Below are 45,857 nucleotides of genomic sequence, written 5' to 3'. Positions count from 1 at the left end.
AAAAAAGAGTACCTAGACCAATTAAGGTCTAGATACTCTCATAAATTATGTTCAACTTCACTTGACGAAGAGCCCTTATTTCAGACTTTTTTCAATCTTGGCAATGCCCTGAGCGGCATCTGCCACGTTGACAGTAAACCCAAACTTGCGGAAAATGTGATCCAGCTTTTCAAAGTTTTCCTTGTCAAAGCTCGAAATGTTGCCATCGATGGTGTCGACGTCCGCCTTGTTTGCGAGATTGAGAAACGCCTTCAGCGCGAGCTGCGCCAGCCCCATGTTTTGGAAGTCATAGAACGCCAACCGGCTTTCTGAGCCCAAGGTCTCAAGGACGGTGATGTGCATGGTCTTCTGCCAAGCGTTCAGATCAAAAAGCAGCTGGGCTTGATAATCAGCCTTGGAGTGACCATACTTATCGACATTTTCGAAGGGCGTGTAGACACTGATTGTGAAGCTGCTCTTACGTGAGTTGGCTTGGTAATCCGTATAGACAATATACTGCGAGGCCTTTTCTCCGGCGACCTGCGGCTGGTTCATGCTTGACAGGATGGTCAGGGCCTCATCCTTTTCAATCGCGGCAAGGCGCTTGGCGTATATATCATCGTAATCAGCTTGGGTGCTCATTATGAAACCTCCAGTTTATTTTTTCAGTTTCATTATACCATTACCTTGCGCTGACCATGACATTTCTTTTGTTGAGTGAAATGAAAAGCCGTCTTTACATCATGTAAACTAATCGGTGAAATAATTTTCATTGACGCGCTCAAAGTACGCTTCCGCGCTGCCGCCCTGGGCCAACCCGGCCGGCAGGGCCGCCGTGAAGCGGTACTCAAACCCCAAATGAGCCAGCAGGGCAATGGAGCGCCGGTTGTCCGGATAAACCCCGGCCCACACCGCGGTGATGTCTCGCGCAAACAACTCGTCCAGCACCAACGTCAAGGCTTCTTTCATCAGTCCTTGCCCCCAGTCGCGCTGGTTCAACGCGTACCCCAGCTCGCGCGTGGTCCAGGCCGGATCATCCGGATCTTGGGTGCGGGGGTAAACGCCCACCTCACCGATCAACTGGCCATCTCGGGTCACGGCAAATTCGGTGTCGCGGGTACTGGCCAGATGCTGCTCGGCGGCATGCAAGTCCGCCAGCTCGCTCATCCCCGCCGGCACCGCCACGGCCGGGTCCTGCGTCAGTGCCAAGTAGGCCGCGGCATCGCTGGGTTGCATCGGCCGGATCGAAACGCGTTTCCCCTTCAACTCCATCTGCTCGCCTCCCTTGACTTTTTTGCTCATTCCGGTATGCTATTAAGGTTCATATATAGAAAGAGGTGCTTGAGCATGCGTGATCACATTCTTCTTGCTTGCGCCGAAACTGGCGAACGGATCTATTTGACTTCCAAGAACAAGCGCAACACACCGGATCGTTTGACTTTGAAGAAGTATTCTCCAAAGCTGCGCCGCCGTGTTGAGTTTACTGAAGTTAAAAAGTAATTCGGCTCGTCGCTTAGGCCTAGCGACTACCACCGTCTCCTCGGAGGCGGTTTTTTTATGCCTGTAAAAACGCTGGCCAATCCGCCGGCGCTGCCAGATGGTAGCTGTGAGTCAACCCAGTGAATGGGTCAGTGAAGGTCAACCCACTGGCCTGCAGCAACTGGTGCCCATAAGCTGAGGTGGTCTCCCCGTACAAGGGATCACCAACCAAGGGGTGCCCAATCGCGGCGAAATGCGCCCGGATCTGATGCGTCCGCCCGGTTTGCAGCACAATGTTCACCAGACTCAGGCCATCATGGGTGGCCGCGACTGCGTAGTCCGTGATCGCCACTTGGCCGCCTTCAGCCACTTCACGGTGAATGCCGTCGGCCGCTTTGGCCAGCGGCAGCGTGATTGTCCCCACCGCCGGGTCAATCGTGCCACTCACGACTGCCTGGTACTGTTTCGTCAAGCCGCTATCACCGGCCTGATCCAGCTTGCCCTGGGCAAAAATATGCTTGGCGATGAGCACCAAACCGCTGGTGTCGCGGTCCAATCGCGTCATAATCGCGGGCTGCGGGCCATCGATGCCAGCGGCCGCCAGGTACCCGGCCGCCCGATTGAGCAGGCTGTCATCGGGGCTGCTGGGTCCCGGCACGCTTGCCAGGCCCACCGGCTTGTTGACAATTAGCCAGTCATCCAGCTCCTGAACGATGGTGAGCGCGCCGTCGCTGATGGTGACGGCCGCTGACGGCGGCAGCTCGAAACGCACCTTATCCCCGTGAATCACTGGCTGATTCTCGGTGGGCTCGCCGTTTAAAAACACGGCGTTTGCGGCAAAAAGCTTGGTGAGCAGCCGATGGCTCACGCCCTGACGCATGAGCACTCGCTTAACCGTGGTCGCGCGCTCGGCTGAGTACTGAAACGAAAAATTCATATGATTGTCCTCCGCCTCGAATTATAGCGAACTTTGCTGGGCTTGAACACGGGTCCCTTCCTGGGAGCGCTTGCTATCTTTGCTTTGAGAGGACTAAGCTGGAGGTAGACACTTTTTAGGAGGAGACACGATGATTGAAACTGATCTTGCTTATGGCACTGACCCCGCACAAAAGGCTGATATCTACGTTCCCGACCAGCCCAACGGCGCCGCCATAGTGTTCATCCACGGCGGCGGCTGGTTCCGCGGTGATAAAACGCGCGACCAGGAAATTGGCCAACTCTTTGCCAACGCCGGCTACACGGCGGCACTGATCAATTATCGCTTGGCTCCGGCCCACCTGTTCCCGGCTGCGCAAGACGACCTGCACGCCTTTCTCGCCTGGTTTGCCGCCAGCGGCTTTGAGTTCGACCGGGCCAAGGTCGGGCTGTTGGGCGCCAGCGTGGGCGGCACGATGGCCATCAGCGAAAGCATTCTGGGCGGCCAGCCTGTCGTCACCTGGTCGGCGGTGGTCGACTTTGCCAACTGGGTCCAGCAGCATCAAACGGTGAAGGCCTCAGCCGACGCCAAACAAGAGCTTGGCCTCACCGAACCGCACGCGGTGCACGAAAGCTTCTATAAATTCTTCGTGCAAAACTACCTGGGTGATCTGACTCCGGCGCGGCTCACCGCAGTCAACCCGCTGAATCACCTAAGTGAAAAACTTGGGCCTACCCTGATGTACAACTCCACTGATGAACTGGTCCCCTTACCTGGCGTCTTTCGTTTTCTTGAACAGGCGGCCGCTTTCAAGCGCGATATCGCGGTCCACGTGGTGCCCGGCTCCGGCCACGCGCGCGACTACACCCAGTTCGCCCTTCCCGGGACGATGGCCTTCTTCAGCTATCACCTGGGCCTAGACAACTCACTCTGAAGACGCAAAAAAGCTCCCAGGACCGCGGCGCATTGTGCGCCGCTGGCCCTGGGAGCTTTTTCGTTTAGCGCACCAGAATCAGTGGTGCGCTGGCGCCTGTGACCCACTGCAGCTGGCCATGGCTCAGCACCAGCAGCAGTGAATCAGCTTCAACGTCGGTCGGGGTGAATAGATAGCCCGCGCCGCTTGGGACGGCGTGGTAAGTGGTCGTGATGCTCGACTGGCCGCTTTGGGCAACGATCATGGTACTGCCTGACAGCGTCAAAGTGACCGCGGCATTGTGCCAAGTCCCGTAATATGCCGCAAGCCCGGTTGCTTGCTGGCTAGGCGATTGGGCGGCCGGTTTAGCCGCGGCGCTAGAAGCGTTAGCTGCCGCCGCAGTCGGCTTAGTCTCTGACGCGGTTTGGGGTGCCGGCTTGACCGAAGCGGCCTGCTGGCGCGTCGGTGCAGCCGGTGCTTTAGCCTGTTTGCTGGCGTTAACGCTGATCTTTGCCCGGGACTTCGTGACGGCCGGCGTCTGAACACTTGGCGTCGTGCTTGCTTCATCGGTTTGGCTGTACGCCATTCCTGCCCCGCCGCCGATCAAACCCAACGTCAGTGCACTGATCAAAAGCCATTTCTTCATCACGATCACTCCCCACTCATTTCTATATTTATAGTATAACCACTTTTGCAATGTGTTTGTAACATATTCGTCATAAAAATAGTTAAGCTTTGATTAAGCGGCGTTTCCGGCCCGTTGATATGTTACAAAGAAATGAGGGGCTGCTGGTTGCACATGCAAACGCTTGTTCGTATAATGAGCATAAATCCACTTGAAGGGAGCATCCTCGTATGACCTACGCCGACCAAATCGGCCAAGCCGCCTTCACGCGGCTGGTCGCCGACTTTTTTGCTCATCATTACCACGACCGCGGTATGAAAAAATGGCAGGGCTATTACTTGTCCGACCACACGGCGGCCCTCAAAAAGCAGGCGCAAGCCGAAGCCGCCTTGCAAGATCAGGTGGCACTGCCGCTGCAAAGCGAAACGCAAGTCCGCAGCGTACTGGCGGCCGCTTTTGCCAGCGGTCAAAGTGTCGTGGTTCAGCTGAAACACCTCACCCCGGAAGGCCGCCTGGCGGCTCCGCTTGGGGGCAAGGTCGCCGGCTATACCGACTGGGACGAAGTCGGCATTGGCAGCATTCAGGTCAGCATTGCCGATATCCGGCACGCTGATCTGATCCCCTTTCCGCAGCGTTGAGCCTGTGCTAACATCAGTGTAAATTCGCTTCGGCGCACAAAGGAGAAAAGCGATGTCTGTAATTGCACTGTTGCTGGACGCGGCGGCGTTTGGCACCTACTGGCTGCAAACTCAAGCCGCCAGTTTATACGTTTTTGGAGTAATTGCCCAAGGGGTGATCACCTTGGCTTTGCTGATCATGACTTTCACGTACAAAGGCAAAAGATTTGGCTGGTTCAACTTCCAAACCTGGGCCCATAACTTCACCATTCGCTACGCGGCCATCGTGCTGTCGCTGATTGTCAACGCGGTCGTGCTGTTCTTGTACGTGCTGAACGTGACCGGCACCAACTCGCTGATTTTTCGCTGATCGGCGAGCCCCGGCGCAGTCGTGGTACATTAAACAAGAGGTGAGAATTTGACAACATCAATTAAAATCGGCCACAGCGACGTGGTCTCCGGACCGCTCGGCCTGGGCACAAATAAAATTGGCGGCCACAACCTGTTTCCAGGGCTGGACGATCAAACCGGCGTTCAAACTGTCAAGGCTGCACTCGATCACGGCATCAGTATGCTGGACACGGCTTTCATGTATGGGCTGGGCAACTCTGAATACCTGATCGGCCAGGCCATTGCCGACTATGACCGCCATCAGATTGTGATCGCGACCAAGGCCGCGCAAGATCCGGACCAGGAGCTGCGGCCAAACAACCGCCCCGCCTTTTTGACGCAGCAGGTCGATAATGCCCTGCAGCGCCTCGGGACGGATTACATTGACATCTTTTATATCCACTTTCCTGACCAGGACACGCCCAAGTACGAAGCGGTCGGCGCCCTTGAAAAACTCAAGGAGGCCGGCAAAATTCGGGCCATTGGCGTCTCAAACTTCAGCCTGGACCAGCTCAAAGAGGCTAACCAGGACGGCTACGTAGACATCGTGGAAGACGCCTACAACCTGATCGACCGGCAGGCGGCGCAGACCCTGATGCCATACCTGCAGCAGCAAAAAATCAGCTTCGTGCCCTACTTCCCGCTGGCCTCTGGCCTGTTGACCGGCAAATATCAGGCGAATCAGACCTTTGAGCCTGGCAGCTGGCAGGCCAAACGGGCCAATTTCCAAGGCGAACGCTTTGCCGCGATCACAACCGCTTTGGTCGAAACAATCAAGCCAATTGCCGCAGCGCATCAGGCCACGCCTGCGCAAGTCGTGCTGGCCTGGTACATTCAAGATCCCGCCATCGCAGTGGTCATCCCCGGCGCGCGCACCCCGGAGCAGGCGGCCCAAAACGCTGCGGCCTTAAACGTCACGCTCAGTGTCGACGAGGTCAAACAGATTTCTGCGGCCTTCAAGCACCTGCCTGCGTAACTCCACCCTCAATTTAGCAAAGCCGGTACGACGCCGCAGAGCTTTGGCGCCATACCGGCTTTGCTTGTTTACCCCACAATAAAAATCGCCAAGGTCAGCCGCAAGATCACACTCACCGCTGAAACTGCGACGCCCCACCAGGCTAATCGCGGCTACGCACGAAACACCCCCCAACAGCTGAACCCAAGCCCCAAGGCGTAACACGTCCAGCCAATGATTGGCACACCCAACAGCAACACCCCAAAAATGGCCAATATCAGGCCGAGACTGCCGATTCGGACGGTCATTTGAATTGCCCCCTTCTAGGAGTAGATTCTGTCAATCAATGAGAAATCCCTTCGAGAGCCTTGTTTCATTCGGATTTTACAGTATGATTATTAAGTATGTTTTCAGAAAGAAGGGGCATTGTGGTTACTCATCGGTTCAGATTTGGCATGGAAATCCTGGTCGCCGCGCTGATCGTCTTGGCGGCGGTGTTGGCCCTGCGGCCGGCGCAGCCAACGGCGACGCATTACACGCTTGACGGTGGCCAAATCGTCTATGATGGGCAGATGCTCAAAGGCAAATTCAGTGGCCGCGGCACGCTGAAGCAGCGAAACGGCGACCGGTATGTCGGCGAATTTCAGGCCGGTCGGTTCAATGGCGCCGGCACCTTTTCGTCACATGCGGGCTGGCAGTATCAGGGCCACTTTAAAAACGGCGCCGTAACCGGCCAAGGCACACTGACCAACAAGCAAGGCAAAAAAATGCGGGGGTACTTCAAAAATGGCCAATACCATGCAGCATCAACACATTAAGTGGTTCGGGCTGATCCGGATACTGGGCCTGTTGATGATCCTCGGTTATCACTTTTTCAAGGTGGCCTATCCTGGCGGCTTCATCGGGGTCGACCTATTTTTTGTCTTTTCGGGCTTTCTGATCACCAGTTTGATGATCGATGAGTTCTCGAAGACGCAGCGCTTTGACTTGCTGGGCTTTTTGCGGCGGCGGTTCTATCGCATCGTTCCCGCCGTCATCATGATGATCCTGATTGTCGTGCCATTCACCCTGTTGGTTTCGCCTGACGTCATCACCGGACTGGGCAGGCAGGTCGAAGCCGCGCTTGGGTTCGTCACGAATTGGTACGAACTGGCGACCGGCGGCTCATACGAGACCAATTTCATCCCGCACCTGTTTGTGCACACCTGGTTTCTCGGGGTCGAGATGCAGTTCTACCTGGTGTGGGGGCTCGTGGTCTGGGGGGTCAGCCAACTGCTGAAAAATCCTGAGGTGCCCATGCACGAGCGGCGGGCGCGGTTTCGGGGCATCCTGTTCGGCCTGGCGCTGCTGCTTTCAGCCGGCTCTTTGGCGCTGATGTGGCGGCAGAGCCAAGGCCTGAAGGACTTCACACCGGTTTACTTTTCAAGTCTCACGCATGCCTTTCCGCTGTTCTTCGGCGCCTTGCTGGCCACTTTGACCGGCGTGGCGGTCGTGCCAAAGTGGTTCCGCCGCGCGGCCAGCCGCACCCAGGCCTGGCTGCCGATCCTGGTCCTGATTCTAGCGGCGGGGACAACGGTCTGGCTGGGCACCTGGGTCCGCTTCGATGCGGCGTTCACCTATCCCGCAGGGCTGGTGGCTGCAACTGGGCTGGCAATGGTCATGATCATTGCGGCCCGCCTGCTTCACGAAGCCACACCGAATACTGAGGAGCCCAAATTCGCTGTCGCCTTAGCCGGGCTCTCTTACGGCATCTACCTGTATCACTGGCCATTTTTTGTCATCTTCAGCCGGCTGCTTGATCCGGCCCTGGCCATCGCCGCCACGCTGGTATTAAGCGTCGCCTTTGCCGCCTTGTCCGTTTACCTCGTGGAACCGCTGATCGCCGGCAAGCTGAAAATCAGCCATCCCAAACTACTGGGGACTGGTGTGGCGCTGATCGCAGCCGTCCTGGCCGCCGTCTCGGTGCGCCAGGTCCAGGCGGCGCCCGCGCTCTCACAACTTGAAACCACGCTTTGGACAGAAGGCGTTCAGCAGGATCTGGCACAATATGACCGCATTGCGCCGGAAATCGTGGCGGCTCATTCGCCAAAGCAAACTGCGGCAGCTAATCGCATCGCCCAGGCGAAACAGGCGGCCGCCCAAGCCGCCAAAACTGACCCGCATGGCTACCAAGCGCAAAACCGCCAAAGCACGGCGGCCGAGCACAACATCCCCGCCGGCGTGTCGGTCATTGGCGATTCCGTCACGCTCGGCACCGCCAGTTACCTTACCGCCCATGTGGCCAACGCGGTCGTAGACGCGGAGGGCGACCGCACCATGAATCAGGCAGTGACGCTCGTTAAGCAGCAGCAAGCCGCTGGCACGTTGCGCGAATTCGTGGTGGTGGCGTGCGGCACGAACTCCCTTGACGATTACGCCGCCGTCTTGCAGCAGCTGCTGGACACCATCGCCCCCGGGCACAAGCTGGTGCTCGTCACGCCGTTTAACGGCAAGGCGCAGCCAGACTGGAACTCAAGCAAGCTGACAGGCTTAGAGCACGCGCTGCCGGCGACGCATCACTGGGTCACCCTGGCTGACTGGGCGGCTGCCGCGGCAGCGCACCCCGAAGTCTTCAAGGGGACTGACGGCGTGCACTTCGGCGGCCATCAAGACGGCAATGTGCTGTTCGCCCAAACCATCAACGATGCGTTGGTCGCAGCGGCCAAAAAACCAGCCAAAAAATGATCGCACCAAAAGAGAGCAAGCCAAAATTGGCTAGTCCTGTTCCATAACACAACGCCCCTGCACCGCGATTTATTTTTCAAAATCGCGGTGCAGGGGCGCTTGTGCGCTTGGGCTAAAACCGCTTGATGGCTCAGCCGCTATTTTGATGGCTTCAGGTAATGAAGCATCCCGTATCCCACCCCGTCTTCGAGGTTGCTTTTGGTGATGTACTTGGCGACTTGCTTGATCGCCGGCGCGGCGTTTGCCATCACGATTGGCGTGCCCACCATGGTGAGCATGGGCAGGTCGTTTTGCCCGTCGCCAAAGGCCGCAGTGTCTCGCGCTTCTATATGTTCCTGGTCCAAGACATGCTGGATCCCGCGTGACTTTTCCGCCTCGGCGGAGGTGATCTCAAGCCACGCCGCATTCGAGGAGCGCGCGTTCACCCCATGAAACTCATGAGCGGCGAAAAAGTCGTGGATCTGCGCCATCACCCCAGCGTCGAAGTCGATCAGCATGATTTTCATGATTTGGCGCGGGCGTTCAAACACTTCTTGGTAAGGCTGAAAAGTCGGCATCAGCCGCGAAACCGCAATTTCGCCGCGCAGGTTATCATCCATCCGTTCAGCGTACCAGTCTGCGCCGTCGTAGTAGCTGACCGAGGTGCTGGGAAAGCGCGCAATGATCTCACCAATGATTTGTTTGGCAGACTCAGTCGGCATCGGCAGCGCTGACAACACCATGCGCCCAGTTTTGTGCGGCACGAAAATCATGCCGCCATTGTAGGCAATTTGCGGCCCCTGCAGGTCCAGTGCGGTGATTGCCTCCTGCATTTCTTTTGGTGAGCGCGCCGAAACTAGGGTTAGCGGCAGCCCGCTTGCTTTGATTTTCTCGGCATTGCTTGCGCGCACGCGGCCTGTCTCATCAAGCAGCGTCCCATCCATATCCGTGAATACCCATGAGGTCATTTACCTGTGCTCCTTCCTGCTTCTGCCTTCAATTTTAGGCTAATGCTCACCGCCGTGCCAAAAATTCCTCACATTCACGCGACGGGAATTCTTGTGAAAACCGAAAAATGCCGACTAGACGGGCGCGCGTGGCCATTTAGCAGGCGTTTTCACTTGACTACCGGGCGTTTTTCATTATACTGAGCGTATTAAAGTGAGTACTCACTCAAAGGAGGCGGCAGGATGACGCAGCGCATCCAGGAATACACCGATTTTGCGGCAGACCTAGTAGAAAGCGCGGACCAAACTGCGCAACTGCCGCAAGACTATCAGTGGCAACATGAAGGTCGCCGGTATCGACTGAAAAGCGCGGCCGTGTACCACACCATGAAGCCCCTTGGCAGCTTGTACTGGCACCTGTTTCTGCACGCCAAGGTGGTCGGCCGAAACAAGCTTGCGCCGTTCCGAGACCAAGGCTACTTCCTTTACGGGAACCACACGCAGCCGTTCGGCGATCCCTTCATGCCAATGCTGCTGGCAGGACATACGCGCGCTTACACACTCGCTTCGGCGGCCAACCTCGGGGTGCCAGTCTTTGGCCCCATCCTGCAGCTGGGGGGTGGCGTCGTCCTACCCGAAACTACCGGGCAGACCCGGCGCTTTCTCAGCTACCTGCGCACCTTGATCAATCAAGGCTGCCCGGTGGCGATTTACCCGGAGGCCCATGTCTGGCCGTATTATACCGGGATTCGGCCCTTTGTGCGTGGCGCCTTCCACTACCCGGTGGCGTACCAGGTGCCGGTGTTTGCCTTCACTACGACTTATCAAAAGCGCGGCGTGACCGTCTACGTCGACGGCCCGTTTATGCCCGACCGCTCGCAGCCGCCAAAGGCGCAACGCGAAGCGCTGGCGCAGCGCGTCCACGCCGCAATGACCGAGCGCGCCAAAGCCAGCACCTTCCAGCATGTCATCTACCGGAGGCGAACGCCATGAATATTCTCTATTGCGGCGACGCGCATGTGCAAGACGGTGTGCTGCTGTCAGTGCTGAGCCTCACCAAACAAGTCGCGGTGCCGCTGCACATATACGTCTTTACGGCGCGCTTGAGCGTGTCTGGCACCGCGTATCAGCCCTTCCCCGAGGCGGCGATCAACGAGCTGCGAGCCGTGGTCACGGCCCACGACCCGGCCGGGACCGTCACCTTGTTTGATCTGACGGACCTGCTCAACCAGCTGCCGCCAAAGGCCAACTGGCAGACTCGGTTTACGCCCTACTGCATGTTACGCCTTTACGCCGACCTGATCCCGGCAATGCCAGACCAGCTGCTCTATTTGGACGCAGACGTTTTGGCCGTTCAAGACCCAACAGCCTTTTACAACCAGCCGCTGGCTAAGACCGAATTGGTCGGCGTGCTAGACCACTATGGCCAGTGGTATTTTCACCACGGCCGGCACCTGCGCGACTACATTAACTCCGGCGTCTTGCTACTGAACCTCGCGAGAATCAAGCAAACTGGGTTGTTTGCGCGCTGCCGCGACCGAATCAGCGCGAAAAAAATGTTCATGCCAGACCAAAGCGCGCTGAATAAGCTGACGCGAGAGAAAAAAATCGTGCCACGCCGCTTCAATGATCAGCATGGCCCCCACGCCGATACAGTATTTTTGCACTTCTCGACGCGGCTGAAGTTCTGGCCTTGGTTCCACCCGGTAACGGTGAAGCCGTGGCAGATCGACTCCGTGCAAAGGATGCTGGGGCTGTCCGACGCGCAAACACAGGCAGTGTACGCAGATTACCAAAGCGTACGCGCCGCAAGAAAAGGATGATTACATGACCTACGCAATTTTTTACTCTGTTGATGATAACTACGTCGACCCGCTGACTGTCTCCTTGCACTCGCTGGTGAAAAACACGGATCCGGCCAAGCAGTATCACGTCACTGTGCTGACTGAGCACCTGACGCCGGCCCACAAGGCGCAAATTATGGCCGAGCAAACCGCAAACGTCGCAGTCTCCTTCGAATCGATTGCCGACCGGCTGAAGGCGCAGATCACGGATAAAGACAATAAGCTGCGGGCAGACTACTTCACGTTCACGATTTACTTCCGGTTGTTTATTGCCGAACTTTTCCCTACCATCGACCGCGCTGTCTATCTGGACGCCGACACGGTGGTGTTGACTGATATCGCCGACTTGTTTGCCGAAGACCTGCATGGCGACCTCCTAGGCGCCGTGCATGACCCGTTCATGGCAGTCAACCCGGAAACCACCGCATACACTCGCGACGCCATTGGGGTGGCCGTGGACCAGTACTGCAACTCCGGGGTGCTGCTGATGGATCTGGCCGGCATGCGGCGCGTCAAGTTTGCTGCGCATTTTCTCAAGCTGCTGAATCAGTATCACTTCCACAGCTTGGCCCCCGATCAGGACTACATCAACGCCATCACGCGCGACCGTTTGACTCACCTGGACGAAAGCTGGAACGTGCAGGGCGACCAGCCGCAGGTCAAAACGCCGAAGGTCATTCACTACAATCTGTTCGACAAGCCGTGGCACTATGAGCAAGTGCCAAACGGCGACTATTTCTGGCACTACGCCGATGAGCTGCCGCAAGTCGCAGCGAACCTGCGCGCCACCCGCAAGGCCTTCGATTCTGTCCACGTCCAGGGCGACGTCAAGCATAAGGCGGACTTGATGCACCTGGCTGCCACCACCGGCGCTGAACCCATCACCTTTGCCAGCGTTGAAGCCCAGGGAGGAGCGGTGCAAATATGATCGAAAAACAACCGGCCGATCCGCACCTGCCTGTCATCAAAAATATCGAGCGCGCGGTCCAGGACGGCCGCTTTAATGACAAGGTCGAGGTCAACGACCCCACCCTGGCGCCGGACGCCGAAAAGGCCGTGATCAACCACTACCTGGCGAGCCAAAACACGTGGCGCCACCGCGTGAACAATGTGATCGTGCGCACCGGCATGAACTTGTCTGCTCGCTGGCTCGGCCATGGCATTGCGGTCACCGGCCGCGAACACCTGGCAGCAGTCCCTGGCGCAGCCATTGTGACTTCTAACCACTTCAGCCCAGTGGAAAATCTGATTGTCCGCAAGGCGCTGGGGATGCCCCGCCTGTTCATCGTCAGCCAAACCACCAACCTGGAAATGCCGGGCACACTGGGCTACGTATTCAATAATGCCGACATTTTGCCAATCAGTGGCGATTTAAACTACCTAGCCCATGAATTTCCCACTTTGCTCGACACGGTGCTCGACCGGCAGCATAAGGTCTTAATCTACCCCGAGCAAGAGATGTGGTACAACTACCGCAAACCGCGGCCACCCAAGCGTGGCGCCTACTACTACGCCGCCCGCTTCAACGTGCCGGTGATTTCCTGCTTCGTGGCCATCCACACGCTAGCCAAGCAGGTGAGCCCGGCTTTCAACAAGGTGAGCTACAGCATGCAGATCATGCCTTCCATTTTTCCCGACCCGACCAAGTCGGTGCGCGAAAATTCGCTTGCGATGATGAAGCAGGACTACCGGCAAAAGTGTCAGGCATACGAGCGCGCTTACCACCGCAAGCTCACCTACCAGTTTAGCCAAGACGACATTGCCGGCTGGCGGGGAAAGGAGTAATTATGGCAGATCCTCACTTAGCTGATTACGCACCGGCCTTTGGCAACCTGACCGCCAAGCAGCAAAAAATTTTAGAAAGTGCCATCACCGTGTTTGCAGAAAAAGGCTACGCCAACGCGAGCACGCATGAAATCGCCAAGCGCGCCGGCGTCGCCGAAGGGAATATTTTCGCCCGCTTTGGGTCAAAGCACGGTCTGCTCAATGCCATCATTCAACCCGTCGCCGAGCGCATTTTCCCCTTTGCGGTGTCCGATTTGGTCGACCGCGAATTGGCCACTCCGTTTCAGACCCGCCACGAGTTTTGCGAGAGCTTGATCAGCAATCGCCTGCGGATTTTGCGTGACAACGCCCCTTTGGTCAAAGTGTTTGTCACTGAGCTTCTCAACCAGGAAACGGTTCGTCAGCAGCTGCTGCATCAATTCCCAGATAGCTACTGGGCGGCTTTGGACCAGACACTGGACCGGCTGCGGGAAAACGGCGAACTGGTCGCCTGGTCCAATCGCACCGTGCTCAAGTACCTCTGGTCCCTGGTCGGCGGTATGGCGGCCTCGTTCCTGTACTTCAACCAGCCGCTGGATGACGAGACCATCGCCACCACCGTCACGGCCGCAGACAAGGTCCTCGCCCCAAAACCTGCTTAGAAACTGAGCCATAAAGCGGGTTTAGTCCAAGGCACAAGCGTCCCTGCACCACGATTGGGTTATAAAATCGCGGTGCAGGGGCGTTTTTAAGTGTGAGCTGCTTTTGGCGCGCGAGTAAGCAATTCTGTCTGGCTGGCAATATTTTGGACCTTCATTCGGCCGTTCTGAATCGAACCATTGTTTGCTAAAGACCGGCAGAAGGAGTTGTTTACAAAATAATTGTTCGGATAGTATTAACATTCCTGTTACGGAATGCTTTCTGAAAATATCATGAAAAAATGGCCCAAAATCCGAACTTTTTGATGATAAACCTAGATTACACCATTGAATTTGGGAACCTTCTCGCCTATACTACAAAATGGCTGGTAGGGAGCGGCCATCATCGACAGGAAAAATCATTTGTTCGAATGTCGATAATGTTCGGTTTTTACCAGTGGACAACCGACACTCACATTATGGGGGAGATATTGATGAAGCTCTGGAAAAAATTGGCAACAGTCACGCTGGCTGCGGCTGCCACTTTAGCCCTTGCGGCCTGCGGCAATAGCAAGTCCAGCACCAGCAGTTCCAGCAAGGACGGTTACACACCAAAGTCCTTGAACATCCAGTTCGTACCATCAAGCAACGCCGACACGATTGAGGCCAAGGCCAAGCCGCTGGAAGCCCTGCTCAAAAAGCAGCTCGGGATTCCAGTTAAAGTGACTGTCTCGACTGACTACAATTCGATCGTCGAAGCCATGAAGTCGAAACAGGTCGACGTGGGCTTCTTGCCACCTGACGGCTACGTTCAGGCGCACAAGCAAGGCGCTGCCGACGTTCTGCTCCAAGCCCAGCGTTACGGCATCAAGCAGCCAGGCGGCAAGAACACGACCAAACTGGTCGACTCCTACCGCGCCGAGATCATCGTTAAGAAAGGCAGCAGCATCAAGTCCTATAAGGATCTGAAGGGTAAGAAGATCGCGGTTCAGGACGTCACCAGTTCATCAGGTTACATCTGGCCAGTCGCTGAGCTTTCCCAGAAGGGCATCGATGTCCCAAAGGATGACACCCTGGTGACCGTCAAGGGTCACGACCAAGGCGTCATGTCCGTTCTGAACGGCGACACCGACGCGGCCTTCGTCTTTGAAGACGCCCGCAACGTCGTCAAGAAGGATGTGCCAAACATCATGACCGAAGTGCTGCCAATCTACTTCACCAAGCCAATCCCGAACGATACCATTTCCGTTCGTACCGACATGAGCAAAGCCTTCCGCAACAAGCTCAGCAAGGCCTTCATGACCATTGCCAAGAGCAAGAAGGGGCACGCCATTATCTCCAGCATTTACACGCATGAAGGCTATGTCAAAACCAAGGATTCAAACTTTGACATTGTTCGGAAATACGACAAGATTGCTGAAGGCGAAAACAAGTAAGTCATGCATCGCACGCAGAAGCGCTAGCCCTCTAGCGCTTTTGCTATACGTAGCGGGAAACGTGGAGGAAAGCAATGTCAGAATCAGTAAAACCGGTCATCGAATTTGACCATGTGTCCAAAATCTACTCGAACGGAGTCGTCGGTCTGAAGGACATCAACTTGGCGATCCAACCAGGCGAGTTTGTGGTGGTCGTCGGCCTCTCAGGCGCAGGCAAAAGCACGCTGATGCGCGCAATCAACCGCCTGCACGACGTCACTGAAGGCGATGTCCGCATCAACGGGACCTCCATTACCAAGGCCAAGGGCAAGCAGCTGCTGCACATTCGGCGCCAAATCGGGATGATTTTTCAAAACTTCAACTTGGTCAATCGCGCGACCGTCCTCAAGAACGTTCTGACTGGGCGCGTCGGCTACTACCCGACCTGGAAAATGATCTTCGGGCTCTTCTCTGCGGAAGATAAGCAGCGCGCCTATGACGCGTTGGGCACCGTTGAGCTGCAGGACAAGGTGTACACCCGGGCCGATCAGCTTTCCGGGGGCCAGCAGCAGCGGGTCTCCATCGCCCGTGCCCTGACCCAGGAGCCGCAAATCATCTTGGCTGATGAACCGATTGCCAGCCTCGACCCGCAAACCACCAAGCGCGTCATGGACGACTTGCAGCGGATCAACCGCGAAATGGGCATCACCGTCGTCGCCAACCTCCACTCCGTCGAACTGGCCCAAGCTTACGCCACGCGCATCATCGGCATCCGCGCCGGCGAGAAGGTCTTCGACGGCCCGGTCGCGGAAGCCACGGACGAGGCCATCGCCGAGATTTACAGCGGCGAAGAAAAGGAGGCGTAGCATGACGGCTCCTTCCTCTTTGCCCAAGCGCAAGCTGCAATGGCAGAAATGGGCGCTGACCATTTTCATGGTGGTCGGCCTCGTGTGGTCCGCCTGGATCACCCAGGCGCACATGGGCCTGTTCTTACAAAACATCAGCCAGTTCCTGGTGATTTTTCAGGAGATGGCCCATGTTGACTGGAGCTACGCCTACTACACCGTCGATCCGATGATTCAGACGCTGAAGATGTCCATCATCGGCACCCTCATTGGCTCCGCGCTGGCCTTTCCTTACGCCCTGCTGGTGTCACGGAATATCGTCACTAATAAAGTCGTGGTCGGCGTCTTTCGGTTCATTCTGAACATCGTCCGCACTATTCCCGACCTGATGCTGGCGGCGCTGTTCGTGGCTGTCGTCGGAATCGGCCCGATTGCCGGGATCTTCGCCTTGGCCATCTTCACCTTTGGGATGGTCGGCAAACTCTTCTACGAGGCGATTGAAACCATCGACCCGGGTCCGCTTGAAGCACTGCGGGCCGCCGGCGCCGGCCGCATCGAAATCATCCGGTTTGCGGTGGTGCCGCAGATTGCCAACTACTTCATCAGCTACGTCCTGTACGCGTTTGAAATCAACGTGCGTGCGTCTACCGTGCTCGGGTACATGGGCGCCGGCGGGATCGGGATCTACCTCCAGCAGGCACTCTCCATGTTCCGCTACGACCGCGTGGGCTTGATTGTTCTGGTCATTTTCGCGGTGGTGCTGCTTATCGATTACGTCTCTGGTAAAGCAAGGGAGGCGCTGTTATGAGTCACGCAAGTACGCTGCCAAAAGCCCCCCTCACCCATCGGTACCGCCACATCTTCTTCACGGTGCTGACAGTCGCCATCGTCATCTGGTCATTTACTGGCATGCCGAGCTTTGACATCAAGCAAAACGCCTGGCTGGTCACGAAGTCAATCGTCAATGGCTTGGTCCACCCAGACTTCAGCTACGTCTGGACCGGCGACGGCGAAGATCTGACCTCCAGTCTCTTGCAGACCTTAGGCATCGCCTTTTTAGGGACGTTCATCTCCGCCATCATCTCCCTGCCCTTCGCTTTCTGGGCGGCCAACACGCGCAACAAATTCTGGTTGACGACTCGCTCTGGTAAGTTTGTCCTGACGGCGATTCGGACCTTTCCTGAAATCGTCCTGGCCCTGATGTTCATCAAGGCCGTGGGCCCGGGCTCCTTCGCCGGGGTCCTGGCCGTCGGGTTCCACTCGGTCGGCATGCTGGCCAAGCTGTTCTCCGAAGCGATCGAAAACATGGACGGGGGCGCCGGTGAAGCCGTTACGGCTGCCGGGGGCACGCGGCTAGAAGTCACCCTGATTGCCAGCCTGCCCCAGCTAATGCCGGAATTTGTTTCGAACACCCTTTACCGCTTCGAGCTGGCCATCCGGTCCGCTTCGATCCTGGGCATGGTGGGTGCCGGCGGTGTCGGTACCCCACTGATTTTCGCGATTCAAACCCGCTCCTGGAGCCGAGTCGGAATCATCCTTTACGGGATCATCATTCTGGTCACGTTGACTGACTTCATTTCGGGTTCACTGCGTAAGCGGCTGATCTGAGCGTAAAGGAAAAGGCGCTGCGAGAAATTTCTCGCAGCGCCTGTTTGTTTACGCTTATTTGTCGTCTGAACTGTCGATGTCCAAGGTTGTCGGATCAGCCTCAGCCGGTTCGGCGTCTTTGTCCTTATCATCGTCGTCATTCCCAAACAGGGTCTCTTGCAGCTGTTTGCGCAGGGTTTCGGTCACATCGGGATGGGCAATCAGGTAGTTTGTCGCGTTATCCGCGCCTTGCCCGATCCGCTCGCCGTTGTATGAATACCAAGACCCGGCCTTTTCCACGATGTCGTGATCGACCCCGAGGTTCAGCATGTCGGCTTCCGGTGAAATCCCGTGGCCATAACTCATGGTCGTTTCAACCGTCTTGAACGGCGGTGCCACCTTGTTCTTGGTGACCTTGATCTTGACGATGTTGCCGACAACATCAGTGCCGTTCTTAACCTGTTGCGCCCGGCGGACCTCCAAGCGAATCGTCGCGTAGAACTTCAGCGCACGGCCGCCTGGCGTGGTCTCGGGGTTCCCAAACATGACGCCGATTTTTTCACGCAGCTGATTGATGAAAATGACAATTGTCTGAGTCTTAAAAATCGTCGACGTCAGCTTCCGCAGCGCCTGAGACATCATACGCGCCTGCAGGCCCACGTGAGAATCCCCAATTTCGCCTTCGATTTCGGCCTGCGGCACCAGAGCCGCCACCGAATCGATGACCACAATGTTGACCGCCCCAGATTGAACCAAAGCGTCCGCAATTTCCAGTCCCTGTTCGCCGGTATCCGGCTGAGACAGCAGCAGGTCGTCGATGTTGACGCCAAGGGCTTCGGCGTACTTCGGATCCATCGCGTTTTCAGCGTCGATGTACGCCGCCGTGCCGCCGTTCTTCTGCACGCTGGCGACCGCCTGCAGCGCGATCGTGGTTTTCCCTGAACTTTCAGGGCCGTAAATCTCGATCACCCGGCCCTTAGGAAAGCCGCCGACGCCAAGCGCCAGATCCAGGGATAAGATCCCCGTGGAGATGACCGACACGTTGGTCAAGGACTTGTCGCCCATCTTCATGACCGCGCCGTCGCCAAACTGTTTCTTGATCTTTTTCAGCGCCGCATCCAGCGCCTGTTCGCGGGCGCCACTGTCCATTGACGGTTGCCCATTGGCAGATTTCTTAACCATAGTATACGTCCTCTCTTTTTCGTAGCTTCAGTATACACCAAAACATATGTTCGGTGCCAACCCTTATCGCTATTTTATTTCGCAAACGGGCGACTTTTCCCTGCGGTGACGGCGCCGCTCGTTATGCAGTATGATAAGGGCAACAAAACTGGGAGGCACATCATGGCAGAAGCACGTTGGACGTGGCATCATATCAACCTGGACGACGCCCAGGCGGTCGGGATCGCCACTAGGCAGTATACACTTTCAACCGAGCAAACCGGCTACGCCATTGACCGCCACGAGCGCGCCCACGTCGAGTACGACAGTTTGGCCGAGACCTTTCTGCTGGTGTTCAACATTCCTGACGCGGATGGTGATGCCGCACAGGCCGAAACGCATCAGATGACGTTTGTGATCAAAGGACACGATCTATTGACATTCGGCCACGCCGATGCGGCGAGTCTGGTTCAAGAATTCACGCAGCGCTTCGACACACCGCGCGCGCTGAGCGCCTACCAGTTTCTTCTGGAAAGCCTGTACCTGATCACCCAGCGCTTCATGCCGCTGATGGAAAAAGCCGACGCTGAGCGCCATCAAATTGCCCTCGCGCTGCGCGACAAAACCACCCGCAAACGCCTGCTGGAGCTGTCTGACCTAGAAACCAACGCGCTTTACCTGGGCAACGCGACTCGGCAGAACCAAAGCGTGCTCGAACAGCTGAAGGGTCTTTCAGTCTACCACGGCTTCACGCCAGAGGAAAAGGAGCGCTTGGAAGACGTCCTGATCGAAGCCCGGCAGCTAGTCGACATGACCAGCCTGGGCAGCCAGAACTTGGCGCAGCTGGAAGCCACCTACAACAACATCCTCAACAACAACCTGAACGACACCATGAAGTTTCTCACCATTTGGTCGATTGTCCTGACAGCACCAACTATCATCTCCGGCTTTTTCGGACAAAACGTACCGCTGCCCTTCATGCACACGCCGGGCGGCTGGTTGATCACGATTGCCTTATCACTTGTCTTGGCGCTGATTTTTGCCGTCTGGATGACGCACTACGTCAACCGCTAAGCCTTAACAAAACGTCAGCTAAGGCCCGCCTCCAACTGGAAGCGGGCCTTTGAGGTTATGCCTGGGCTGCTGGCAGCAGCATGATTTGATCGGTTTGGCTGAGCACACCGTGAACCGGGGCGTTGTATTCCTCACCATCCAGCTGAATGTGCTCGTGCGCCTCAGTCTCAAAGCGAAAACGCTGGCGTTTGATGTGGGCCAGTTTGGGGTGAACCGACTGGCCGCTGAGAATTTTGCCCAGGACCTGGATCAAGATACGCCATTTCTCCTTGCGCACCAGGACAAAACTGAGCTGGTGCCAATCCTGCGCGGCATCCGGAAAGAGCCGCAGACCGCCGCCCAGAAACGGATGGTTGGTGAAGACGCAAAGAAATGTGTTGGGGATCACCACGGCTTTTTGAACGCCGACAGTCGCCTTAAACGCGTGCTGGGTCGTGACCGCCTTTAAAATGTTTGCAGTGTACGAGAGCTGCCCCAGGTGAACGCTGTTGAGCATGGCTTTAGCCCGCGAGTGATTGGTGTCGTAAACAATACGCGCGTCAACGCCAATGCCAAAATTGTTGAGAAAATACAGGGTGCCGAACTCCTCAGTCTCGGCCTTGCCGATGCGCGCCTCGTGCGGCCGCGCAGTTTTGAGGGCCGCAACTGCCGCCAGTGGCTCCAAGGGAATGCCATGCGCCCGGGCAAAATCGTTGCCAGTCCCGTTAGGCACGTAGCCCACCGGAATGTCCGGCCGCCCGAGCTCCTGCAAACCATTGATCACGTCGTGCAGCGTGCCATCGCCGCCGATGACCACGATTTGGGGCTGGGCAGCGCCTGGCGCGACTGCGGCGACAATTCGCTCAATCGCCTTGCGCGCGTCCCCGGCCTCGTGCGTGTAGGTCGTGGTGGCAAACGTGTACTGCTCTTTGAGCGCAGCAATTAGACTTGGAATCAGCTTTTTCGTGCGCGCGTTTCCTGCATACTCGTTGATGATCAGTTCAATTGCTTTCACCGCTGTGCCCCCAGAAATTTAGCCAATAATGGCAAGAATTACGTCCATTGTACCAAAAGTCGCCCCTTTCGCGCACAATGAGGATTGGCTTTGATGAAACGATATGCTTGAAACGTCTCACAACTCGGTGCCATTCCAACCGCATAATTTTTATAATGTCATTACAACTAAAAGGAGACGATCAAATGTCACTAAATCCCGAACAAATGGCGGCCACTCGCCACGAACTGCAAGCTAACTTTGAATTAACGGGTCTGACCAAGGCCCAGGTCGCAGCCGCCCTACACATCTCAGAAACGAAACTGGACCACCTGTTCACGCTCACCCAGCAATCTCTCAATGATCCGTGGATCCTGCGCAATTACCTGCTGGACCAGGTCAAGGCCCAGGGTAAAACACCGGTGCCGTTCACTGCGCTCAGCGGCGACTGGCACCGCCACTGGTTCTTGGATGCTGCCGCCATCGACCAGCGGCGCATGTCCCCCGGCGATAACTGATCATTCACGCCCGATTCTAGCATCGATGGTCAAATGATGTTACACTTGTCACATCAACGGGAATCAATGACAAGTGCGAGGCAAATATGGCAAATCCCAAGAATCAGCTGATTCAAAAACAAACCAAGCAACGGCTTAGGCAAGCAATGGGTGACCTCATTGTTGCCAAGGCCTTCAGCGATATTTCAATCAGTGATCTAACTGAGCGCGCCGGCGTTTCGCGCATGGCGTTTTATCGCCACTACCCGTCCAAGGAAGCAGTGCTGATTGATTACGTCGATGAGCAGCTCGCCCCTTTATACGACTTCCTGACCCGCCTACCGCACAAAGGGCCGCTATTCATCTGCCAGGCGTACTTTCAGTATGTCGACGCGCACAGCGGCTTGTTTGAGGCGTTGATCCAAACGGGTGCCGAGCTGGTGCCAGCCGAGTGCTTTCGCGATTACGCCGTCCGTTTCTACGCGGAGAATGTCCCTCAGGTGCCCTTTGCACCGGACTTTAAGCGCTATTTTAACAGCTACGTTGGCGCGGGCTTGTACCAGATGACTCTGGATTGGATCAAAGATGACAAACGCGCGCCCCGCACCCTGCTGGCCCAAATTGCTGCCAAACAGGCCGTCTGATTGGTACCCCGTCTTTCCCCCTCATACACAAACCACGGGAATCGTTATTTATGGCTAGTATCCTCGCCATTACAGCATTTCTTCCCGTAACTGGCACAATCAATCTTAGACCAATAGGAATCAATAGCGTCCGTCGGGCCGTTCACTACCGACAAAAAAGCCGCTCACCGAGCGGCTTTTGCGTTACCACAGATAATCGACCGGGTTCTTGATGTATTCATCGTAAACCTCTCGCACGATTTGCATCTGCCCCGGCGTGAACGCAGGCAACGCAGACGCCCGGGTGTTCCGTTCGATTTGCGTCGGATTGCTTGCGCCGGGAATGACGGCAGACACCGCGTCATACATCAGAATGTACCGCAGGGCCAGCCCGGCTAAGTCTGCCGTGCCAAGCCGCTGCTTCAGCACGTTTGCGGCCTTGACCCCTGTCAGGTAGTCAACCCCAGAGAAGGTCTCCCCTTTGTCGAAGAGCTCACCATGGCGGTTGTTGGCCCGCTGATCAGTCGGCGCAAACTGCGTGGTCGCGGTGTACTTGCCGGATAGCAGCCCCGAGGCCAGTGGCACGCGGGCCAAAATGCCGACGTTTGCCGCCTTGGCCGCGGCGAAGAAGTGCTGCGCCGGCCGCAGCCGGAACATGTTAAAAATGATTTCCACGGCGCTGATATCGTACTGCAGGGCCTTCAGTCCTTCCTCCACCCGCTCCACCGACACCCCGTAGTTGCGAATCTTGCCAGCTTTTTTCAGCTGGTCCAGGTGCCAGAACATTTCCGGGTCATAATACGTCTGCATGGGCGGGCAGTGCAGCAGCACCATGTCCAGCGCATCAAGCTTCATGTTTTGCAGCGACTCGTCCACGTAGCGGTCAAGGTGCGCGTTGTCGAAGTGGGCCATCGTCAATGGCGACTCCTTGCGCCCAATTTTTGTGGTGAAGTGAACGTCCGGATGAGTGCGGACAAAATTGCCGACCGCCCGCTCCGAGTTGCCGTCCTGATAGCCATCCGCAGTGTCAAAAAAGGTCACGCCTTGCGCGTAGGCCTCGGCCAGCGTGGCGTCCGCATCCTGTTGACTGAACGGGGCGCCCCATTTGCCGCCCAGTTGCCAGGTGCCAAGCGACACCTCGCTGACCTTGAACCCAGTTTTACCTAAAGTGCGATAGTTCATCAATGATTCCTCCGTTTCCAGTTCTCAGTATAGCAAATCGCCAACCTGAACGCCGCAGCAGTTGAAAACAAGGCTAATGAGACAATCATGAGCTTTGGTTGCGTATCTTGCTTTTTGCTTCTGGTGACAGCGCCTACAATTAAAGTGAACAAATAAATAAAAGGGGTGTATTTCATATGGCAAATAAGCCAATTGTCAGTTTGATCACCGGGGCCGAGCGCGGATTGGGCCTCCAGTACGCAAAGAACCTTGGTAAAGCGGGTCACGTGATCATCATCGGGGCGTATGACATGACCGCCGGCGCGGCGGCACTAAAGGAGCTTCAGGACGCCGGCCTCACCGCACTGCTTTGTCACTGTGATATCACGGATCAGGCAGCGGTGGACGAGACCATGGCGACCATCAAGGCCAAGTATGGTTACCTGAATATCCTCTTGAACAACGCCGGTATCTCCAGTCCCGCGTTTGAAAAACCTTCCGAGACTTCCGATGCGCACATTGAAAAGTGCTTCGCGACTAATTTCTACGGCACGAACCGAGTGATTCGCGCCGCGGTGCCGTTGCTGGAAGCTGCCGACTGGGCCAAAGTGATCAACATGACCTCCGACTTGAGTTCACTGACTCGCGCGATGGATGCCAAATACGGCTACTCCAAGATCAATGACCTGCCTTATCAGGCCTCCAAGACCGCGGTCAACGCGCTAACGATGGGTTACGCAAAGGAATTCGCCGGCACCCACATCACCGTCAACTCGGTCAACCCTGGCATGACTGCCACTGATTTGGTCAACAAGAAGGCCTTTGAAGCCAACGGTGCTCAATCGGTCGAAGCTGGCGCCAAAGCCGCAACTGATCTGGCTCTGGCCAAAAGCAACGATGTCAACGGCGAATTTCTAGAAGCTGCTGGCAAGATTGCCTGGTAATCTTATCGGCTATTTTTGAGACTAAAGCATCAAGCGGTTTTAACCCAACCCACAAGCGTCCCTGCAGTGCGATTTATTTTTAGAATCGCGCTGCAGGGACGTTTGCGCACTTACGCGTTGCGTATGGACCGCGACTAGGTCATTTTCTTGTCGGTGCTTGCTGGTCTGGTGCGCCTCAATGTTGTCAGCACAGATGCCGTTGGCCAGCACTTCTTGGGCCATTCGGCAACGGGCGGAGGCGCTGCCGAGGTGGGCGCGAACACAGCTGCTGCTTTTAATCGCCCAGTTCCGAACAACTGTCAATTCGGCCGGTCCGGTTAGCTTACTATATCAAAGTGTTACACTAGAGTCGTTAATCACTAAGGAGTGAGCACATGAGTAATGTATTGATTTTAGGTGCAAACGGGCAAATCGCTCGCCTTGCAGAAAAGCAGCTGTTGAGTGAGCCGAAGCATCACCTCACCTTGTTCTTGCGCAATGCCAAGCGCCTAGAAATCACTGATCCTGACCGCGAAACCGTCATCGAAGGCGATGCCACCGACCCTGATGCGTTGAGCGAGGCAATGGCCGATATTGACATTGTCTATGCCAACCTTGGCGGCGGTCAGACCATTGAGACCCAGGCGAAAGCGGTCGTGCAAGCAATGGACCGGGCCAAGGTCAGCCGGTTGATTTGGATTTCGACGTTAGGCATCTACGACGAAGTGCCAGGCGCATTTGGCAAGTGGAATCACCAGCAACTCGACGGCGGCTATTTGGAACCCTACACAGCCGCTGCGAAGGTCATTGAGAATTCCAACTTGGACTACACGATTATTCGGCCAGCGTGGCTGCAAAACAACGACACCGTAGATTACGAGCTGACCCACCGGGATGACCTGTTTAAGGGCACCGAGGTGTCACGCAAGAGTGTCGCCGATTTGGTCACCAAGCTGATCAATGACCCCAAGAAGTACGTGAAGGACTCGCTGGGCGTCAGCCAGCCGCACACCGATGGTCCCAAACCTTCGTTTTACTAATTAATGTCCCCCCAAAAAAGCGTCGACCCTGTGCCGGCGCTTTACTGGTGCCCACCGGCGCGTCCCGAATTTTTTTTGCCTGCCCCCTTTCCAAATCCAGCATCGCGTGCTAAAGTAGTCACAATCACAAACGAAGACTTGCAAGACCAGTAACCAACGGCGTTCTATCAGTGATGTGGGGTCAGTGAAAACCCACTTAGACCAAGCTCTTGGCGAATAACCCTTGCTCATGTCTCTGCCCCAAATGGCAATGGCCAAAGTAGACGCAGACGCAACCGGCGCGTTATCATCCGGAACCGCATGTCAGTGCGGATTGAGGTGGTCTATTTCGGATAGGCAACTAGGGTGGTACCGCGAAAAGTCTTTCGTCCCTTGCGTTAGGGACGGAAGGCTTTTTTCGTGCCTAACGAGCCGAGGCGAAAGCCCGTCTCGGCCGTATCTGTCATGGTTGAAAAAAATCCGGAGATGAAAATGATGCATTTAATTATTCCTGAACACTATGATCCAAAATTGTCCGTTAAAGAAACCGAAGCGGCGATCCGCTACATCCGTGAAACGTTCCAAGACGAGTTCGGCAAACAGCTCGGCCTGCAGCGCATGAGCGCGCCGATGATGGTGGCAAAGTCCACCGGCCTCAACGACAACCTCAACGGCGTTGAAACCCCGGTCTCCTTCACCATGAAGGACATGCCCGGCGAGCAAATGGAAATTGTGCACTCGCTGGCTAAGTGGAAACGCATGGCGCTTTACCGCTACGGCTTCGGCATGCATGAAGGCCTGTACACCAACATGAACGCGATTCGCAAAGACGAGGACCTCGACAACTTCCACTCCATATATGTTGACCAGTGGGACTGGGAAAAAGTCATCGCCAAGGAAGAGCGCACCGAAGCCACGCTCAAAGACACCGTGCGCCAAATCTTCAAAGTGATCAAGCACATGGAAGATGAAGTTTGGTACAAGTATCCGCAGGCCGTCCACCACTTGCCTAAGGACATTCACTTTCACACCACCCAGGAGCTGGAGGACCGGTGGCCGGACCTCACCCCCAAGCAGCGCGAGGATGCCATCTGCAAAGAAGACGGTGCCGTCTTCCTGATGCAGATCGGCGGCCCGTTGAAGTCTGGCAAGCGTCACGATGGCCGCGCCCCTGACTACGACGACTGGCAGCTGAACGGCGATATCCTGTTCTGGTATGAACCGCTCGACTGCTCGCTGGAGATTTCATCAATGGGCATCCGGGTCGATGAAGATGCCATGCGCCGCCAGCTTAAAGCGGCAGGCGCCGAAGACCGCGCCGAGCTGCCGTTCCACAAACTGCTCTTGGCCGGCAAGCTGCCTTACACCATCGGTGGCGGGATCGGTCAAAGCCGCCTGTGCATGTTACTCTTGGGCAAGGCCCACGTCGGTGAAGTCCAAGCTTCAGTCTGGCCGCAGGACATGATCGACAAGTGCGAAGCCGCCAACATTCACATCCTTTAATCCAGCCTGTTCAAAGCCGAGTGCGCCTGCACTCGGCTTTTTAGCACCACGAAAAAAGTGCCAGCAGCCGCTGGCACTTACTCATTCTGATCGACGCCGTCCTTGGCCACCGCCCCTGGGTGCTCACGCTTAAAGGCTTGCCAAGTTGGCCGCGGCACCGTGATGAACCGATTGGCGGTCAAATCTAGCACCTCAAAAGTGGGCAAGCGCCGCGTATACACCTGAAATGCAATCACGACGGCCACAACCGCCAGCAGCAGCCACCACCAGGCGGTAAAGGCGACGATGAACAGCACCACGAGGATGGTGCCCCAGGTCCACGCAAAAGCGCGTTCCGTCTTTTTGCCTGCCTGCTTGGAATAGCGGTGCGTTGGGTCTAGTTCTGTCATAGTCTTGCCTCCACTTGATTGTCCTCACTTAAGCAACCGGACCGATTTTACAGTTTGGTCGCCCTTTCCGCCTGTTTTTCCGCTATACTGAAAGAGCATTCAGGAAAGGACCTCGTCATGCATATCAACGGTTCAATCAATCTATCCGAGCAGTTCCATGCGCTAAGCAACGCCGAAACTGGTTATATTCACGCACATCTGCACGACCTGCATCTGAACAACTCCCAGGCCAGGTTGCTGAAATACATTGCCGACCATCCCGGTGCGTTGCAAAAAGACGCCGCCGCGTACCTTAACCGGCAAAATGCCACTGTGACCAACATGCTCAAAGGGCTGGAAACGCGTGGCTTGATTGAGCGCAAGATTCCTCGCGATAACGAGCGCCAAAAGCAGCTTTACCTCAGGCCCGCGGGCGTTGAGCTGGTCAAAGCGATTCGCGCCATTTTTACGGCACTTGAACAGCAAATCGAAGCGGCGGTGCCAACAGCCGACCAGCCCCAGCTGATTGCCCAGCTGCAAGCCATCGCTGCTAAAATTAATTTGATTCCGTAACCACTCAGCGACCACTTTAAGCGGCCGCTTTTTCGTCCCGTCAGACAATCAGGCCAGGTACAATTCCCGCAACGTTTGAATTTGCCGGTTGGTTAGCTGTAAGGCTTCATGCAGGTACTGCTGCATATCCCCGTAGGTCTCATTGATTGCCGCCAGCGCGGTATCCAGGTACTCTGGATACACGGTCCAGATATCGGTGAGACCCTGCATCATGTTTGCATTGCCGCCTTCCGCCTTCGCCTGCTCGAGCACTTCTGACAGCGCCGGCTGGATGAACGTGTTGGTGGCCAGGTAATCCTTGCGAATTGTCGCCTGATCAACGCCTAAAGCGGACAACACGTACACCGCAGCCATCCCAGTCCGATCCTTACCCGCCGAGCAGTGAAACAGCAGCGTGTCGTCGCTGTTTCCCAGAGCCAGATCAAAAAACTCACGATAAGCTTTTTGCGCCGACTCGCTCAGGGCTAAGTCACGATAGGTCCGAAGCATGTTGTGGTAACCCGCCTTAGGATCCTGCGAAAACATCTGCTGCTCCTCGGCCCACGTCTTGGACACCTGCGTCTTATCTTCGCTGAACACCGGGTCAAATACGTAGCGCGCCGAATCCGGCAGCCGGTCAGGCTTTTCCTGGCGCTCATCGCGCGTGCGAAAATCAACATCTACGCGCACCCCGTACTCATGCAAAAAGGCCACGTCGCGGTCCGACAGCCGGTCGAGGCCGCCCGAGCGGACGAGCCGGTGCGCGGCCAGGTGCTGCCCAGACATGGTCTGATAGCCGCCAAGGTCGCGAAAATTATAGCCATGATGGATGTTCATTAACGTCGGTTCCAATTCGTCTCACTCATTTCCTTTAGTCTTGTCTGTCCATTTTAGCGCAAACCGCTTCCAAAGTCGCGCTGACTTCTAGCGTGAAAATAGCCTATAATGATCGTATCCAATTTTCTGAAAGAAGCGATCATTTTGCCCGCCACCCAACCGCATGAAAAACCAATGCTGGTCGTCGCCATTGTCGCGCTGATGTCCTTTCTCGGGGTGCTGACGGAAACCTCGATGAACACGACCTTTCCGGCGCTGATGAAAGCTTTCAACGTCTCTTTGGCGACCGTTCAATGGGTAACTTCCGGCTACCTGCTCGCCGCTTCCCTGGTGATGCTGACCTCAGCTTACATGAAACGCCGCTTCACCAATCGTCAGCTTTTCATGAGCGCGGCGGCCCTGTTCATCATCGGCGACCTGCTATGCGCAACTGCCCAAGTGTTTCCGCAGCTGCTGGCGGGTCGCCTGATTCAGGCGGGTTGTGTCGGCCTTTGCACGCCGCTGATGGTCAACATCATTCTTGACGTCGTCCTCCGGGCCAAGCTGGGGTTGTACATCGGTATCGCCAATGTGATCGTGCTGATCGCCCCGGCGTTTGGCCCCACTTTTGGCGGGGCCGTTACCGCGTTTGCTAGCTGGCGCATGATTTTCTGGGTGACGCTGCCTCTCGCCTTGCTCCTGCTGATCCTCGGCAGCGCGCACATTCATCAGTACACCACCCAAAGCCGGTTGGCGTTTGACTGGGTCCGCTTCGGCCTGCTCGGCGGGGCACTGATCGCGCTGAACCTGGGGCTGACCACCATCAGCACCCGCCGCTGGCTGATCGTGGCAGTCCTGCTGCTGGTATGCGCACTTTGCATGCTCCTGTTTCTGCTTCTTTCCCGCACGAGCACCCGGTTTCTGTTCTCCCTGACAGTCTTCAAGCACCCAGCGTTTCTGTTCAGCTTTCTGCCTTACCTCAGCTTGCAATTCGCCAATGTCGGCATCAATTTTCTCTTGCCGAATTACGTCCAGGAAGTCTTCGGCGCCTCCGCGCTGATTGGCGGGCTGATCTTGCTGCCCGGCTCCGTGTTTAACGGGTTAGGCCAGCCGGTATACGGCTGGATGCTGGACCACTTTGGCGGCCGCCTGCCGCTGCTTTTGGGCGATGGCCTTTTCACCGTTGGCGTGCTCGCCATGACTGCCCTTGGCCCGGCCCTCGGGGTACTGGGGGTCACCATCGCGTACCTAATTTTTGCCATCGGCCGGTCGATGGCCTTCAGCAACTCGGTTGCTTATGGCCTCAAAGCGCTGCCCAAAACGCTGCAGCCCGACGCCAACGCGCTGTACAACATGGGCCAACAGGCGGTCGGGGGCATCGGCACAACGGTGTTGTCACTGCTCATGACCGCGGTCCATCATCCCGGCTGGAGCCACGCCCAAAATATCGCGGCAGGCAGTGCCTGGGCGTTTGGGCTGCTGGTCGCACTGGGCGTGGTGATTTTCGCGCTCTACTGGCATTTGCTAAACCGCACTACCGCGCAGTAAACGCAACTTTCAGCCAGATCGGGCTTGAAGATGAGAGCGTCCATACCCGCGCCAGGATTGGCTGATCTCGGTCGATCAGGCACGCTTGCATTGACATCTCAAAAATAATCAGTACACTCACAGTTATTGTCAGTGTACTGATTATTTTTTTGGAGGCAAACGGATGAACACTGCGTATTTACTGCTGGAAACTGCCAAGCGGTTAAAGCATCAACTGAACACTGCGCTCAGCAAGGAGGACACCACCGCCCAGCAGTGGGCCGTGCTTGAGGCGCTCGACCGGTTGAACAGCGAGGCCGACCCCATCACCGCCGCGCGCATCGCTGATGCCATCGACAGCGACCGGCAAACCACCGCGGCCGTGGTCCTGCGCCTAGCGGATAAAGGGTGGCTTAACCGCACCCCGTCCCCGGCCGACAAGCGCGCCGTGGTCCTCGAATTGACTGCCGCGGGAAAAGCCAAAGGCACCGCGCTAAAAGCCGTGGCCGGAAGGACTCTCACTACTTTTTTACAGCCGTTGCCGGATGCGGCGCAACACCAACTGGCGGCTGGACTGACAAAACTATTGGAGGAAAATCATGACTGAAACAATTTTGATTATCGGCGGCACCGGCAACATTGGCTTTCCGCTGATCAAACTGCTTGCCCAGGACGACCAGATTCATCTCGTTGCCGGCGCGCATGATTTAGCCAAAGACCAAGCCCAGTATGGGGACTTGCCAGTCGAATTGCGTCACTTCGACTTTCTCGACGCTGCACCCTTTGATCAGACCTTGGCAGGCGTAGACCGCGTCTTTTTCGTGCGACCGCCGCAGCTGGCTAAACCCAAGCAAGACATGCTGCCGTTTTTAAATCAGGTCAAGGCCCATCAGATCAAGCAAACGGTGTTCGTCTCCATGATTGGCGTGGAAAAGAATCCGGTGACCCCGCACCATAAAATCGAGAGCATGATTGTATCACTTGGTCTGCCGCACACCTTTATCCGGCCCAGCTTTTTCATGCAGAATCTCAGCACCACGCACCGCGAGGACATCTGCCGGCGCAATGACTTATTCATCCCCGCGGGCAATGCCAAGACCAGCTTTATCGACACCGCAGACATCGCCGCGGTCGCCGCAAAGGTTCTCACCTCACCAGCCGTGCCTGAGCAAAAGCTCAACATCACCGGCCCTGAGGCCATCACCTACGCCCAAGTTGCCCAGACCATGTCTGCGATTTTGGGCCGGCCCATCACTTACTCCAAACCCAGCCTGCTTAAATTCCGCAAAACCATGCTGCAGCGCGGGGTAAAAAAGGACTTTGTCAACGTGATGGTCATGCTTTATCTGATCACCCAAATGGGCAACGCCAAGCAAATCACCCAAGACCTGCCTAATTACCTCGGGCGGCCTGCGCATTCAGTGGCTGAGTTTATTACTGCCAATCAACGCCTTTTCGCACCGGCCAAGTAAGCCACGAAAGTCGTGCGTGCACCAAGGCAAAGGGCTAAACTGGTTTCAGATGGGGGTGATTTCAGTGGCAAATTCTTCCACTGAGGGAACAAATCAATTACTGAAAACAATGCTAGCTAAAGCCGCCGATGCCAAGCAATTCGCGGCCACATGGGATTTTGGTGATGCCAAGGACCCGCTGCCAGCACCGCTGATTCGCCGCGTTCTGAAGCACGCCGGGGTCCTGGAGACCGAGGCGCAATTGACCGCCGACTGGTTGAAGACGACTGAAGCAGCCCAAGACAAAGCGTGGCAGGCGCTGCAGCAAGCCACTGCAGAATTTTGTCAGCTGTTTGCAGCCGGCGCCGACGTCACAGCTGAACTGCCGAGCTACCGCCGGTTTGAAGGCATGACGCTGCGCGAGTTGGCATGGCAGATGAGCATCGACATTGAAGACCTCGAGCTGCCTGAGGCGCGCGCCGCGGCGCTGACCGACCCAAATCAAGTGGGCATGTACGCCGAAGCTCAGCGTCAATTTGCGACCCAGTATCCGGGGTTCCGGTTCGAACCTGCGACAAAATAGCAAGTTTGCTTCGTAAGAGTCGTGATTAGTTGTCATCACATGATTAAAATAATTTTGGAATCACAATTAGAAGGCTACTCATGAAACTAATCACAGTCGAAGAACATTACGATACGGACGCAAACATCGCGCAGTTCAATCAATACTCAGAAGTTAAAAACAACAATCCGTTCCAGGATCAGTTAAAGCCGGACTTAGTCGATTTCAGCCGAAAAGTCGCGTACATGGACGCGCATGGCATTGACTTGCAGGTTATTTCTGACGCCGGCAATTCGGCGCAGGTCCTGCCTGACGCCTATGCTGTCGATGGCGCCCACACCCAAAACGAAACATTGGCGGAAAACATCAGTCACTACCCGACCCGCTTTGCCGGCTTAGCCACCTTACCAGCAAACACGCCGGACAAAGCCGCTGAGGAACTCGAATACGCCGTGACCAAACTCGGCATGAAAGGCGGCATCATCAGCGGTTCGATCAATGGGCAGTTTTTGGACGATCCCAGGTTCGAGCCCATTTTTGCCGCCGCCGACAAGCTGGGGACGACCCTGTACCTGCATCCTGGCGTCATTACAAACGACCAACGGGTCATGTTATATGACAGCAAGGCTTATCCAGCTGCGACTGCCAGCATGATGGCCGGTGCAATGTGGGGCTGGCACATGGAAGCTGGGATTCAAATCATGCGCATCATCACGGCCGGCCTTTTGGAAAAGTACCCGCACTTCAAAATCGCGTCCGGGCACTGGGGCGAGTTCGTGCCGATGTTTTTGGAACGCATCGATGGGTTCAGCGGCATCGTCACCAAGCTACCACACAAGTTCTCTGACTATTACAAGCGTCAGGTCTATATTTCACCCTCTGGCATGTTCACGGCGCCGCAGATGCAGCTGGCCCTGACGGAGATGGGTGCCGATCACATCATGTGGTCCGAAGACTTCCCTTATGTAAAATCCGGCGATACCACCCGGGAATTCTTGGCTTCTGCTGACCTGACAGACGCACAGCGCGACGCCATCGCCCACGGCACTGCCGAAAAGGTATTTGATCTGTAAGGAGGATTGTTCATGGCTGATTCGAAAATTATTACTTTGATCACTGGCGCCGATAAAGGCATCGGGTTTGCCACTGCCAAGGATTTGGCTAGGGCAGGCCACCACGTCCTGATCGGGGCGCGCAACCAGGCGCGCGGGCAGCAGGCTGTCCAAGCCATACGTGCCGATGGCGGCACCGCAGACTTCGTCCAACTGGACGTGACCGATGACGACCAAGTCAAGGCGGCTGCGGCCAGGATTCAGGCCGATTACGGCTATCTCAGCATCCTGATCAACAACGCCGGGATTGCGGTGGACGCGCACCAAAAGCCTTCTCAGCTGCCAATCGACCAGATCCGCAAAGACTTTGAGGTCAACTTCTTTGGTCTGGTCCGAGTCACGCAAGCCATGGTGCCGCTGCTGCGGGCGGGCAAACCGGCCAAAATTGTGAACGTCACGTCCAACATGGGCTCATTCGGCCTGGCCACCGATCCTAACTCCCGCTTCTATCAAGTTTCTTCGCTGGGCTATCAGGCCTCAAAGGCCGCGGCGAACTTTGCCACCGTCGACTTTGCCAAGGAATTGGGCGATGAAGGCATCACCGTCAACTCCGTCAATCCTGGTTGGACGGCTACGGGCTTTGGCGGCCGCGACGAAAGTAAGCCCGCCATTCCCGGTATGCAAAGCATTCAAGAAGGCGCCGCTCAAGTGGTTAAAATGACCACTACCAGCAGCAAGCAGACCCTCACCTTCACCGAAACAGCCGGCCCGCTGCCTTGGTGATGGACTCACCCTGATGCTGAAAAAGGCTCCTGACCTCAACGAATAATCGTTGAAGATCAGGAGCCTTTTCATATGTGAAATAGGTTACTTCAGCGCGTCTGCCACTGCCTGGTTCACAGTTGCCTGCTGGCTTTGAATCAACGCCACCCGACTGGTGATCACGCTGGTGTCCATCTTGATCTCGCGGCCAAGCCCTGGCACGTCGATCTTCGGTTCAAAGAAGGCCTTGAACTCATCCAAGCGCTGCTGGGTCCGGAAGACGCCGGCAGTCACGGTGATGTAAGTCGTGAACTCCATGTCGCCGCCGACAGTTTCGTTCAGCCAGCCCCAGTTATCGCGCAGCCAGTCCCAAGCGAGCTGTTCGCCTTTCGGATTGGCCAAAACGCCGCGGTACCAGCTCCGCAGATCCTGCGGCTTAATGGTATCAGGATCCTTGTACAGCGCGATGATCTGCTTCAGAACGGCCTCGTCATCACTAGCCGGCAGAGCCTGCGCCAATGCGCTCTTCACGCTTGGGTCAACGGCCTTGCGGTAAGCGTCAAGCAGCTGATCAGCCAACTGAGTGCTGCTGAAGTGCTCAGTCTCGTTCGCCAAAATAGCGGTCCGGGCAGATGCCGGCAAGCTCGCCACGTCATCGGCGTGTTGCTGGAACAGCTCGTGCTCCTGAGCAATTGTATCCGGGTTTTCAGCATAACCGGCAGCGCCCAGGATCCAGTTGCGGGTCAACTGGTCGTCCACCGATTCACCGGCCTTTTCAGTTAGGCCCAGGCGTGCGTACTGGCCAGCGGACAGCTGGTTGTAAAACGCCTTGAGCTGCTTTTCTTCGGCAGAATCCGGCGCCACAAACTTGCGCAGCTGACGGGCCGCCTGGTAAATCGCCGTGTTGACGATGTTGGACTGGCTGTCCTTGAACCGCTTCAGCAGCGGCACAACGGCGGCATAAGTCGTCACACCCGCTTCGGCCTGCAGGCGCGTGTCTTGGATCAGCTGCAGCTTGGTGGTCGGATCAAGCTGGTCCGCGTCTTTCAAGATGTCGGCTAACAGGGCATCATCGTACTTCACGATGAAGTGTGAGTTGTTGCCAACGTTCAGACGGAACGGCTTGCCTTCCTTGGCGCGCAGGTCGGCATACTCGCCTAGGACAATTTCCTTGTCCTTCATGATTTGCGGCGCTTCGGCATAGTTGCTTTCCAGCGGAATCTGCCACTGACGGCCAACGTCTTTTCCTTCGCCGATGAAGAATTGCTTCTGGCTCAAGGTCAGCTTGCCATTGACGACCTTCGCGGAAACAACCGGGTAACCCGGCTGCTCGAGCCAGGAGTTCATGATTGCCCCGACGTCGAGGCCGGACGCATCGCCCAGCGCTTGCCAGAGGTCAGCCCCCTTGGCATTGCCGAACTTGTGGGCGTCAAAGTACGCCTTCAGGCCCTTACGCAGCTTCTCGTCGCCGAGCAGCGCGCGGACCATGACCAGCATGCGTGAGCCCTTCGCGTAAACAATCGCGCCATCGAACACGGAATCGATGTCGGCCGGGTCCTCAACGGATACATGAACGGACTGAACAGCATCGGTGGCGTCACGCTGCAAGGCGGCTGGAACTTCAGCGACTTGGTACAATTCCCAGATGCGCCAGTCCGGCTGCAAGGCGTCGACACTCAGGTATTCCATCATGTTGGCAAACGACTCGTTAAGCCATAGGTCGTCCCACCACTTCATGGTGACCAGATCGCCGAACCACTGGTGGGCCAGTTCATGCGTGATGACCGTCGCCACATACTGCTTGACGGACAGCGACGTGTTGTCCGGATCGATCAAAATGGCGGCTTCACGATAAGTGACTAAGCCCCAGTTCTCCATGGCGCCGGCAGAAAAGTCCGGCAGCCCCAGCTGATAGGAATGCGGCAGCGGGTACTTGGTCTGGTAAAAGTCTTCGTAGAATTCGATGGCGCGCTTGGCGATGTCCAGGGCAAAATCGAGTTCCTTCGGCTGGTGCGCCTTAGTGGCAAACACCCCGATTTCAACCCCGGACTTGGTCTTCGTCAGTTTCTTTTGCATGTCGCCAAAAGCAAAGGCAATCAGGTAAGTGGACATGCGCAACGTCGTGTCAAAGTAGTGCACGCCGTTTTTGACCTTTTTCTCCGGCATGTTGGCGATGATGATATCTTCCGGCTTTTCGTCGAACTTAATGGCAACATCGAACGTTGCCTTGGCCTCTGGCTCGTCGACCCCAGGAAAGGCCTGGCGCGCCGCGGTGGACTCAAACTGCGTACCAATGAGTTCCTTCTTCTGGCCGTCAACGGTGTAGTAGGACGGGTAAATCCCCATCATCGAATCGGTGAGCGGCGCGCTGTAAGCAATCGTCAGCGTCGTCTCGCCCGCTGCAGGCAGCGTGATGTCAAACTTCTCGTTAGCGTCATCCACTGTAAATGGCACGTCTGCGCCACCTGCTGTGACTGACTCAATTTTGAGGTACTTTTGATTCAACGCGATCTGCGCTTCAAGTGCCTGACCAGTAACAGTGGTTTTGCCCACAATGGTCTTCTTGTCCCGATCGATATCAAGGTACAAGTCGTAGTGTGAAGGTTGGAACATTTCGTATAAGTGTTTTGCCATTATTTCCCCTCCGAAATTTCAGTGTGTTTTCATTATAGCCTATTCGAGCGCCAGATGCGCCGCTTCGGCTCAAGTTCATCAGCGCCAAGCAACCTAATCCATGAAAAAGTCCCGCACTTCGTCGGCGACTTTCGGCAAAAACTCGTGCCCGTACTCGGGCAGCACATAGAGCTTCTTATCGCCAGCCAGCTTGTTATACGCCGCAAACTGCGCCGGCACCGGGACCACCTGGTCCTGCAGCCCCATCCCCCAAACCACTGGAGTCTTGATGGCCGCGGCAAAATGCTGCACGTCGATGTACTCCAGGGTATCAAAGAACTGGGCCTCGCGTTTGTGCAGCGGGTCACGGTACTTAAACCAGTACGCCAGCTGATCGTAGCCATTGGTCTCGGCGCCCAACTGGTAAGCCTTTCGATAATCACACAGGAATGGGTAATTCACATAGGCCCGGTGAATGGTGGGCACGAGCCCAAGCGTCGCCAAGGTCAGGCCGCCGCCTTGCGAGCTGCCGGTCGCGTAAAGCCGAGAAGCGTCCACGCCGGGCATCCCCGCTAAAATATCGGCCGCCTCAGAGCAGTCGAGGAAAACACTGCGGTAATACAAATGCGCCGGCCCACCTTCCACGCCGCGGATGATCAGCCCTTTCAGTGTGCCGCCTTTGGTTTTTGTCGTGTCCTCGCTGGGCCCACCTTGCCCGCGGACGTCCAGCGCCAACACCACAAACCCTTCGGCGGCCCAGCCAAATTTCTCGGTGAAGTCGCCGGCATCTACGTGATAACCGTGAAACATGAGCAGGCCCTTGTGCGGCTTGCTGGGATCAAAGGGCTTAGGCATGATCAGCTGCGCGTGGATGCGCGCATTGCCGACGCCGGTGAACCACAGGTCATAGGCCTGCGCCACGCGACTTTTTATCGCGACTGGCGTCTGCTGAACATCCGGCGCCAATGCGCGCATTTCCTTGAGGCCGCGTGCCCAAAATTCGTCAAAATCTGCGGGCCGCTGCCCCATGCCGCGATAATCTTTAAACTGCTTAATGTCGATCATGGTTACTTACCCTTCGCCTGGTCAACTAATGACAGCGCGGTTGCCAGCACCTTCTCACCGTTCATGCGGCCGTAATCCATCATGTTGATGGCCTGAACCGGTACGGGCAAGTCAGCCTGCAGCTTGCGCACGGCATAGCTCACCTGCGGCCCGATCAGAATGACGTCGGGATTATATTTGCCCACTTGTGACTCCAAACCATTGACCCCAATTGCCGTGATTTCAGCATCGACGCCTTGGGCTTCGGCAGCCTTCTTCATCTTTGTCACCAATAAACTACTAGAAAATCCGCCAGCACATGCCAGTAAAATATTCACTTTTGCCATTTGAAGTCCTCGCTTTCTTTACAGGATTAGAGTAGCTTTCCACTTAATTGATTGCAACCGTTTTCTGGAAACTTTCCACCCGCATTTTTTCCATGTTATTGAGGCCCTAATGACATCTTTGTCCGGACAGGGTATACTCACTTTTAACCAGAAAGAAAATGTTTGGAGGAAACGCTTATGGGCAATCGTTCACGGGCCTACCGGGTCAGCATGCAGGCGCTGTTTCTCGCGCTGATTGCGGTGCAGACCATGGTCCCGATGCTGGGATACCTGCCGCTTGGCTTCGTTAATCTGACCATCATTCACATCACCGTCATTATTGGCGCTATCATGTTCGGCCCTGGCGAAGGCCTCTTGATCGGCACGGTGTGGGGTGTGTTGACCATCGTGCGCGCCTACACTGCGCCAACCAGCCCCATGGACACCTTGGTGTTCACCAATCCGCTGGTATCCGTCGTGCCACGCATGCTGGTCGGCGTGTTTGCCGCGCTGACCTTCTGGGGCGTGTACAAGCTGTTCAAAAAAATCGCCATTGCCAGCGTTGTGGCGGGTGCCATTGGCTCCTTGACCAACACCGTGCTGGTCCTGCTGGCGATGGGCACCCTTTACACCGGTCCGGTCGCCTCGGCGTACAAGGTGTCGACTGGCGCCTTGGGTAAGGTGCTGGGCGCAATCGTCGTCACCAACGGCGTCCCTGAAATGATTGGGGCGATGATCATCACCCCGCTGATTGTCGGCGCCTTGGTCGCTGCAACGCACATGCGGCCGTGGCGGGCAGCCAAAAATTAATTATTGAAGTCAAAAACAGTGTCTCACCATCGCGGTGGGACACTGTTTTTTTCGTCATGATCGAATTTGACCAGGCGCCTCTACTCTTGGTGCTGGGCGAGGTAATTCTGCTTATGGAACCAGGCGACACTTTTATCGAACAGGGAGACCATATCGTTGGCGAAGTACAGGATGTAGGTGAAGAACAACGTCAGATTCGCATCGCCTTGCAGTGCCGTGACGCCCCACAGCACGATGGAAAAAATGCTTTGAATAATCCAGAAATAATACTGATTGGAAAAGCGCAAAGTCGCCAGCAGCGAGCCCGTCACCCCGATGGTCCCGGTCAGCGCATCAATGACCGGCCGCGGCGAGATGAATAAGTGCGTGTCCATGGCGTACAGCAGCCCGAACACGATGAGGAAAAATGCGGCAATCCCGAGGTATGCCCGCAGCCCGACGTCTTTGAGCTTGCGCACACGCGCGCCGACGTTTTTGGCCCAGCTCGGCATCAGCAGCACTGGGATGTCCAGCAACACGATATAGGAAAGCTGAAGCACCACATCCGCGAAGTTGCGCGCCTGGGCCGCCACCAGAATATAAATAATGGCACTGGTCAGGCCGAACACCCCGTTGAGCGGCCGCACGTTAGTGATCGAGATGGTGCAGGTGAAGCCCAGCATGCCCGCCAGCATCGTCAGCACGCTGAGCACGGTCAGCTTGTTCACGATCGTGGTACCCAGGATCACACCCAGCCCAAACATCAGCAGGATATAACTGGAGAAAGTCCAGCCGCGCATCTGTTGAACATACCAGCGGGGATCGAAAATACTTGTAATTGCCTTATCTTGGTCACGTGAATCTTTCATTGGTCAGCCTCCGTTTTTTGGAAAGTGCGTGATCAATTATAGCCGGTAACAGCCGGCGCATTCAACGTTGACATCCCTTCTAGGCAGTGTTAGCGGTCGATGAAAACTGGGTATAGGCTGCGCGAAAACTCCTGTCACACAAAATAATCGGTCCGCTCGTCGGGCAACCCCAGATGCGCCGGAGTCGTCGTCCGCTCCCCTTTCACTAAGGCAACTGCGACGCGCACAGCATTCTCCGGACTCAGCGCCAGGACATGGTCATCATCCCACATCCAGCCCGTCCGCTGACCCACGCGAAATTTCAGCACCTGGCTGTGTGAGCGGTCCACCGCTGTTAACATCACCGTCGGGTCCTTGGGGTCAGCCGAGTCCTGCGCCACCACGGTGTACAGCTCAAGGCCATCAAACTGATCATGAAGCACTTCACAAACCGCATCGATCACCTGCTGATTCGTCAATCAGGCCACCCCCAGACGGCCTCATTATAGCAGAAAATTGAACACGTGTTCGTTTTCGGGCGTCATTTGCCCATCCGAGAGACGCCAAAGATAGACCGAATCACCTCTAAGCACGAGGTCAACCAGATCCTGGAGACAGCAAGCGCCACGGCATACGACGTCGTGGCACTCAACAGATTATTCTATAAAACGAAAGGCAGGGACATTACGATCACAGCTGCGCCACTTGCTGAATCTTCTCCACCGGTTTGCCCTTAGCCAGCTCGTCGACCACCTTGTCCATCTCCCGAACGCGCCGCATTAGCGGATCAGCGATGGTTTCGACCCGAACGCCGCAGATCATCCCGGTGATCTGGCCAGCCTGCGCGGACCAGTTGGCCTGCGCACAAAAGTCTGCCACCGAAAGGGCCGCCGGCAGCGTGGTGAAACTTTGCGCCGGCCAGCCGGTCAACCAGCCCAGCACGGCATCCAGCTCCGCCTGCGTGCGCCCCTTGCGGCGGCATTTTTGCAGGTAGAGGTCATAAATCTTGGCCATTTTCATCTCACCGATTGGTTTTGCCATGTTGACCCTCCTTTGGCATCGACAATTTATTGACCTCAGTATACCGACTGCCGGGCGAGCTGCCAACCACTCGCGAGCTAGCTGTGACAAATTTAAAACAGGTGTCAGGATGCACTTGGCTTGCGCATTCCCCACCAAACTTTGATACAATGAAAGCGGTTAGAAAATTTGTAGGAATAACTACACTGATGGAGGTTGAACATGAGTTTTCCCAAAGGATTTCTGTGGGGCGGCGCCACTGCCGCCAATCAATACGAAGGCGGCTTTGATGAAAGCGGCAAGGGCCTGACTGCCGTTGATGTCACGACAAACGGCTCAGCAACTGAGCCCCGTAAGGTCACCTGGAAAAAAGCGGATGGTACCACCGGCTTTTCGCCGATGGTCTGGGGCAGTGACTTTTCCGTGCCGAAAGACGCGACCCCAACGGTGCTGCCGGACTACTATTACCCGAGCCATGGCGGGACCGACTTTTATCACCATTACCAAGAAGACATCGAGATGCTGGCCAAAATTGGCTTCACCACCTTCCGCTTCTCCATCGCCTGGAGCCGCATTTTCCCGACTGGCGAGGAAAGTGAACCCAATGAAGCCGGGCTGGCCTTTTACGACAAGGTGATTGACGAATGCGTGAAGCACCACATCGAACCTTGCATCACCTTGCAGCACTACGACACCCCACTGGCACTGGTACAAAAGTATGGTGGCTGGAAAGACCGCAAGCTGATCGACCTGTTCGAAAAGTACGCGACGGTGGTCTTCAAGCGCTACGCCGGTAAAGTTCACTACTACACGACCTTCAACGAGATCAACGCCATGGACGAAGCGCCCTACCTCGGCGGTGGGCTCACCGACCCGACCCCACAAAACCGCGCGCAGGGCGCCCACAACCAGTTTGTCGCGTCCGCCAAGGCGGTTCGCGCGGCGCACAAGATCGGCCAAGGCATTCAGGTCGGCATGATGCTGGCCTACCAACCGGTTTATCCGGAAACCTGCAACCCGAAGGACCAGGTCGCGGCAATGCTCAACATGGAGCGCGGCCTGTTCTACGCCGACGTCCAAGCGGGTGGCGAGTATCCTAAGTCCCGTCTGATTCAATATGAGCGCGCGGGCATCAAGCTGGATGATGCGCCTGAAGACTACGAACTGCTGAAGCAGTACCCCGCTGATTTTCTGAGTTTCTCCTGCTACACCTCGTCAGTGGTCACGGCCGACCCGAGCCGTGATGAGAATGCCCAGGGCAACTTGGGCGGCGGCACGGTCAAGAACCCGTACCTGGAAACCAACGCGTGGGGTTGGGCCACCGATCCTGACGTGTTGCGACTGGCCTTGAATACCTTGTGGCATCGGTATCACAAGCCGCTGTTCATCGTTGAAAATGGTCTGGGCTGGGCCGATGAAGTCGCGGCAGACGGCAAAATTCACGACGACTACCGAATCAACTACCTGCGCTACGCCGTTCAATCCATGAAAGACGCCATCACTGAAGACGGCGTCGACCTGATCGGCTACGCCCTGTGGAGCGCGATCGACCTGGTGTCAAACGGCACGGGGGAAATGAAGAAGCGCTACGGTCTGGTTTACGTCGACCGCGACGACTGGGGCAACGGCAGCCAGCGCCGCACGCCGAAGGATTCCTACTACTGGTACAAAAAAGTCATTCAATCAAATGGTGAGGACCTGGCCTAGATTCAGGTCTCTGTCCCATCAGCGAGCAGCCAGTCATGGCTGCTTTTTTGTTTCACCGGCAAAAAAGGCGCAGCCCCAACACCGGGACTGCGCAGCAGAATTCGTTAATCGGTCGTTTCAATCGTGACCCTAGCGGTCTGATTGGCCCGGTCGAAAACGCCTAAATCAACGGTCACCCCACGCTGCTTACGTGAAGCGGCCAGCGGGTCATCCGCCCGCAGACCAAACGTCACTGGTGCGGCCACAGTCTGCCCATCGACGGTCACTTGGACCTTGGTCGGTTCTTGGCTGAGCGGCACAAAGAGCTGAAGCGGCTGATCAGCGCTAGCCCCTTCATAGTGGCCGACCCGCGGGTGGACTGTCACCGTGACGGTTTGGCCTGCGGTTTGGCCTTCAATCGGCGTGGTCGCAAAGTCGCCCTTAGTGTATGCCATGGTGTGACCGTCATCTTCGTACCAGGTGAAGCGGCCCGGAGCGCCTGGAAAGTACTCGATCAAACGCGCCGACTCTTCCGCCGCCGGATTCTGCGCCGCGTGCTGGGTGACAATCAGACTGCCGGCCTTCACGAACACTGGCAGCTGCGCCAGGGGCGTGGCCACCTCGGCATACGTCCGCCCACCGGCCAGTTGGTCGTTAGACCACAGATCATACCAAGTGCCGGCAGGCAAATAAAGGCTCGGCCGCGTATCGGCGCCGTCTGCCTGCAACTGATAGGCGTCCATGATCGGCGCCACGAGGAACGAGTCCCCCAGCATGAATTGGTCGGCCAGTGCGTGGCCCAACGTGTAAGGTGTGGGTTCAGCCCAAAACGTCGGCCGGACGATTGGCGCGCCAGTTTCTCGGGCTTCATGCGCCAAGGTGTAGAGATAAGGAATGAGCGTCACATGATAGCGGGCAAAGGCGCGACAAATCGCCGCAAAGGGCTCACCAAACTGCAACCCCAGCATTTTCGGGCGATCGCCCCAGCCGTCCATCGATAAAAAGGTCGCGGACGTACACCACCGGATCAGTGCCGGCGTAAATCCCGTCGACATCGCTAGTGATATTGGGATTGCCGGACAGGCCAGTACTCAAATAGGTCCCGATGTGCGCGCGGAGGTTGGCCCAGTGACTGCCAGCCTGATCTCCTGACCAGACGACAGCACTGCGCTGGCTGCCGGCCCAGCCGTCAACCGTGTAGGTCGTGGGCCGCAAATTGCGCGCTCGCATCAGCCGGCCGATTTTTTCCGTTGCGTTCAGGCCGAAGGTGTAGCCCTCGCCGACCCAGGCGACGTCGGTTTTGGCCGCTGCAACGCCAGTATCGAGCTCCTGGGCAAAGTCGCGCTCCCCCTTTTGCGGGTGGGCTGGGTCCTCAGGGGTCAGGCGTTTTTGCGTCCACAACCCCGTCTGCACCCCTTGCGCTTTGGCCCAGCTCACGAAGGCAGCCAAGTTCGCCAAGTCGCCGGCAAACGAGTCTGTCTGGCCGTACCCGGCGCCGTAACCGTCATTGGGAAAGATCGTCCCCAGCGGCATCCCCACGGCTCGGTATTGGTCAAGCACCGCCCGCGCCGAAAACGGGTAGTCGTGCTCACCGTTGAGACTTTCGTGGATCGCGCGTTGCGGCATGCCGTCCGCACCAGGATCAACAAAGGTCACGTGACCTGCACCTGGCACATTTGGCACCAGCGTGCGCCCGGCCACCGTGATGGTCCCAGGCCGCTTGCCCGTGTTGAACGACTCTGGGTTGACGGGCTGATACTCTTTGTAATAGTGCCCGGGTGTCACCTCGACGGCCCCGGCAGAGTCCTTGGTCACTGCTACCCAATAATCCCGGTTGTAAGCATTGAGGTGAACCGGATAAAACCCAGCCCATGGCATCAGCTCGGGTTTACCCGTCAACTCGTGATACCCGTGAATCAAAGCCTGTGGTGTCTCGCCCAGAATCATATAAACATCCCACACCGGATCGTCATGATGGACGCGGACGCCGTGGTGCGGATTGGAAAAATCATATTCGCCCTTCGTGAAGGTGTTGACCAGCAGACCAAACCCGGCCGTGCTCCAGAAAAACGGCACCGGACTGGTGACCCCGCCTTGCGTCCACACGTTTTGGTTCGCGATCTCGACGATTTGGTCGGCCAGCGAAATCACGCCATTGCGGGTGCCGCCGCCAAAAAAGGCCGCGTCGTCTGCCGTGTGCCAGACCTGCGTCCAGCCGTCATCGTCAAAAGTCGGCAGGCCAAAGGAAAATTCAGCTTGGCCCCCGGTGACCAAAAAGCGTCGCCGCTCGACATCAAAGCGCAGCTGGTACTCGCCAAGCTGAACACTCAGCGGCGCGAAGGCGGCATCAAACGGTCGCTGTTCGTGATCGATCACGATTGGCGCCTCAAACTGCTGGCCTGACCCACCGGAAGCCACCGTCTCGTCGGCGTGTTTTTCAACGGCAACGGCGCCTGGTACGGTGGGGTGTTCTGGCCGACTGCCGGCATATGCCAGCAGATGAATGACGTGATCATTGACCGCTGTCATTTCATACTGGTGCACCGCCTCGGTAAAGCCGATCTGCTGCGGGTCTAAGCTGATTTTTTCCATTATTGAGCCTCTTCTCATGATAAAAAAACGACTACCAACGCAGTCGCTAAACTTCCAAATGGCGGTGCTTCAGGCTGGGAAACACGACCCGGTCGGCCGCGGCAATTACAAACCCTTGGCAGAGCAGCGAAAACGCCGTGCCGATATTGATCGCGTACAGCTGCCGCGTGATCAGAAAACACACCAGACTGATTGCAATCGGCGGGATGAATGAGATTGGCTGCGCCACCGCGGCACGGCCGTGCAGCCACTTGAAGCGGATAATCTGCATGAAGTCATCATTGGGGTGCATGATCACGTTGACCCGCTGATAAATTGAGATGGCCACGCCGATGCAAACCAGGCCGAAGAGATCCAGCAGCACGCGCACCGCCAGCGGCCAAGTCTGAATCGGCGTCAGCTGCAGCAAAGCGGTAAAACCGGCGACAACATACGAGAACAGGAACATGTAAATCAAGTTGCCTAGCACTCGCCGCCAGTCAAAGCGGCCGAGAAATAACACATTAGTCGCCGTGACCGCGACGCCTTCAACCAAAAGCACGACCAGCAGCGACCAGTGCAGCGTGTGGGTCAAGTTGACCGCCGACGCCGTCCACAATGCCGAGCCAAGATTCATGCACACGGTCAGGCCGTTGCCGAACCCGTTGAGTAAAATCGAAAACACGAGGTAAAAGCCCAGCTGGGCGGTCGTTGCATCGTGCTGGTGAGAATCAGAAGAAATAATGCGGCAGGCTCCTTTTCAATGCTTTCAGTATAGCGAGCCGCTGCCAGCAAGGAAACCTTTTCATCTAAAAATGTCGCAGCAGCTGTCGACCCCTTTGGTCAAAAAACTTGACCCAGCAAAAAAGCGAGCCCCATGACTCGCTTGCTTCCACAGCTAAAAGTGCTTTACGGCTTCACGCCCACTTGGGTCGGCACGACGTAAATCGCCTTGGCCGCTTTCGCCGCCGACATCCCGCGACTTTGTGCGTAACGCATGAGCAAGCCCGCATACTGGGCGAGCTCTTCCTTGGCGGTAAACCACAGGCCGTCTGCCGGATCATCACTCCAACTCAGCAGGATCGAATTGCTATTGTTTTCATCCTCGTGGACATCGGTGAGAAATTTGATTCCCGATTCATCGTCCAACTTGACCCCCAAGTTAACAAACGTGACGAGCGCCGGCAGCGCAGATGAAGGAATATCAACGTAAGATGGGTAGGTATCAAAGGCAATTTTTCGCATCCTCAATTTTCAAGTCAAGTGCAACGATGATAACGAATTCTTGATAGTGGTCTAGGCTGTTACGCCATGCATCG

51 protein-coding genes are annotated in these 45,857 nt (G+C 56.4%); 31 read left to right on the top strand and 20 right to left on the bottom strand.

Annotated elements, in window-relative coordinates; genetic code table 11:
* Positions 1-75: 75 nt before the first annotated feature.
* A complete protein-coding gene (locus JUF21_RS09070) occupies positions 76-621 on the bottom strand; it encodes a hypothetical protein (protein WP_203623839.1) in 546 nt (181 codons plus the stop codon).
* Positions 622-729: 108 nt separating this feature from the next.
* On the bottom strand, positions 730-1,251 hold the full coding sequence (locus JUF21_RS09065; protein ID WP_203623840.1) for a GNAT family N-acetyltransferase: 522 nt from the start codon (positions 1,249-1,251) through the stop codon (positions 730-732).
* 75 nt (positions 1,252-1,326) lie between these two features.
* Here JUF21_RS09065 and rpmG point away from each other — a divergent pair, with 75 nt between their 5' ends.
* A complete protein-coding gene (rpmG, locus tag JUF21_RS09060; protein WP_054664841.1) occupies positions 1,327-1,479 on the top strand; it encodes a 50S ribosomal protein L33 in 153 nt (50 codons plus the stop codon).
* Between the two features lie 55 nt (positions 1,480-1,534).
* On the opposite strand, the gene JUF21_RS09055 is transcribed toward rpmG, so the two are convergent.
* Positions 1,535-2,395 carry an RluA family pseudouridine synthase gene (locus tag JUF21_RS09055; protein ID WP_203664063.1) on the bottom strand — a complete coding sequence of 287 codons (861 nt, stop codon included), beginning with the start codon at positions 2,393-2,395 and terminating at the stop codon, positions 1,535-1,537.
* A gap of 130 nt (positions 2,396-2,525) precedes the next feature.
* On the opposite strand from JUF21_RS09055, the gene JUF21_RS09050 reads away from it, so the two are divergent.
* Complete coding sequence (locus JUF21_RS09050; RefSeq protein ID WP_203623842.1) at positions 2,526-3,308, top strand: alpha/beta hydrolase; 783 nt, start codon at positions 2,526-2,528, stop codon at positions 3,306-3,308.
* A 64-nt stretch (positions 3,309-3,372) separates the two neighbouring features.
* Here JUF21_RS09050 and JUF21_RS09045 read toward each other — a convergent pair whose 3' ends face one another.
* The gene (locus tag JUF21_RS09045; RefSeq protein WP_203623843.1) at positions 3,373-3,933 is read right to left on the bottom strand and encodes a hypothetical protein; all 561 of its coding nucleotides are present in this window, start codon (positions 3,931-3,933) and stop codon (positions 3,373-3,375) included.
* A 209-nt stretch (positions 3,934-4,142) separates the two neighbouring features.
* Here JUF21_RS09045 and JUF21_RS09040 point away from each other — a divergent pair, with 209 nt between their 5' ends.
* The 5 genes from JUF21_RS09040 to JUF21_RS09020 all read left to right on the top strand — a co-directional run bounded on the left by JUF21_RS09040 (position 4,143) and on the right by JUF21_RS09020 (position 8,598).
* On the top strand, positions 4,143-4,550 hold the full coding sequence (locus JUF21_RS09040; RefSeq protein ID WP_203623844.1) for a phage infection protein: 408 nt from the start codon (positions 4,143-4,145) through the stop codon (positions 4,548-4,550).
* A gap of 52 nt (positions 4,551-4,602) precedes the next feature.
* The gene (locus tag JUF21_RS09035; RefSeq protein ID WP_203623845.1) at positions 4,603-4,899 is read left to right on the top strand and encodes a hypothetical protein; all 297 of its coding nucleotides are present in this window, start codon (positions 4,603-4,605) and stop codon (positions 4,897-4,899) included.
* 48 nt (positions 4,900-4,947) lie between these two features.
* Positions 4,948-5,895, top strand: a complete 948-nt coding sequence (locus JUF21_RS09030) for an aldo/keto reductase (protein WP_203623846.1) — start codon at positions 4,948-4,950, stop codon at positions 5,893-5,895.
* Between the two features lie 407 nt (positions 5,896-6,302).
* Positions 6,303-6,692: a hypothetical protein gene (locus JUF21_RS09025; RefSeq protein ID WP_239061360.1), complete on the top strand. Its 390-nt coding sequence runs from the start codon at positions 6,303-6,305 to the stop codon at positions 6,690-6,692.
* Complete coding sequence (locus tag JUF21_RS09020) at positions 6,661-8,598, top strand: acyltransferase family protein (RefSeq protein ID WP_239061441.1); 1,938 nt, start codon at positions 6,661-6,663, stop codon at positions 8,596-8,598. Before JUF21_RS09025 ends, JUF21_RS09020 begins: the two co-directional genes overlap by 32 nt.
* A 137-nt stretch (positions 8,599-8,735) precedes the next feature.
* On the opposite strand, the gene JUF21_RS09015 is transcribed toward JUF21_RS09020, so the two are convergent.
* Positions 8,736-9,545, bottom strand: coding sequence for a Cof-type HAD-IIB family hydrolase (locus JUF21_RS09015; RefSeq protein ID WP_203664062.1), 810 nt, complete (start codon positions 9,543-9,545; stop codon positions 8,736-8,738).
* 222 nt (positions 9,546-9,767) lie between these two features.
* Between JUF21_RS09015 and JUF21_RS09010 the strand changes: the two genes are divergently transcribed.
* The 9 genes from JUF21_RS09010 (at position 9,768) to phnE (JUF21_RS08970) (ending at position 17,638) form a co-directional block, all read left to right on the top strand.
* Positions 9,768-10,517: a 1-acyl-sn-glycerol-3-phosphate acyltransferase gene (locus JUF21_RS09010; RefSeq protein ID WP_125757449.1), complete on the top strand. Its 750-nt coding sequence runs from the start codon at positions 9,768-9,770 to the stop codon at positions 10,515-10,517.
* On the top strand, positions 10,514-11,347 hold the full coding sequence (locus JUF21_RS09005; RefSeq protein ID WP_203623848.1) for a glycosyltransferase: 834 nt from the start codon (positions 10,514-10,516) through the stop codon (positions 11,345-11,347). Before JUF21_RS09010 ends, JUF21_RS09005 begins: the two co-directional genes overlap by 4 nt.
* A gap of 4 nt (positions 11,348-11,351) precedes the next feature.
* Positions 11,352-12,296: a glycosyltransferase family 8 protein gene (locus JUF21_RS09000; RefSeq protein WP_125757453.1), complete on the top strand. Its 945-nt coding sequence runs from the start codon at positions 11,352-11,354 to the stop codon at positions 12,294-12,296.
* Entirely contained in the window at positions 12,293-13,153 is an 861-nt protein-coding gene (locus JUF21_RS08995; RefSeq protein ID WP_125757455.1) for a 1-acyl-sn-glycerol-3-phosphate acyltransferase, read from the top strand. Before JUF21_RS09000 ends, JUF21_RS08995 begins: the two co-directional genes overlap by 4 nt.
* Before the next feature lie 2 nt (positions 13,154-13,155).
* Entirely contained in the window at positions 13,156-13,794 is a 639-nt protein-coding gene (locus JUF21_RS08990) for a TetR/AcrR family transcriptional regulator (protein ID WP_203664060.1), read from the top strand.
* A 470-nt stretch (positions 13,795-14,264) separates the two neighbouring features.
* Positions 14,265-15,206: a phosphate/phosphite/phosphonate ABC transporter substrate-binding protein gene (locus JUF21_RS08985; protein ID WP_125757459.1), complete on the top strand. Its 942-nt coding sequence runs from the start codon at positions 14,265-14,267 to the stop codon at positions 15,204-15,206.
* A 74-nt stretch (positions 15,207-15,280) separates the two neighbouring features.
* Positions 15,281-16,051 (top strand): phosphonate ABC transporter ATP-binding protein, encoded by a 771-nt coding sequence (gene phnC / locus JUF21_RS08980; RefSeq protein ID WP_125757461.1) that lies wholly within the window; start codon positions 15,281-15,283, stop codon positions 16,049-16,051.
* A 1-nt stretch (position 16,052) separates the two neighbouring features.
* Entirely contained in the window at positions 16,053-16,838 is a 786-nt protein-coding gene (phnE, locus tag JUF21_RS08975) for a phosphonate ABC transporter, permease protein PhnE (protein ID WP_203664058.1), read from the top strand.
* Positions 16,835-17,638, top strand: a complete 804-nt coding sequence (gene phnE / locus JUF21_RS08970; RefSeq protein WP_125757465.1) for a phosphonate ABC transporter, permease protein PhnE — start codon at positions 16,835-16,837, stop codon at positions 17,636-17,638. Before phnE (JUF21_RS08975) ends, phnE (JUF21_RS08970) begins: the two co-directional genes overlap by 4 nt.
* Positions 17,639-17,692: 54 nt before the next feature.
* On the opposite strand, the gene recA is transcribed toward phnE (JUF21_RS08970), so the two are convergent.
* Positions 17,693-18,766 (bottom strand): recombinase RecA, encoded by a 1,074-nt coding sequence (recA, locus tag JUF21_RS08965; protein ID WP_125757484.1) that lies wholly within the window; start codon positions 18,764-18,766, stop codon positions 17,693-17,695.
* A gap of 195 nt (positions 18,767-18,961) precedes the next feature.
* On the opposite strand from recA, the gene JUF21_RS08960 reads away from it, so the two are divergent.
* A complete protein-coding gene (locus JUF21_RS08960) occupies positions 18,962-19,852 on the top strand; it encodes a magnesium transporter CorA family protein (RefSeq protein WP_203623851.1) in 891 nt (296 codons plus the stop codon).
* 55 nt (positions 19,853-19,907) lie between these two features.
* On the opposite strand, the gene JUF21_RS08955 is transcribed toward JUF21_RS08960, so the two are convergent.
* Positions 19,908-20,846 carry a diacylglycerol kinase family protein gene (locus JUF21_RS08955; protein ID WP_203664056.1) on the bottom strand — a complete coding sequence of 313 codons (939 nt, stop codon included), beginning with the start codon at positions 20,844-20,846 and terminating at the stop codon, positions 19,908-19,910.
* 185 nt (positions 20,847-21,031) lie between these two features.
* Here JUF21_RS08955 and JUF21_RS08950 point away from each other — a divergent pair, with 185 nt between their 5' ends.
* Together JUF21_RS08950 and JUF21_RS08945 are read left to right on the top strand one after the other, a co-directional pair.
* A complete protein-coding gene (locus tag JUF21_RS08950; RefSeq protein WP_203623853.1) occupies positions 21,032-21,343 on the top strand; it encodes a DUF2316 family protein in 312 nt (103 codons plus the stop codon).
* Positions 21,344-21,429: 86 nt separating this feature from the next.
* On the top strand, positions 21,430-21,966 hold the full coding sequence (locus JUF21_RS08945; RefSeq protein WP_203623854.1) for a TetR/AcrR family transcriptional regulator: 537 nt from the start codon (positions 21,430-21,432) through the stop codon (positions 21,964-21,966).
* Positions 21,967-22,149: 183 nt separating this feature from the next.
* On the opposite strand, the gene JUF21_RS08940 is transcribed toward JUF21_RS08945, so the two are convergent.
* Positions 22,150-23,127 (bottom strand): aldo/keto reductase, encoded by a 978-nt coding sequence (locus tag JUF21_RS08940; protein WP_203664048.1) that lies wholly within the window; start codon positions 23,125-23,127, stop codon positions 22,150-22,152.
* A gap of 176 nt (positions 23,128-23,303) precedes the next feature.
* On the opposite strand from JUF21_RS08940, the gene JUF21_RS08935 reads away from it, so the two are divergent.
* From JUF21_RS08935 to asnA, 3 genes are all read left to right on the top strand, one after another.
* Positions 23,304-24,050, top strand: coding sequence for an SDR family NAD(P)-dependent oxidoreductase (locus JUF21_RS08935; protein ID WP_125757478.1), 747 nt, complete (start codon positions 23,304-23,306; stop codon positions 24,048-24,050).
* Positions 24,051-24,424: 374 nt separating this feature from the next.
* Positions 24,425-25,069, top strand: coding sequence for an SDR family oxidoreductase (locus JUF21_RS08930; RefSeq protein ID WP_203623856.1), 645 nt, complete (start codon positions 24,425-24,427; stop codon positions 25,067-25,069).
* Between the two features lie 474 nt (positions 25,070-25,543).
* Positions 25,544-26,551: an aspartate--ammonia ligase gene (gene asnA, locus JUF21_RS08925; protein WP_125754644.1), complete on the top strand. Its 1,008-nt coding sequence runs from the start codon at positions 25,544-25,546 to the stop codon at positions 26,549-26,551.
* Positions 26,552-26,628: 77 nt separating this feature from the next.
* Here the strand turns inward: asnA and JUF21_RS08920 are convergent, their stop codons facing one another.
* Complete coding sequence (locus JUF21_RS08920) at positions 26,629-26,940, bottom strand: hypothetical protein (protein WP_203623857.1); 312 nt, start codon at positions 26,938-26,940, stop codon at positions 26,629-26,631.
* Positions 26,941-27,057: 117 nt separating this feature from the next.
* Between JUF21_RS08920 and JUF21_RS08915 the strand changes: the two genes are divergently transcribed.
* Positions 27,058-27,492, top strand: a complete 435-nt coding sequence (locus JUF21_RS08915) for a MarR family winged helix-turn-helix transcriptional regulator (protein ID WP_203623858.1) — start codon at positions 27,058-27,060, stop codon at positions 27,490-27,492.
* Positions 27,493-27,540: 48 nt separating this feature from the next.
* Here JUF21_RS08915 and JUF21_RS08910 read toward each other — a convergent pair whose 3' ends face one another.
* A complete protein-coding gene (locus JUF21_RS08910) occupies positions 27,541-28,323 on the bottom strand; it encodes a tyrosine-protein phosphatase (RefSeq protein ID WP_203623859.1) in 783 nt (260 codons plus the stop codon).
* A 159-nt stretch (positions 28,324-28,482) separates the two neighbouring features.
* Between JUF21_RS08910 and JUF21_RS08905 the strand changes: the two genes are divergently transcribed.
* From JUF21_RS08905 to JUF21_RS08880, 6 genes are all read left to right on the top strand, one after another.
* Positions 28,483-29,835, top strand: coding sequence for an MFS transporter (locus tag JUF21_RS08905; RefSeq protein WP_203664068.1), 1,353 nt, complete (start codon positions 28,483-28,485; stop codon positions 29,833-29,835).
* Between the two features lie 163 nt (positions 29,836-29,998).
* Complete coding sequence (locus tag JUF21_RS08900) at positions 29,999-30,421, top strand: MarR family winged helix-turn-helix transcriptional regulator (RefSeq protein ID WP_203623860.1); 423 nt, start codon at positions 29,999-30,001, stop codon at positions 30,419-30,421.
* Entirely contained in the window at positions 30,414-31,286 is an 873-nt protein-coding gene (locus tag JUF21_RS08895) for an NmrA family NAD(P)-binding protein (protein ID WP_203623861.1), read from the top strand. The genes JUF21_RS08900 and JUF21_RS08895 overlap by 8 nt, the downstream gene beginning before the upstream one ends.
* A 64-nt stretch (positions 31,287-31,350) precedes the next feature.
* Positions 31,351-31,848, top strand: a complete 498-nt coding sequence (locus JUF21_RS08890; RefSeq protein WP_203664046.1) for a hypothetical protein — start codon at positions 31,351-31,353, stop codon at positions 31,846-31,848.
* A gap of 80 nt (positions 31,849-31,928) precedes the next feature.
* Positions 31,929-32,900 (top strand): amidohydrolase family protein, encoded by a 972-nt coding sequence (locus JUF21_RS08885; RefSeq protein WP_203664044.1) that lies wholly within the window; start codon positions 31,929-31,931, stop codon positions 32,898-32,900.
* A 12-nt stretch (positions 32,901-32,912) separates the two neighbouring features.
* Positions 32,913-33,662, top strand: coding sequence for an SDR family NAD(P)-dependent oxidoreductase (locus JUF21_RS08880; RefSeq protein WP_203623864.1), 750 nt, complete (start codon positions 32,913-32,915; stop codon positions 33,660-33,662).
* A gap of 84 nt (positions 33,663-33,746) precedes the next feature.
* Here the strand turns inward: JUF21_RS08880 and JUF21_RS08875 are convergent, their stop codons facing one another.
* The 3 genes from JUF21_RS08875 to JUF21_RS08865 form a co-directional block, all read right to left on the bottom strand.
* Entirely contained in the window at positions 33,747-36,275 is a 2,529-nt protein-coding gene (locus JUF21_RS08875) for a M1 family metallopeptidase (RefSeq protein ID WP_203664042.1), read from the bottom strand.
* Positions 36,276-36,368: 93 nt separating this feature from the next.
* Positions 36,369-37,319, bottom strand: a complete 951-nt coding sequence (locus JUF21_RS08870; RefSeq protein WP_203623866.1) for an acetylxylan esterase — start codon at positions 37,317-37,319, stop codon at positions 36,369-36,371.
* Between the two features lie 2 nt (positions 37,320-37,321).
* Entirely contained in the window at positions 37,322-37,645 is a 324-nt protein-coding gene (locus JUF21_RS08865; protein WP_203623867.1) for a PTS sugar transporter subunit IIB, read from the bottom strand.
* A 177-nt stretch (positions 37,646-37,822) separates the two neighbouring features.
* Here JUF21_RS08865 and JUF21_RS08860 point away from each other — a divergent pair, with 177 nt between their 5' ends.
* On the top strand, positions 37,823-38,434 hold the full coding sequence (locus JUF21_RS08860; RefSeq protein ID WP_125754608.1) for an ECF transporter S component: 612 nt from the start codon (positions 37,823-37,825) through the stop codon (positions 38,432-38,434).
* 80 nt (positions 38,435-38,514) lie between these two features.
* Here the strand turns inward: JUF21_RS08860 and pnuC are convergent, their stop codons facing one another.
* The 3 genes from pnuC to JUF21_RS08845 all read right to left on the bottom strand — a co-directional run bounded on the left by pnuC (position 38,515) and on the right by JUF21_RS08845 (position 40,302).
* Positions 38,515-39,282, bottom strand: a complete 768-nt coding sequence (gene pnuC / locus JUF21_RS08855; RefSeq protein WP_203623868.1) for a nicotinamide riboside transporter PnuC — start codon at positions 39,280-39,282, stop codon at positions 38,515-38,517.
* Between the two features lie 134 nt (positions 39,283-39,416).
* Complete coding sequence (locus tag JUF21_RS08850; protein ID WP_203623869.1) at positions 39,417-39,740, bottom strand: hypothetical protein; 324 nt, start codon at positions 39,738-39,740, stop codon at positions 39,417-39,419.
* A gap of 211 nt (positions 39,741-39,951) precedes the next feature.
* Positions 39,952-40,302, bottom strand: a complete 351-nt coding sequence (locus JUF21_RS08845) for a DUF2200 family protein (protein WP_203623870.1) — start codon at positions 40,300-40,302, stop codon at positions 39,952-39,954.
* A 201-nt stretch (positions 40,303-40,503) separates the two neighbouring features.
* Between JUF21_RS08845 and JUF21_RS08840 the strand changes: the two genes are divergently transcribed.
* Positions 40,504-41,988, top strand: a complete 1,485-nt coding sequence (locus JUF21_RS08840) for a glycoside hydrolase family 1 protein (RefSeq protein WP_203623871.1) — start codon at positions 40,504-40,506, stop codon at positions 41,986-41,988.
* A gap of 104 nt (positions 41,989-42,092) precedes the next feature.
* Here the strand turns inward: JUF21_RS08840 and JUF21_RS12055 are convergent, their stop codons facing one another.
* The 4 genes from JUF21_RS12055 to JUF21_RS08820 all read right to left on the bottom strand — a co-directional run bounded on the left by JUF21_RS12055 (position 42,093) and on the right by JUF21_RS08820 (position 45,783).
* Positions 42,093-42,962: a DUF5110 domain-containing protein gene (locus JUF21_RS12055; protein ID WP_203623872.1), complete on the bottom strand. Its 870-nt coding sequence runs from the start codon at positions 42,960-42,962 to the stop codon at positions 42,093-42,095.
* A complete protein-coding gene (locus JUF21_RS12050) occupies positions 42,913-44,559 on the bottom strand; it encodes a TIM-barrel domain-containing protein (RefSeq protein WP_203623873.1) in 1,647 nt (548 codons plus the stop codon). The genes JUF21_RS12055 and JUF21_RS12050 overlap by 50 nt, the downstream gene beginning before the upstream one ends.
* A 46-nt stretch (positions 44,560-44,605) precedes the next feature.
* A complete protein-coding gene (locus JUF21_RS08825) occupies positions 44,606-45,223 on the bottom strand; it encodes a hypothetical protein (RefSeq protein WP_239061440.1) in 618 nt (205 codons plus the stop codon).
* 224 nt (positions 45,224-45,447) lie between these two features.
* The gene (locus tag JUF21_RS08820; RefSeq protein ID WP_203623875.1) at positions 45,448-45,783 is read right to left on the bottom strand and encodes a hypothetical protein; all 336 of its coding nucleotides are present in this window, start codon (positions 45,781-45,783) and stop codon (positions 45,448-45,450) included.
* Positions 45,784-45,857: the final 74 nt, after the last annotated feature.

The organism is Lacticaseibacillus sp. 53-4 (assembly GCF_016861805.1).
GTDB lineage: Bacteria > Bacillota > Bacilli > Lactobacillales > Lactobacillaceae > Lacticaseibacillus.
Note: the sequence above shows the minus strand (reverse complement) of the source record. Positions and strands in the feature narration are given on the sequence as shown.

Coding starts and splice junctions, on each gene's coding strand:
- JUF21_RS09070 (WP_203623839.1), bottom strand. CDS start 621: ATGAGCACCCAAGCTGATTACGATGATATATACGCCAAGCGCCTTGCC.
- JUF21_RS09065 (WP_203623840.1), bottom strand. CDS start 1,251: ATGGAGTTGAAGGGGAAACGCGTTTCGATCCGGCCGATGCAACCCAGC.
- rpmG (WP_054664841.1), top strand. CDS start 1,327: ATGCGTGATCACATTCTTCTTGCTTGCGCCGAAACTGGCGAACGGATC.
- JUF21_RS09055 (WP_203664063.1), bottom strand. CDS start 2,395: ATGAATTTTTCGTTTCAGTACTCAGCCGAGCGCGCGACCACGGTTAAG.
- JUF21_RS09050 (WP_203623842.1), top strand. CDS start 2,526: ATGATTGAAACTGATCTTGCTTATGGCACTGACCCCGCACAAAAGGCT.
- JUF21_RS09045 (WP_203623843.1), bottom strand. CDS start 3,933: ATGAAGAAATGGCTTTTGATCAGTGCACTGACGTTGGGTTTGATCGGC.
- JUF21_RS09040 (WP_203623844.1), top strand. CDS start 4,143: ATGACCTACGCCGACCAAATCGGCCAAGCCGCCTTCACGCGGCTGGTC.
- JUF21_RS09035 (WP_203623845.1), top strand. CDS start 4,603: ATGTCTGTAATTGCACTGTTGCTGGACGCGGCGGCGTTTGGCACCTAC.
- JUF21_RS09020 (WP_239061441.1), top strand. CDS start 6,661: ATGGCCAATACCATGCAGCATCAACACATTAAGTGGTTCGGGCTGATC.
- JUF21_RS09015 (WP_203664062.1), bottom strand. CDS start 9,545: ATGACCTCATGGGTATTCACGGATATGGATGGGACGCTGCTTGATGAG.
- JUF21_RS09010 (WP_125757449.1), top strand. CDS start 9,768: ATGACGCAGCGCATCCAGGAATACACCGATTTTGCGGCAGACCTAGTA.
- JUF21_RS09005 (WP_203623848.1), top strand. CDS start 10,514: ATGAATATTCTCTATTGCGGCGACGCGCATGTGCAAGACGGTGTGCTG.
- JUF21_RS09000 (WP_125757453.1), top strand. CDS start 11,352: ATGACCTACGCAATTTTTTACTCTGTTGATGATAACTACGTCGACCCG.
- JUF21_RS08995 (WP_125757455.1), top strand. CDS start 12,293: ATGATCGAAAAACAACCGGCCGATCCGCACCTGCCTGTCATCAAAAAT.
- JUF21_RS08990 (WP_203664060.1), top strand. CDS start 13,156: ATGGCAGATCCTCACTTAGCTGATTACGCACCGGCCTTTGGCAACCTG.
- JUF21_RS08985 (WP_125757459.1), top strand. CDS start 14,265: ATGAAGCTCTGGAAAAAATTGGCAACAGTCACGCTGGCTGCGGCTGCC.
- phnC (WP_125757461.1), top strand. CDS start 15,281: ATGTCAGAATCAGTAAAACCGGTCATCGAATTTGACCATGTGTCCAAA.
- phnE (WP_203664058.1), top strand. CDS start 16,053: ATGACGGCTCCTTCCTCTTTGCCCAAGCGCAAGCTGCAATGGCAGAAA.
- phnE (WP_125757465.1), top strand. CDS start 16,835: ATGAGTCACGCAAGTACGCTGCCAAAAGCCCCCCTCACCCATCGGTAC.
- recA (WP_125757484.1), bottom strand. CDS start 18,766: ATGGACAGTGGCGCCCGCGAACAGGCGCTGGATGCGGCGCTGAAAAAG.
- JUF21_RS08960 (WP_203623851.1), top strand. CDS start 18,962: ATGGCAGAAGCACGTTGGACGTGGCATCATATCAACCTGGACGACGCC.
- JUF21_RS08950 (WP_203623853.1), top strand. CDS start 21,032: ATGTCACTAAATCCCGAACAAATGGCGGCCACTCGCCACGAACTGCAA.
- JUF21_RS08945 (WP_203623854.1), top strand. CDS start 21,430: ATGGCAAATCCCAAGAATCAGCTGATTCAAAAACAAACCAAGCAACGG.
- JUF21_RS08940 (WP_203664048.1), bottom strand. CDS start 23,127: ATGAACTATCGCACTTTAGGTAAAACTGGGTTCAAGGTCAGCGAGGTG.
- JUF21_RS08935 (WP_125757478.1), top strand. CDS start 23,304: ATGGCAAATAAGCCAATTGTCAGTTTGATCACCGGGGCCGAGCGCGGA.
- JUF21_RS08930 (WP_203623856.1), top strand. CDS start 24,425: ATGAGTAATGTATTGATTTTAGGTGCAAACGGGCAAATCGCTCGCCTT.
- asnA (WP_125754644.1), top strand. CDS start 25,544: ATGCATTTAATTATTCCTGAACACTATGATCCAAAATTGTCCGTTAAA.
- JUF21_RS08920 (WP_203623857.1), bottom strand. CDS start 26,940: ATGACAGAACTAGACCCAACGCACCGCTATTCCAAGCAGGCAGGCAAA.
- JUF21_RS08915 (WP_203623858.1), top strand. CDS start 27,058: ATGCATATCAACGGTTCAATCAATCTATCCGAGCAGTTCCATGCGCTA.
- JUF21_RS08905 (WP_203664068.1), top strand. CDS start 28,483: ATGCTGGTCGTCGCCATTGTCGCGCTGATGTCCTTTCTCGGGGTGCTG.
- JUF21_RS08900 (WP_203623860.1), top strand. CDS start 29,999: ATGAACACTGCGTATTTACTGCTGGAAACTGCCAAGCGGTTAAAGCAT.
- JUF21_RS08895 (WP_203623861.1), top strand. CDS start 30,414: ATGACTGAAACAATTTTGATTATCGGCGGCACCGGCAACATTGGCTTT.
- JUF21_RS08885 (WP_203664044.1), top strand. CDS start 31,929: ATGAAACTAATCACAGTCGAAGAACATTACGATACGGACGCAAACATC.
- JUF21_RS08880 (WP_203623864.1), top strand. CDS start 32,913: ATGGCTGATTCGAAAATTATTACTTTGATCACTGGCGCCGATAAAGGC.
- JUF21_RS08875 (WP_203664042.1), bottom strand. CDS start 36,275: ATGGCAAAACACTTATACGAAATGTTCCAACCTTCACACTACGACTTG.
- JUF21_RS08870 (WP_203623866.1), bottom strand. CDS start 37,319: ATGATCGACATTAAGCAGTTTAAAGATTATCGCGGCATGGGGCAGCGG.
- JUF21_RS08865 (WP_203623867.1), bottom strand. CDS start 37,645: ATGGCAAAAGTGAATATTTTACTGGCATGTGCTGGCGGATTTTCTAGT.
- JUF21_RS08860 (WP_125754608.1), top strand. CDS start 37,823: ATGGGCAATCGTTCACGGGCCTACCGGGTCAGCATGCAGGCGCTGTTT.
- pnuC (WP_203623868.1), bottom strand. CDS start 39,282: ATGAAAGATTCACGTGACCAAGATAAGGCAATTACAAGTATTTTCGAT.
- JUF21_RS08845 (WP_203623870.1), bottom strand. CDS start 40,302: ATGGCAAAACCAATCGGTGAGATGAAAATGGCCAAGATTTATGACCTC.
- JUF21_RS08840 (WP_203623871.1), top strand. CDS start 40,504: ATGAGTTTTCCCAAAGGATTTCTGTGGGGCGGCGCCACTGCCGCCAAT.
- JUF21_RS12055 (WP_203623872.1), bottom strand. CDS start 42,962: ATGGACGGCTGGGGCGATCGCCCGAAAATGCTGGGGTTGCAGTTTGGT.
- JUF21_RS12050 (WP_203623873.1), bottom strand. CDS start 44,559: ATGGAAAAAATCAGCTTAGACCCGCAGCAGATCGGCTTTACCGAGGCG.
- JUF21_RS08820 (WP_203623875.1), bottom strand. CDS start 45,783: ATGCGAAAAATTGCCTTTGATACCTACCCATCTTACGTTGATATTCCT.